Annotated in this window: 56 protein-coding genes and 2 pseudogenes (1 of these 58 only partly in view); 36 read left to right on the top strand and 22 right to left on the bottom strand. The window is 62.8% G+C overall.

The features are described 5' to 3' along the window. On the bottom strand, positions 1-107 hold the 5' portion of the coding sequence (locus FUU19_RS07865) for a 2-thiouracil desulfurase family protein (protein WP_141970127.1). The gene continues 460 nt to the left of window position 1, outside the view; 107 of the gene's 567 nt are visible here — the first part of the coding sequence; it begins with the start codon at positions 105-107; its stop codon lies off the left edge, out of view. Between the two features lie 157 nt (positions 108-264). Continuing rightward, positions 265-1,701 (bottom strand): aminotransferase-like domain-containing protein, encoded by a 1,437-nt coding sequence (locus FUU19_RS07860; protein WP_197832930.1) that lies wholly within the window; start codon positions 1,699-1,701, stop codon positions 265-267. A 180-nt stretch (positions 1,702-1,881) separates the two neighbouring features. Between FUU19_RS07860 and FUU19_RS07855 the strand changes: the two genes are divergently transcribed. From FUU19_RS07855 to FUU19_RS07845, 3 genes are all read left to right on the top strand, one after another. Then, positions 1,882-2,064 carry a DUF1127 domain-containing protein gene (locus tag FUU19_RS07855; protein ID WP_230490192.1) on the top strand — a complete coding sequence of 61 codons (183 nt, stop codon included), beginning with the start codon at positions 1,882-1,884 and terminating at the stop codon, positions 2,062-2,064. Positions 2,065-2,079: 15 nt separating this feature from the next. After that, the gene (locus FUU19_RS07850) at positions 2,080-2,700 is read left to right on the top strand and encodes a glutathione S-transferase family protein (RefSeq protein WP_230490193.1); all 621 of its coding nucleotides are present in this window, start codon (positions 2,080-2,082) and stop codon (positions 2,698-2,700) included. Positions 2,701-2,928: 228 nt separating this feature from the next. Beyond that, positions 2,929-4,065, top strand: a complete 1,137-nt coding sequence (locus FUU19_RS07845) for a Gfo/Idh/MocA family protein (RefSeq protein WP_230490194.1) — start codon at positions 2,929-2,931, stop codon at positions 4,063-4,065. A gap of 96 nt (positions 4,066-4,161) precedes the next feature. Here FUU19_RS07845 and FUU19_RS07840 read toward each other — a convergent pair whose 3' ends face one another. The 3 genes from FUU19_RS07840 to FUU19_RS07830 are packed head-to-tail and all read right to left on the bottom strand — an operon-like array spanning position 4,162 to position 7,293. Beyond that, positions 4,162-6,033, bottom strand: a complete 1,872-nt coding sequence (locus tag FUU19_RS07840; protein WP_230490195.1) for an amidohydrolase — start codon at positions 6,031-6,033, stop codon at positions 4,162-4,164. Positions 6,034-6,054: 21 nt separating this feature from the next. After that, positions 6,055-6,600, bottom strand: coding sequence for an antibiotic biosynthesis monooxygenase (locus tag FUU19_RS07835; protein WP_230490196.1), 546 nt, complete (start codon positions 6,598-6,600; stop codon positions 6,055-6,057). A gap of 48 nt (positions 6,601-6,648) precedes the next feature. Beyond that, positions 6,649-7,293, bottom strand: a complete 645-nt coding sequence (locus FUU19_RS07830) for a hydrolase (protein WP_004939390.1) — start codon at positions 7,291-7,293, stop codon at positions 6,649-6,651. A gap of 140 nt (positions 7,294-7,433) precedes the next feature. Between FUU19_RS07830 and FUU19_RS07825 the strand changes: the two genes are divergently transcribed. From FUU19_RS07825 to FUU19_RS07790, 8 genes and pseudogenes are all read left to right on the top strand, one after another. After that, positions 7,434-8,342, top strand: coding sequence for a LysR substrate-binding domain-containing protein (locus FUU19_RS07825; RefSeq protein ID WP_230490197.1), 909 nt, complete (start codon positions 7,434-7,436; stop codon positions 8,340-8,342). Between the two features lie 47 nt (positions 8,343-8,389). Continuing rightward, positions 8,390-8,764, top strand: a complete 375-nt coding sequence (locus FUU19_RS07820) for a cell envelope integrity TolA C-terminal domain-containing protein (protein ID WP_141970113.1) — start codon at positions 8,390-8,392, stop codon at positions 8,762-8,764. A 156-nt stretch (positions 8,765-8,920) separates the two neighbouring features. Then, positions 8,921-9,952: pseudogene (locus FUU19_RS07815) on the top strand (fatty acid desaturase). Between the two features lie 40 nt (positions 9,953-9,992). Next, on the top strand, positions 9,993-10,922 hold the full coding sequence (gene osmF / locus FUU19_RS07810; protein WP_197832923.1) for a glycine betaine ABC transporter substrate-binding protein OsmF: 930 nt from the start codon (positions 9,993-9,995) through the stop codon (positions 10,920-10,922). A gap of 61 nt (positions 10,923-10,983) precedes the next feature. Further along, entirely contained in the window at positions 10,984-12,144 is a 1,161-nt protein-coding gene (locus FUU19_RS07805; protein WP_230490198.1) for an ABC transporter permease, read from the top strand. Further along, complete coding sequence (locus FUU19_RS07800) at positions 12,141-13,076, top strand: ABC transporter ATP-binding protein (RefSeq protein ID WP_197832921.1); 936 nt, start codon at positions 12,141-12,143, stop codon at positions 13,074-13,076. Before FUU19_RS07805 ends, FUU19_RS07800 begins: the two co-directional genes overlap by 4 nt. Beyond that, positions 13,073-13,846, top strand: coding sequence for an ABC transporter permease (locus FUU19_RS07795; protein WP_197832920.1), 774 nt, complete (start codon positions 13,073-13,075; stop codon positions 13,844-13,846). The genes FUU19_RS07800 and FUU19_RS07795 overlap by 4 nt, the downstream gene beginning before the upstream one ends. Positions 13,847-13,874: 28 nt before the next feature. After that, positions 13,875-14,636: a phosphate/phosphite/phosphonate ABC transporter substrate-binding protein gene (locus tag FUU19_RS07790; RefSeq protein WP_230490351.1), complete on the top strand. Its 762-nt coding sequence runs from the start codon at positions 13,875-13,877 to the stop codon at positions 14,634-14,636. A 6-nt stretch (positions 14,637-14,642) separates the two neighbouring features. Here FUU19_RS07790 and FUU19_RS07785 read toward each other — a convergent pair whose 3' ends face one another. From FUU19_RS07785 to FUU19_RS07775, 3 genes are all read right to left on the bottom strand, one after another. Then, positions 14,643-15,365 carry an SDR family oxidoreductase gene (locus tag FUU19_RS07785; protein ID WP_230490199.1) on the bottom strand — a complete coding sequence of 241 codons (723 nt, stop codon included), beginning with the start codon at positions 15,363-15,365 and terminating at the stop codon, positions 14,643-14,645. A 106-nt stretch (positions 15,366-15,471) separates the two neighbouring features. Continuing rightward, the gene (locus tag FUU19_RS07780; protein ID WP_078062023.1) at positions 15,472-15,852 is read right to left on the bottom strand and encodes an HVO_A0114 family putative DNA-binding protein; all 381 of its coding nucleotides are present in this window, start codon (positions 15,850-15,852) and stop codon (positions 15,472-15,474) included. Next, positions 15,852-16,217, bottom strand: a complete 366-nt coding sequence (locus FUU19_RS07775; protein ID WP_107227386.1) for a toxin-antitoxin system TumE family protein — start codon at positions 16,215-16,217, stop codon at positions 15,852-15,854. The genes FUU19_RS07780 and FUU19_RS07775 overlap by 1 nt, the downstream gene beginning before the upstream one ends. Before the next feature lie 98 nt (positions 16,218-16,315). Here FUU19_RS07775 and FUU19_RS07770 point away from each other — a divergent pair, with 98 nt between their 5' ends. Beyond that, on the top strand, positions 16,316-17,227 hold the full coding sequence (locus FUU19_RS07770) for a LysR family transcriptional regulator (protein ID WP_202669156.1): 912 nt from the start codon (positions 16,316-16,318) through the stop codon (positions 17,225-17,227). Here FUU19_RS07770 and FUU19_RS07765 read toward each other — a convergent pair. The 4 genes from FUU19_RS07765 to FUU19_RS07750 all read right to left on the bottom strand — a co-directional run bounded on the left by FUU19_RS07765 (position 17,215) and on the right by FUU19_RS07750 (position 19,854). Then, positions 17,215-17,391, bottom strand: coding sequence for a hypothetical protein (locus FUU19_RS07765; RefSeq protein WP_004939348.1), 177 nt, complete (start codon positions 17,389-17,391; stop codon positions 17,215-17,217). The two genes, FUU19_RS07770 and FUU19_RS07765, sit on opposite strands and share 13 nt — an antisense overlap. Before the next feature lie 106 nt (positions 17,392-17,497). Further along, positions 17,498-18,418: a drug/metabolite exporter YedA gene (yedA, locus tag FUU19_RS07760; protein ID WP_197832917.1), complete on the bottom strand. Its 921-nt coding sequence runs from the start codon at positions 18,416-18,418 to the stop codon at positions 17,498-17,500. A 109-nt stretch (positions 18,419-18,527) separates the two neighbouring features. Next, on the bottom strand, positions 18,528-19,022 hold the full coding sequence (locus tag FUU19_RS07755) for a DUF2878 domain-containing protein (protein ID WP_141970097.1): 495 nt from the start codon (positions 19,020-19,022) through the stop codon (positions 18,528-18,530). Positions 19,023-19,200: 178 nt separating this feature from the next. Further along, positions 19,201-19,854 carry a helix-turn-helix transcriptional regulator gene (locus FUU19_RS07750; RefSeq protein WP_141970095.1) on the bottom strand — a complete coding sequence of 218 codons (654 nt, stop codon included), beginning with the start codon at positions 19,852-19,854 and terminating at the stop codon, positions 19,201-19,203. Between the two features lie 103 nt (positions 19,855-19,957). Between FUU19_RS07750 and FUU19_RS07745 the strand changes: the two genes are divergently transcribed. The 6 genes from FUU19_RS07745 (at position 19,958) to FUU19_RS07720 (ending at position 24,537) form a co-directional block, all read left to right on the top strand. Beyond that, entirely contained in the window at positions 19,958-21,412 is a 1,455-nt protein-coding gene (locus FUU19_RS07745; protein WP_230490200.1) for an MFS transporter, read from the top strand. A gap of 26 nt (positions 21,413-21,438) precedes the next feature. Next, a complete protein-coding gene (locus FUU19_RS07740) occupies positions 21,439-22,287 on the top strand; it encodes an AraC family ligand binding domain-containing protein (protein ID WP_230490201.1) in 849 nt (282 codons plus the stop codon). A gap of 71 nt (positions 22,288-22,358) precedes the next feature. After that, on the top strand, positions 22,359-23,069 hold the full coding sequence (locus FUU19_RS07735; RefSeq protein WP_230490202.1) for an AzlC family ABC transporter permease: 711 nt from the start codon (positions 22,359-22,361) through the stop codon (positions 23,067-23,069). Continuing rightward, complete coding sequence (locus FUU19_RS07730; RefSeq protein ID WP_197832912.1) at positions 23,066-23,377, top strand: AzlD domain-containing protein; 312 nt, start codon at positions 23,066-23,068, stop codon at positions 23,375-23,377. The genes FUU19_RS07735 and FUU19_RS07730 overlap by 4 nt, the downstream gene beginning before the upstream one ends. 69 nt (positions 23,378-23,446) lie before the next feature. Next, positions 23,447-24,016 carry a helix-turn-helix domain-containing protein gene (locus tag FUU19_RS07725; protein WP_230490203.1) on the top strand — a complete coding sequence of 190 codons (570 nt, stop codon included), beginning with the start codon at positions 23,447-23,449 and terminating at the stop codon, positions 24,014-24,016. A gap of 2 nt (positions 24,017-24,018) precedes the next feature. Next, complete coding sequence (locus tag FUU19_RS07720; RefSeq protein WP_230507105.1) at positions 24,019-24,537, top strand: GNAT family N-acetyltransferase; 519 nt, start codon at positions 24,019-24,021, stop codon at positions 24,535-24,537. A gap of 3 nt (positions 24,538-24,540) precedes the next feature. Here FUU19_RS07720 and FUU19_RS07715 read toward each other — a convergent pair whose 3' ends face one another. The 3 genes from FUU19_RS07715 to ompC form a co-directional block, all read right to left on the bottom strand. Then, positions 24,541-25,371, bottom strand: coding sequence for a 5'-nucleotidase, lipoprotein e(P4) family (locus tag FUU19_RS07715; RefSeq protein WP_141970082.1), 831 nt, complete (start codon positions 25,369-25,371; stop codon positions 24,541-24,543). Positions 25,372-25,388: 17 nt separating this feature from the next. Continuing rightward, a complete protein-coding gene (locus FUU19_RS07710) occupies positions 25,389-26,237 on the bottom strand; it encodes a GNAT family N-acetyltransferase (RefSeq protein ID WP_230490205.1) in 849 nt (282 codons plus the stop codon). A 177-nt stretch (positions 26,238-26,414) separates the two neighbouring features. Further along, positions 26,415-27,512 carry a porin OmpC gene (gene ompC, locus FUU19_RS07705; RefSeq protein WP_141970078.1) on the bottom strand — a complete coding sequence of 366 codons (1,098 nt, stop codon included), beginning with the start codon at positions 27,510-27,512 and terminating at the stop codon, positions 26,415-26,417. A 241-nt stretch (positions 27,513-27,753) separates the two neighbouring features. Here ompC and FUU19_RS07700 point away from each other — a divergent pair, with 241 nt between their 5' ends. From FUU19_RS07700 to dinG, 4 genes are all read left to right on the top strand, one after another. Continuing rightward, entirely contained in the window at positions 27,754-28,410 is a 657-nt protein-coding gene (locus FUU19_RS07700) for a glutathione S-transferase family protein (protein ID WP_230490206.1), read from the top strand. Positions 28,411-28,534: 124 nt separating this feature from the next. After that, positions 28,535-28,867, top strand: coding sequence for a carboxymuconolactone decarboxylase family protein (locus FUU19_RS07695; protein ID WP_141970074.1), 333 nt, complete (start codon positions 28,535-28,537; stop codon positions 28,865-28,867). Further along, positions 28,857-29,249, top strand: a complete 393-nt coding sequence (locus FUU19_RS07690; RefSeq protein ID WP_197832907.1) for a tautomerase family protein — start codon at positions 28,857-28,859, stop codon at positions 29,247-29,249. The genes FUU19_RS07695 and FUU19_RS07690 overlap by 11 nt, the downstream gene beginning before the upstream one ends. A gap of 66 nt (positions 29,250-29,315) precedes the next feature. Then, positions 29,316-31,514, top strand: a complete 2,199-nt coding sequence (gene dinG / locus FUU19_RS07685) for an ATP-dependent DNA helicase DinG (protein ID WP_230507104.1) — start codon at positions 29,316-29,318, stop codon at positions 31,512-31,514. On the opposite strand, the gene FUU19_RS07680 is transcribed toward dinG, so the two are convergent. Further along, positions 31,515-31,949 carry an Lrp/AsnC family transcriptional regulator gene (locus tag FUU19_RS07680; RefSeq protein WP_230490208.1) on the bottom strand — a complete coding sequence of 145 codons (435 nt, stop codon included), beginning with the start codon at positions 31,947-31,949 and terminating at the stop codon, positions 31,515-31,517. It abuts the gene before it with no gap. A gap of 136 nt (positions 31,950-32,085) precedes the next feature. On the opposite strand from FUU19_RS07680, the gene FUU19_RS07675 reads away from it, so the two are divergent. Continuing rightward, the gene (locus FUU19_RS07675) at positions 32,086-32,994 is read left to right on the top strand and encodes a DMT family transporter (protein WP_230490209.1); all 909 of its coding nucleotides are present in this window, start codon (positions 32,086-32,088) and stop codon (positions 32,992-32,994) included. Positions 32,995-32,997: 3 nt separating this feature from the next. On the opposite strand, the gene prpR is transcribed toward FUU19_RS07675, so the two are convergent. Next, entirely contained in the window at positions 32,998-34,596 is a 1,599-nt protein-coding gene (gene prpR / locus FUU19_RS07670; protein ID WP_230490210.1) for a propionate catabolism operon regulatory protein PrpR, read from the bottom strand. 369 nt (positions 34,597-34,965) lie between these two features. Between prpR and prpB the strand changes: the two genes are divergently transcribed. From prpB to FUU19_RS07650, 4 genes and pseudogenes are all read left to right on the top strand, one after another. After that, complete coding sequence (gene prpB, locus FUU19_RS07665) at positions 34,966-35,856, top strand: methylisocitrate lyase (RefSeq protein WP_025302067.1); 891 nt, start codon at positions 34,966-34,968, stop codon at positions 35,854-35,856. 33 nt (positions 35,857-35,889) lie between these two features. Next, a complete protein-coding gene (prpC, locus tag FUU19_RS07660; RefSeq protein WP_089180679.1) occupies positions 35,890-37,053 on the top strand; it encodes a bifunctional 2-methylcitrate synthase/citrate synthase in 1,164 nt (387 codons plus the stop codon). A gap of 57 nt (positions 37,054-37,110) precedes the next feature. Beyond that, positions 37,111-38,562: a bifunctional 2-methylcitrate dehydratase/aconitate hydratase gene (locus FUU19_RS07655; protein ID WP_230490352.1), complete on the top strand. Its 1,452-nt coding sequence runs from the start codon at positions 37,111-37,113 to the stop codon at positions 38,560-38,562. A 79-nt stretch (positions 38,563-38,641) separates the two neighbouring features. Beyond that, positions 38,642-39,273, top strand: a pseudogene (locus FUU19_RS07650) (LysE family translocator). Here FUU19_RS07650 and FUU19_RS07645 read toward each other — a convergent pair. Then, a complete protein-coding gene (locus FUU19_RS07645) occupies positions 39,270-40,109 on the bottom strand; it encodes a helix-turn-helix transcriptional regulator (RefSeq protein ID WP_141970062.1) in 840 nt (279 codons plus the stop codon). The pseudogene FUU19_RS07650 and the gene FUU19_RS07645 sit on opposite strands and share 4 nt — an antisense overlap. A gap of 99 nt (positions 40,110-40,208) precedes the next feature. On the opposite strand from FUU19_RS07645, the gene FUU19_RS07640 reads away from it, so the two are divergent. Genes FUU19_RS07640 through FUU19_RS07625 form a run of 4 tightly spaced genes read left to right on the top strand, consistent with a single transcriptional unit; the run spans position 40,209 to position 45,220 of the window. Further along, positions 40,209-41,633, top strand: a complete 1,425-nt coding sequence (locus tag FUU19_RS07640; RefSeq protein WP_230490211.1) for an MFS transporter — start codon at positions 40,209-40,211, stop codon at positions 41,631-41,633. A 56-nt stretch (positions 41,634-41,689) separates the two neighbouring features. Beyond that, on the top strand, positions 41,690-42,319 hold the full coding sequence (locus FUU19_RS07635) for an FMN-binding negative transcriptional regulator (protein ID WP_141970058.1): 630 nt from the start codon (positions 41,690-41,692) through the stop codon (positions 42,317-42,319). A 38-nt stretch (positions 42,320-42,357) separates the two neighbouring features. Continuing rightward, the gene (ybiB, locus tag FUU19_RS07630; protein ID WP_141970056.1) at positions 42,358-43,317 is read left to right on the top strand and encodes a DNA-binding protein YbiB; all 960 of its coding nucleotides are present in this window, start codon (positions 42,358-42,360) and stop codon (positions 43,315-43,317) included. Positions 43,318-43,363: 46 nt separating this feature from the next. Further along, positions 43,364-45,220 carry a M3 family metallopeptidase gene (locus FUU19_RS07625; protein WP_230490212.1) on the top strand — a complete coding sequence of 619 codons (1,857 nt, stop codon included), beginning with the start codon at positions 43,364-43,366 and terminating at the stop codon, positions 45,218-45,220. Between the two features lie 62 nt (positions 45,221-45,282). On the opposite strand, the gene FUU19_RS07620 is transcribed toward FUU19_RS07625, so the two are convergent. The 3 genes from FUU19_RS07620 to FUU19_RS07610 all read right to left on the bottom strand — a co-directional run bounded on the left by FUU19_RS07620 (position 45,283) and on the right by FUU19_RS07610 (position 47,268). Further along, the gene (locus tag FUU19_RS07620) at positions 45,283-45,918 is read right to left on the bottom strand and encodes a carbonic anhydrase (RefSeq protein WP_101453365.1); all 636 of its coding nucleotides are present in this window, start codon (positions 45,916-45,918) and stop codon (positions 45,283-45,285) included. 292 nt (positions 45,919-46,210) lie between these two features. Then, positions 46,211-46,471 carry a multiple stress resistance protein BhsA gene (gene bhsA / locus FUU19_RS07615; protein ID WP_060432705.1) on the bottom strand — a complete coding sequence of 87 codons (261 nt, stop codon included), beginning with the start codon at positions 46,469-46,471 and terminating at the stop codon, positions 46,211-46,213. A 167-nt stretch (positions 46,472-46,638) separates the two neighbouring features. After that, entirely contained in the window at positions 46,639-47,268 is a 630-nt protein-coding gene (locus tag FUU19_RS07610) for a flavin reductase family protein (protein WP_046686671.1), read from the bottom strand. A 118-nt stretch (positions 47,269-47,386) separates the two neighbouring features. Between FUU19_RS07610 and rlmF the strand changes: the two genes are divergently transcribed. From rlmF to FUU19_RS07585, 5 genes are all read left to right on the top strand, one after another. Then, positions 47,387-48,352, top strand: coding sequence for a 23S rRNA (adenine(1618)-N(6))-methyltransferase RlmF (rlmF, locus tag FUU19_RS07605; protein WP_197832901.1), 966 nt, complete (start codon positions 47,387-47,389; stop codon positions 48,350-48,352). A gap of 294 nt (positions 48,353-48,646) precedes the next feature. Further along, complete coding sequence (locus FUU19_RS07600; protein WP_230490213.1) at positions 48,647-49,951, top strand: methyl-accepting chemotaxis protein; 1,305 nt, start codon at positions 48,647-48,649, stop codon at positions 49,949-49,951. A 185-nt stretch (positions 49,952-50,136) separates the two neighbouring features. Then, entirely contained in the window at positions 50,137-50,706 is a 570-nt protein-coding gene (locus tag FUU19_RS07595; protein WP_173889007.1) for a TetR/AcrR family transcriptional regulator, read from the top strand. A gap of 11 nt (positions 50,707-50,717) precedes the next feature. After that, positions 50,718-51,356: a GNAT family N-acetyltransferase gene (locus tag FUU19_RS07590; protein WP_230490214.1), complete on the top strand. Its 639-nt coding sequence runs from the start codon at positions 50,718-50,720 to the stop codon at positions 51,354-51,356. Then, positions 51,344-52,354: an alpha/beta hydrolase family protein gene (locus tag FUU19_RS07585; protein WP_230490215.1), complete on the top strand. Its 1,011-nt coding sequence runs from the start codon at positions 51,344-51,346 to the stop codon at positions 52,352-52,354. The genes FUU19_RS07590 and FUU19_RS07585 overlap by 13 nt, the downstream gene beginning before the upstream one ends. On the opposite strand, the gene ybiO is transcribed toward FUU19_RS07585, so the two are convergent. After that, positions 52,351-54,576, bottom strand: coding sequence for a mechanosensitive channel protein (ybiO, locus tag FUU19_RS07580; RefSeq protein ID WP_141970042.1), 2,226 nt, complete (start codon positions 54,574-54,576; stop codon positions 52,351-52,353). The two genes, FUU19_RS07585 and ybiO, sit on opposite strands and share 4 nt — an antisense overlap. Between the last annotated feature and the right edge of the window lie 105 nt (positions 54,577-54,681).

Genomic DNA, 54,681 nt, shown 5'->3' with positions numbered 1-54,681 from the left:
TCTTGCCGCCAACGTTGCAGCGTGGCGTCAAGCAAAGGTTTGTCGGTACCGTTGTAACGAACTTTGAAACCAGCCAGGCAGGCGCTGATAAGGATATTGGACGACATGTCTTTTTTCTCTGCGGCAGTGGCGAAAGCGCGGATGCCGTTGGCCCGCGCGCGCGGCTATAACATAGCAGGATACTCAGCATGATGGCAGCGCCGATCGAGTGACGCCCCCTGGTTTTTCGATGCGCGGCTGAGCTTGGGCGTTCGCGGCAAAAATTCAGTCCGCTGGCGTGATGACGCCAGCCGGCATCAGCGCCTGGATGGTGGCGCCGACCCGCTGTACCGCCTGTTCTATCTCCGTCGTCAGCGTCGGCGCATAGTTGATGCGCAGGCAGTTACGGTACTTGCCGGCGGCGGAAAAGATGCTGCCGACGGCAATTTGTACGCCTTGCGGTTCGAGATGGCGGTTCAGCCGCAGGGTGTCGAATGCCTCGTCCAGTTCGATCCACAGCATAAAACCGCCGCGCGGCCGGCTGGCGCGGGTGCCGGCCGGGAAGTGTTTCAGGATCAGATCGGTCATGCGATCACGGTTTTGCTGATAGCGGGCGCGCATGCGCCGCAGGTGCTGCAGATAGTGCCCGCCGCGGATGAATTCGGCGATCGCCAGCTGCGGCTGGGTGGCGGTGGCGCCGGAGCCGATGAACTTCATGTGCAGCACCCGCTCCAGATAGCGGCCGGGCGCGATCCAGCCCACCCGCAGGCCCGGCGCCAGCGTTTTGGAAAACGAGCTGCACAGCAGCACGCGACCATCTTCGTCGAACGATTTGATGGTGCGTGGCCGCGGGTAGTGATAGGCGATGTCGCCGTAAACGTCATCCTCGATGATTGCAGCGTCGTGGCGCTGCGCCAGCGTCAGCAACCGCTGTTTATGGGCGTCGGGCATGATGTAGCCCAGCGGGTTGTTGCAGTTGGGCGTCAGCAGAATGGCCTTGATCGGCCACTGTTCCAGCGCCATCTCCAGCGCGGCCAGGCTGACGCCGGTGAGCGGATCGGTGGGGATTTCCAGCGCTTTGATGCCCAGGCCCTTCAGCGTTTGCATGGTGCCGTGGAAGCAGGGCGAATCGACCGCCACGATGTCGCCGGGTTGGCAAACGGCGCGCAGCCCGGCGGAGATCGCTTCCTGGCAGCCGGTGGTGATCAGCAACTGATCGGGGCTGAGTTGGCAGCCGGAATCCAGCAGCAGACGAGCGACCTGTTCGCGCAGCGCGGCCACGCCCTGAATACTGTCGTAATACAGGCTGCGCAGGTCGCCGTGGCGGGCGGCGTTGCGCAGGGCGACGATCAGCGGTTTCATCGTCGGCTCGGCGATGTCCGGCATGCCGCGTCCCAGCTGGATCAGGCCTTCGCGCGGCCGGTTGCGCACCAGCTCCAGCACCTGCTCCCATTGCGAAATGTCCACCGGCCGCTGCACCGGCGCCGTCATGGCGGGCAGCTCGGCCTGCGCGCGCCGCGTATGCACGAAGTAGCCCGACTTCGGCCGCGCTTCCACCAGGCGCTGTTCCTCGAGCAGCCGGTAGGCTTGCTGCACCGTGCTGATGCTGACGCCGTGCTCCTGGCTGAGCGCGCGCACGGAAGGCAGGCGATGGCCGGCCGGATACAGCCCTTGCTGAATGCGTTGGCTGAGAATGGCGGCCAGCGTCGCGTAGCGTGTCATACAGAGGCCTCTCATCGATAGTCAGGGTTAAAAAACCGGTACAGATGCTCTCAAAGTAAACCATTCAGCGGGTTTTTTGGTGCAGCTGTATGAAAAAAATAGCGCCAGCGTGAATCTGTATTGTTTTTCTCCCGGCGAGCATGATGACTGCAACGCGAAAACATCAGGGAGAATAACAAGATGGCTCTGTTTACTGGCGCGCCGCGGCGGCGCTCATCAGGTTGGTCACGCTGGCGTCTGTATCTGCAACGCTACAGGACGCGAAAAGAATTATTATTGCTGGACGATGCACGGCTGACCGATATTGGTTTGTCGCGAGCAGAAGCGCTGCGAGAAGGATGTAAACCTTTCTGGAAAGAATAGATAAGAGGAAAACCGATGCTGAGAGTCTTGGGCAAGGCTTCATCAATCAACGTGCGCAAAGTGTTATGGACCTGTCAGGAGCTGGGGCTGACGCTGGAACGAGAAGACTGGGGCAGCGGCTTTCGCTCCACGCAGGAGCCGGCGTTTCTGGCGCTGAATCCCAACGGCCTGGTGCCGGTGCTGATCGACGGCGAGCGGGTGCTGTGGGAGTCGAACACCATTTGCCGCTATCTGGCGGGGCGGGAGGGGCGCTGCGATCTGCTGCCGCAGGAACCCGGCGCGCGCGCGGCGGTGGAGATGTGGATGGACTGGCAGGCCACCGATCTGAATGGCGCCTGGCGCTATGTGTTCATGTCGCGGGTGCGTGGGCATGCGGATTATCAGGATGCTGCCAGCCTGGCCGTTGCCGAACGCGAGTGGAACCGGCTGATGGGGCTGTTGGATCGGCATTTGGCGCACGGCCCTTATGCCGCCGGCGCCGCTTTCACGCTGGCGGACGTGGTGCTGGGGCTGTCGCTGAACCGCTGGCTGATGACGCCGTTCGAGCGGCCGAATTATGCGGCGCTGGCGGCCTATCAGCAGCGCCTGCTGCAACGCCCTGGCTACGTTCAGCACGGTGCCAACGGTTTACCGTAATATGAAATAAATAGTTCATTTCATCCCGTCTGGATACGACCAGCGTTGTCCCGGCTTTCCTCGTTGCATCATCCCGTCAACGTTTCATGAACGGCATCACGAATATGAACTTTATCTTCCCGTGTGCTTGTTATTGAAATTTATATTCCATATAAACCCGTTATCAACCGGCGCGTTTCATTGAGCGGCGCCTGGTTCTACACAGAATTTCGGTCACGGGAGAAAATGATGAAACAGGTACGCGTTGGGTTAATCGGCACCGGTTATATCGGGCGTTGTCACGCTATCGCCTATGCGCAGGCCGCCACGGTCTTTCCTCTGAAAGGGGAGCTGGTACTGGAGATGCTGGCGGAGGTGACCCCCGAGCTGGCGGCGCAGCGCGCCACCGAATTCGGCTTTGCGCGATCGACCGGCGACTGGCGGCAGCTGGTGGCCGATCCGGCGATCGACGTGGTAGACATCTGCGCCCCTAATTTCTTGCACAAAGAGATGGCGCTGGAGGCGATCCGCCACGGCAAGCACGTGTATTCGGAAAAGCCGCTGGCCCTGGACGCCGCCGATGCGGCGGAGATGGTGCAGGCCGCCCGCACCAAGGGCGTGAAAACGCTGGTCGGTTTCAACTACATGAAGAACCCGACCAGCCAGCTGGCGCGCGAGATCATCGCCAACGGCGAAATCGGTGAGGTGGTGCATTTTTACGGCACCCACAATGAGGATTATCTGGCCGACCCGCGCACGCCGATCGACTGGCACTGCCGCCGCGCCAGCGCCGGGCTGGGCGCGCTGGGGGATCTGGCGGCGCACATCGTCAACATGGCGCACTACCTGGTGGGCGATATCGTGGCGGTCTGTGGCGATATGCAGACCGTGATCAAGCAGCGCCCGGACCCGCAAAATCCGGCGCGCCTGCTGCCGGTGGAAAACGAAGATCAGGCCAGCGCGCTGCTGCGTTTCGCCGGTGGGGCGATGGGCACCCTGGAAACGTCGCGCATCGCCTGCGGGCGCAAGATGGGGCTGACCTATGTGGTCACCGGCACTAAAGGCACGCTGAGCTATACCCAGGAACGGATGGCGGAGCTGAAGCTGTATCGGCACGATGAACCGGTGGAGCGGCAGGGATTCAAGACGCTGCTGGTGGGGCCGACGCACCCGGACTACGCAGCATTCTGCATCAGCGCCGGGCACGGCATCGGTTTTAACGATCAGAAGACGGTGGAGATCCGCGATCTGGTCAACGGCATCGCCGCGGGCGATCGCATGTGGCCGGACTTTGAAGAAGGCTGGAAAGTGTCTTGCGTGCTGGATGCGATAGCCGCCTCTGCCGAGCAGCGGCGCTGGCTGGAGATCAACCGCGATTGGAAATGAAATGGCGCTCTCCCGTGGGTAGCGCCATTAACTTGCTATCTTATTAACTTAATATCTTATTAAGCTAGTTGCGTAATAAGTTGCTGGCCTGGCAACTTAGAACGAGAAGCACGAACAGCCGAACGCGCCCCAGAAGGCATTCTCGTCCGACACCGGGATGCTGGAGCGGCGCGCGATGTCATGCTGGTGCGCGTGTACGCCGCACGGGCCGCAGCATTGGTGCGCCTGGCTCACTACCCCGACGCGAGCTGCCGCCAACGGCGGCGCGGAGCGGTAGTGGCCCGGCACTTGGGTGACCGGCGACCACTCCGGCAGCACCGGCAGCGGCGGTGGCGCCAGCGGCGAGAAGCTGCCGGCGGCGTAGACCACTTTACCGTCCACCACCGTCATTACCGACTCGATGCCTTTGATCTGCTCTTCCGGCACGCTGAAATAGTCCTGCGACAGCACCGCCACATCCGCCAGCTGGCCGACCTTGATCTGGCCTTTCTTGCCCTGTTCGGTGGAGAACCAGGCGCTGCCTTGCGTCCACAGCATCAGCGCCGTTTCGCGATCCAGACGGGCGCTGTCGTCGTACATCGCCATGCCGCCGACGGTGCGGCCGGAGACCAGCCAGTACAGCGCCGTCCACGGGTTGTAGCTGGCGACGCGGGTGGCGTCGGTGCCCAGCCCGACCGGCAGCTCAGCCGCCAGCATTTTCGCTACCGGCGGCGTATGTTTGGTGGCTTCGATGCCGTACCTGTCGGCGAAATATTCGCCCTGGAACGCCATGCGATGCTGCACCGCAATGCCGCCGCCCAGCGCCTTGACCCGTTCGATATTGCGTTCGGTAATGGTTTCGGCGTGGTCGAACAGCCAGTGCAGCCCGTTGAACGGAATGTCGCGGTTCACCTTCTCGAACACGTCCAGCATGCGGCTGATGGATTCGTCATAGGTGGCGTGCAGGCGGAACGGCCAGCGGTGCTCGACCAAATGGCGCACCACCCGCTCCAGCTCGTCTTCGGTGCCCGGCGGCAGATCCGGGCGCGGCTGCAGGAAGTCTTCGAAGTCGGCGGCGGAAAACACCAGCATCTCGCCGGCGCCGTTGTGGCGATAGAAGTCGGTGCCCTGGCCCGGCTTGAGCATATCGGTCCACAGCTCGAAGTCTTCCAGCTCCTGCTTCGGCCGCTGGGTGAACAGGTTATAGGCGATGCGGAGGGTCAGCTGCTTTTTCTCGTGCAGCTCGGCGATCACCTGATAATCCTCTGGGTAGTTCTGGAAGCCGCCGCCGGCGTCGATGGCGCTGGTGAGGCCCAGACGGTTCAGCTCGCGCATAAATTGGCGGGTGGAGTTGACCTGCTGTTCCAACGGCAGTTTCGGCCCTTTCGCCAATGTGGCGTACAGGATCATGGCGTTGGGCTTGGCGATCAGCATGCCGGTCGGGTTGCCGTTGGCGTCGCGCTGGATCTCGCCGCCCGGCGGATTCGGCGTGTCTTTGGTGTAGCCGACCACCTTCAGCGCCGCGCGGTTGAGCAGCGCGCGATCGTAGAGGTGCAGAATAAACACCGGCGTGTCCGGCGCTGCCTGGTTGATCTCGTCCAGCGTTGGCATGCGGCGCTCGGCGAACTGGAATTCGGTCCAACCGCCGACCACCCGCACCCACTGCGGGTTCGGCGTACGCAGCGCCTGCTCTTTCAACATGCGCAGCGCGTCGGCCAGCGAGGGCACGCCTTCCCAGCGCAGCTCCAGGTTATAGTTCAGGCCGCCGCGGATCAGGTGCAGGTGCGAGTCATTCAGGCCCGGAATAGCGGTGTGGCCGTGCAGGTCGATCACCTGGGTTTCCGGCCCGGCGTGCTGCATGACTTCGCCTTCGCTGCCGACCGCCAGAAACTTGCCGTCGCGGATGGCCACCGCCTGTGCGGTAGGATTTTGGCGATCGACGGTGTGAAACTTGCCGTTGGTGATGATCAATGAAGCGTGGTGGTTCATAACATTCTCCCGGCGAACCGCCTAGCGGCGGGTCAGCCATTGATGAAAAACGCGAGTCACGATAGGCATCCACAGGTACACCACCAGGGCGACTACGGTGGCGTCATTGAGAAAATGGCCGAGCAGCGTGCCGTCCAGCTGCGGCAGCACCCGCCCCCAAAACCAGGGCACCAGATTGGTGGAAGGGAAGATCACCAGCAGGGTGATGATGAACTGCTTCCACTGGGGCGGCTGCCGCACGCTCGGGTTGGGCGGGGTAAACCAGAACTCCGCGCCGGGGCGGATCTCGATATGGTCGTTCTCCAGCAGCAGCGGGGTGACCTCTTCGATGTATTGCTTGCGCAGCGGCGAGTTGAGCCAGCGGTAGAGATTGTCGAGATTGTCGAAGCGGACCAGCACCGTATAGGCCTGTTCGCTGCCGGAAGGGCGAATCACGTTGACACCCAGATGGCCGGTGAAGCCTGCGGCGTCGGGCATGATGCGGTTCAGCCAGGCCTCATAGGCCTGCTCGTTCCCCGGCGCCAAACGGTGGGTGATCACCAGCGTGACATGCTGCGGATGGGCCATAAAACCGACTCCTGAAAATACCCCGGCGCAGGGCCGGGGCAAGGGGGATTATTTCACCGTGCGTGCCGGTGCGTGGTGCACCATGGTGTAAGCGTAGTCGACGCCCATGCCGTAAGCGCCGCTGTGTTCGCGCACCAGCGCCATCACCGCGTCATAGGTGTCTTTGCGCGCCCAGTCGCGCTGGTACTCCAGCAGCACCTGCTGCCAGGTCACCGGCACGGCGCCAGCCTGCACCATGCGATCGATCGAACGCTCGTGCGCATCGACGGAGGTGCCGCCGGAGGTGTCGGTCACCACATACACTTCATAGCCGGCTTCCAGCGCCATCAGCGCAGGGAAGGTCAGGCACACTTCGGTCCACAGCGCGGAGATCACCAGCTTTTTGCGGCCGGTGGCTTCCACGGCTTTAACGAAGGCCGCGTCTTCCCAGGAGTTCATCGAGGTGCGTTCAATCGGGGTGATTTCAGGGTGTACCGCCAGCAGTTCCGGCCAGATATAGCCGCTGAAGCTTTCGGTTTCGACCGAGGTGAAAAGGGTGGGGACGTTGAAAATCTTGCCTGCCTTCGCCAAACCAACAACGTTGTTTTTCAGTTGCTGACGATCAATATTAGCCACGCCGAAGGCCATTTGTGGTTGATGATCGATAAAAATCAGTGCGGAATTGTCTTTATCAAGCAGTTGAAACTTGGACATAATTTACCTTCCCAGTGATATTTCGGTTGAACATCTGATGAGTGTAACGCCGATAAAACGCATGGTAGGCAGAGGGCGATTTCAAAGATACCGCAGAATTTTTGCCGACTTGTTGAGTTTTTTTATACACGGGAGAAAGCATGAGATTAAACCTGGAAGCGCTGCTGATTTTGGACGCGCTGGACCAGCACGGATCTTTCGCCGCCGCGGCCGCCGCACTGTTTAAAACCCCTTCGGCACTCAGCTATATGGTGCAAAAGCTGGAGAACGATCTCGACATCACCCTGCTGGACCGCTCCGGCCACCGGGCGAAGTTCACCGATACCGGCAAGCTGATGCTGGAAAAAGGCCGGGTGCTGCTGCGGGCGGCGCAGGATCTGGAGCAGCAGGCGCGCTATGTCGAAAACGGCTGGGAAAGCGAGATCACGCTCGGGATCGACGCCTCCTTCCCCTTTGCCCGCCTGTTGCCGCTGATCGACGAATTCTATCGGCAGCATCACCATACCCGGCTGCGTTTCAGCCACGAGGTGCTGGCCGGTTCCTGGGAATCGCTGGTTTACGGCTGCGCTGACATTATCATCGGCGCCATCTGCGAGCCGCCGTCGCGAGTGGGTTATGCGTTCAGCCGCCTGGGGCAGCTGGATTACGTGTTCGCCGTCGCGCCGCAGCACCCGCTGGCGGCGTTGCCGGAACCGTTGCCGAAGGATGAGATCCGTCAGCACCGGGCGGTGGTGGTGCGCGATACCTCGCGCGTCAACGCGCCGCAGAGCCTGAACCTGCTGGAAGAGCAGGATACGTTGACGGTCTTCGGCTTCGACGCCAAACTGCAGGCGCAGTTGGCCGGGCTGGGGTGTGGCTATCTGCCGCGTTCTCTGGCAGAACCTTATCTGAACAGCGGCGAACTGGTGGCGAAACGCGTTGAATCTGAGCGCTGCAGCGACGTTGCCTATTTCGGCTGGCGGGAAAGCGCCAGCGGCCTGGCGGCCAAGTGGTGGCGCGAGCGGTTGCAGCGTTACGCGGACGACGGCGAGGCTTACCCGGCGGCGTAGTGAGGGCCGCGCGATAAGGATAAATCCCCCCAATAAGGACATCGGGAATGAAAAAGACATTAGGCCTGTTGGCGCTGTTGTTGTTGAGCGGCTGTGGCGCGGGGGCCGGCCGTCAGACCGGCTCCCCGTTGCCGGGTCCGCAGGCCGAGGCGCAGGCAACGGCACCGCTCAGTTATCCGGTGCGGGTGCATAACGCGGTGAGCCGCGAGCTGCGTTTGCCGGAACACGCGCGCGGCCAACGTTGCACCATCAGCATACGGCTGCGGCCGGACGGCAAGCTGGCGAGCAGCAAGATCGTGAGGGGCGATGCGCCCCTGTGCGCAGCGGCCAGCGCGGCGGTGCAGCACGCGCAGTTTCCGCCGATGGCCAGCGCCACCGAGTACGCGCTGTTCAACGCCGTGGTGCTCGATTTCGTTCCCTGAAGGGATGTGACCGACGGGCCGCCTGCGCGGCCCGTTTTTTCGCTTTTACGCGTGCGCAACCCGCTGAATTTTCACTTAGCTTTGCCATTTTCGTTATTTTGAACGCCGCCACGGCTCACGGATACTGGGAGAAAATTCCCAACCGCGAGCCGCAGCATGTCCCACGCCCACTATTTGCACCCCGAACAGCGCGAACGAATCAGGCAGCTTTATCGGCGCCGGCATTGGCGGCTGGAGTTGCCCACCTGGGGGATCATGGCGGCGGTGTACGGCGGCTGGTTCGGCGTGGCGCTGGGGTGGCAAACGCTGGGCCCGTGGCTTGGCGCGCCGCTGTTGCTCCTCCTGACCACCTGGTACCTGTCGTTGCAACACGAGCTGATTCACGGCCACCCGACGCGCTGGCCGCGCGTCAATCAGCTGTTCGGCCTGTTGCCGCTGGCGGTGTGGTATCCCTACGGGCTGTATCGCGATTCGCATCTGCGTCACCACCGCAACGACCACCTGACCGATCCGCACGAAGATCCTGAAAGCTATTACTTCAGCGCCGCGCAGTGGCGGCGCTATCCCCGCCTGTTGCCGCTGCTGGCCGCCGTGCGCAATACGCTGATCGGCCGGGTGATCCTCGGCCCGGCGCTGGATATCGCCGCGACCCTGGCCGGGGCGGTGAAGGCGCTTGCCGCCGGGGAGTGGCGCGCCTGGGGCATGTGGGGAGTGCACCTGTCGCTGTTGGCGATGTTGCTGCACTGGCTGCAGGCGCAGGGTATCGGCGCGGCGTTTTACCTGCTGGCCATCAGCTACCCGGCGCTGGCGCTGACCAAGGTAAGATCGTTTTTTGAGCATCGCGCCGTGGACGCACCGCAGGCACGTTCTATTATTAATGAGGCGGGCTAGCCGTGGCGGCTGCTGTTTCTCAATCTGAACTACCATTTAGTGCATCACGATCTGCCCGGTCTGCCCTGGTATGGTTTGCGCGAAGTGTATCTGGCGGAGCGTGAGGCGTATCAGCGGCGCAGTCAGGGATTTGTCGCGCAAGGCTATGGCGAGTGGCTGCGCGATTACGCCCTGACGCCGATCGACGTTGGCGTACATCCGTTGCACGCCGATGAACCGCAGGGGGAAGGCGATGCCCCGCCGACGGAAAAATTTATTGCGCGCTGGAAGCGCGTTTCTCAGGATTTTCCAACCTAACCGGCCCATGAGCCGGAAAACATATAACCAGAGGAAAAGTATGGCAATCACCTTATCACGCGGACGTTCCTTTGCCGTCGCGCTGGCCCTGCTGGCCACCGGCGGCCTGGCGCAGGCGGCCGACTCGGTGCGCGTTGGCTCCAAGATCGATACCGAAGGTTCGCTGCTCGGCAACCTCATCGTGCAAGTGCTGGAAGCCAACGGCATCAAGACCACCAACAAGCTGCAGCTCGGCACCACCAAGGTGCTGCGCGGCGCCATCACGTCCGGCGAGATCGACATCTACCCGGAATACACCGGCAACGGCGCGTTTTTCTTCGCCGATGAGAAAGATCCGGCGTGGAAGAACGCCCAGGCCGGCTTCGAAAAGGTGAAGCAGCTCGACTACGACAAAAACAAAATCGTCTGGCTGGACGCGGCGCCGGCCAACAACACCTGGACCATCGCCATTCGCCAGGACGTGGCGGAGGCCAACCATCTGAAGACGCTGTCGGATCTCGGCAAGTGGATCAACGGCGGCGGCAAGTTCAAGCTGGCGGCCTCGGCGGAATTTATCGAGCGGCCGGATGCGCTGCCGGCGTTCCAGAGCGCCTACGGTTTCAAACTGAATCAGGATCAGCTGCTGTCCTTGGCCGGCGGTGACACGGCGGTGACCATCAAGGCGGCGGCGGAGCAAACCTCCGGCGTCAACGCGGCGATGGCCTACGGCACCGATGGCCCGGTAGCGGCGCTGGGGTTGCAGACCTTGGCGGACCCGAAAGGCGTACAGCCGATCTACGCGCCGGCGCCGATCGTGCGCGAAGCGGCGCTGAAGGCGCACGCCAATCTGCCTGAGCTGCTCAAGCCGGTGTTCGCCTCGCTGGACGGGCCGACGCTGCAAAAACTCAACGCGCAGATCGCCGTGGAAGGGCAGGACGCCAAACAGGTGGCGGCCGCTTACCTGAAAGAGAAAGGGTTTGTTAAGGGATAATACCGAGGTGCCCCCTCTGCCGTCGGGAGAGGGGGTAAACCGAGGGAGCTGGAGCGTTTCTTTGACTATCGCCGTAAAACATCGCGTCTTGTTGACGCTGTTCATGCTGTTGCTGCTGGCCGCGTTCGGCCTGCCGTTCCTCAGTTATGCCCCCAATCGCCTGTTGTCGGGCAAAAGCCTCTCCTTGTTCTCCCTGCTGCACGGCCCGGCGCTGTGGCTGCTGTTGCCGCTGGCGGCATTGGCGATCCTCAGCCTGTTGCCGCCGACGCGGGGGCGGGCGCTGCTGGCGGCGCTGGCCGCCTGCGGGGTGCTGACGCTGGCCTTCTGGATCAGCGGGCAGGCTGCTGAACGTTTGGCGCAAGAGGGATCGCGCCTGGCGCGCACCTCCTGGGGCAGCGGGTGCTGGCTGACGATGGCGCTGAGCCTGCTGATCGCGGCCGACGCCATGGCGCGCCTCACCGCGTCGCACCTGTGGCGCATGCTGGGCAACGCACTGGTGCTGGTGCCGCCGGCGCTGCTGCTGTTCGGGCATCAGCTCGATCAGCTGTCGCTGCTGAAGGAGTACCACAATCGCCAGGAGGTGTTTGACGCCGCGCTGCTGCAGCACCTGACCATTCTGCTGGCAACGATGATCCCGGCGCTGGCGATCGGCGTGCCGCTCGGGGTGCTGTGTTTTCGCTCCGAACGCTGGCAGCGGCCGATTTTCTCCGCGCTGAACATTATCCAGACCGTGCCGTCCATCGCGCTGTTCGGCCTGCTGATCGCGCCATTGGCGGGGCTGGCGACGGCGGTGCCTTGGCTGGCGGAGCACGGCGTCAGCGGCATCGGCATGGCGCCGGCGATCGTGGCGCTGGTGCTGTACGCGCTGTTGCCGCTGGTGCGCAGCGTGGTGGCGGGGTTGCAAAGCGTGCCGGCCGGGGTGATCGAATCTGCCACCGGCATGGGGCTGACGCGCGGGCAGATCTTCCTGCGCGTGCAGCTGCCGCTGGCGCTGCCGCTGTTCCTGACCGGCGTGCGCATCCTGGCGGTGCAAACCGTCGGCATGGCGGTGGTGGCGGCGCTGATCGGCGCCGGCGGCTTTGGCGCCATCGTGTTCCAGGGGCTGCTCAGCAGCGCGCTGGATCTGGTTTTGCTGGGGGTGATCCCGGTGGTCATGATGGCGGTCATCGTCGATTCGCTGTTTAAATTTTGGGTTTCAATCCTGGACGTATCGCGCCGATGATTCACTTTGAGCAAGTCAGCAAAATTTTTCAGGGCAAGCCGGCGGTTGACGATCTCACGCTGCACATCGCCGAGGGCGAATTCACCGTGTTGATCGGCACCTCGGGTTCCGGCAAGTCCACGACGTTAAAAATGATCAATCGTCTGATCGAACACGATCGGGGCAAGATTCTCTTTGCCGGCGCAGAGATCCAGTCGTTCAAACCGCAGGATCTGCGGCGGCGCATGGGCTATGCGATCCAGTCGATCGGCCTGTTTCCGCACTGGACGGTGGAGGAGAACATCGCCACCGTGCCGCAGCTGCTGAAATGGCCGCGCGCGCGCATTCGCGATCGGGTGACCGAACTGCTGGAGCTGTTGCATCTGGAGCCGGATCTGTTTCGCCGTCGCTACCCGCATCAGCTGTCCGGCGGGCAGCAGCAGCGGGTGGGGGTGGCGCGCGCGCTGGCCGCCGATCCCGAGGTGTTGCTGATGGACGAACCGTTCGGCGCGCTGGATCCGGTCACCCGCGCGGCGCTGCAGGCGGAGATCGCGCGCATCCATCAGCTCTCCGGCCGCACCATCGTGTTGGTGACGCACGACATCGACGAAGCGCTGGGTTTGGCGGACCGCCTGGTGCTGCTCGATCAGGGGCGGGTGGTGCAACAGGGCACGCCGCTGGCGCTGCTGACCGCGCCGGCCAACGATTTCGTGCGCGATTTCTTCGGGCGCAGCGATCGCGGCATCAAGCTGCTGTCGCTGGGAACGGTGGCGGAGCGGGTGCGGCCCGGCATCGCCGAGGGCGAGCCGATCGCCGCCGCCATGAGCCTGCGCGAGGCGCTGTCGGTGTTTGTGGCGCGCGGCAGCGACTGCCTGCCGGTGGTGAATGAACGGGGCGAAGCGTTGGGGGTGTTGCACTTCAACGATCTGATCGCCGGGCAGGCGCTGTCATGAGCGGGCGCATCTGGCGCCTGCTGCGCGATCCGCTGCCTTGGACGCTGGCGCTGCTGTTGGCGCTGGTGTTCGGCATGGATCGTCTGCGCGGTCTGTTCGCCGCCTGGTTTCCCGATCTGGAGCGGCCCATTTATCAGCAGGACAGTTTTATCGCGCTGGTGGGGGCGCACCTGTCGTTGGTGGCGATCTCCAGCCTGATCGCGGTGGCTCTTGGCGTGGCGGCGGGCGTGGCCGTGACCCGGCGCAGCGGCCGGGAGTTTCGTTCGCTGGTGGAAACGGTCGTGGCGGTGGGGCAGACCTTCCCGCCGGTGGCGGTGCTGGCGGTAGCGGTGCCGGTGATGGGCTTCAGCGAACAGCCGGCGATCATTGCGCTGGTGCTGTATGGCCTGCTGCCGATCCTGCAGGGCACGCTGGCGGGCATTGAATCGGTGCCGCCCGCCACGCGCGAGATCGCCCGCGGCGTAGGGATGAGCGCCTGGCAAATTCTATGGCGTGTTGAACTGCCGCTGGCGGCGCCGGTGATCGTTGCCGGGATCCGCACATCGGTGATCATCAACATCGGCACGGCGGCCATCGCTTCCACCGTGGGCACCAAGACCCTCGGCTCGCCGATCATCATCGGCCTGAGCGGGTTTAACACCGCCTATGTGATCCAGGGCGCGGCGGTGGTGGCGTTGTTGGCTATTATCACCGATATGCTGTTCGAACGATGGGTGCGTTATCTCACCGCCTGGCGCCAGCAGACGCTGGCGACCACTCCGGCGGGGTAAGGAGGAAATGATGCAGGTGTCTCTACCGATGTACGGCGTTGGCCGGGAGCAGGCCGAATCTTTCTGGCAGGTTTTGCGCGACAAGCTGCTGCGGTTGGGGCTGCCGGCGGCGCCGGAACGGCTCAGCTGGCCGGACGATCTGGCGCAGCACTGGCGGCGCGACGATCTGCTGCTCAGCCAAACCTGCGGTTACCCGTTGGTCAGCACCTTGCCGCAGGTGCAGCTGATCGGCACCTACCACTACCGGGTTGAAGGGTGCGACGGGCCGAATTACCGCAGCTGGCTGGTGGTGCGCGCAGGCGACCCCGGCGAACGGCTGGCGGATTTTCGCGGCCGGACGGCGGCGTATAACAGCACCGATTCCCAGTCCGGCTACAACGGCCTGCGCGCGCTGATCGCGCCGCTGGCTCGGGACGGGAAATTCTTCGGTGCGGCCATCGCCTCCGGTGCGCATTATCAGTCGCTGAAGCTGATCCGCAGCGGGCAGGCGGATATCGCCGCCATCGATTCGATCAGCATGGAACTGCTGCGCCGCGCGCAGCCGCAGGCGCTGGAGGGGCTGAAAATCATCGGACGCACGGCGGCGGTGCCCGGCCTGCCGCTGATCACCGCGGCGGGTACGCCGCCGGAACAGGTGGATATCCTGCGCGCCGGCGCCCGAGCGATGCTGGATGAGGCGGTCAGCGCCCGTCTGCTGATCGGCGATTTCAGCCTGGTGCCGCGTTCGGCCTATCAGATTATCACCGTGCTGGAACAGCAGGCCGCCGCGCAGGGCGTGACGGCGCTCTAGCCGCCGTTACAACAGGCCGCCGCCGTCGATGTCGATCACGCTGCCGGTCACGAAGCCGTTCTCCATCGCCAGCAGGTAACCTGCCGCGACGTCGGCCGCCTGGCCGACCCTGCCGACTGGCAGGCTACCGCCAACCCGTTCGAACAGCGCCTGACGCTGCGCGGCGCTCATGCCGTCGTAGGCTTCGGTGGCGGTGATGCCGGGGCTGACCACGTTCACCCGCCGCGGCGCCAACTCCTTCGCCAGCTGCTTGCCGGCCGCTTCCAGCGCGGCGTTGATGGCGGTTTTGACCAGCTGACCGCCGAGGTATTTACGCGACAGCTGGCCGGAAGTCAGGGTGATGGAGCCCTGCGGCGCCAGCGTCGGCAGCGCCGCCTGCACCGCGCGCAAACTGCCCCAGAATTTGACGTTGAAGTCGGCTTGCGCCTGTTCAAGGGCGGTCTCCGCCAGCGGCTTCGCCCCCACCAGCGGCCCGGCGGTGATCACCAGATGATCGAAATCGCCGACGGCGGCAAACAGCGCATGCAGTGACGCTTCATCGGTCAGATCGGCCTGCATCAGGCGCAGCGCGTCATTATTTTTCTCCCCGGCGTGGGGAAGGCGGCGCGAAGCCAGCACCACTTCAGCGCCGCGCGCCGCCGCCACGTAGGCCACCGCGGCGCCAATGCCGCTGGTACCGCCCAGGATCACCAGCTTTTGTCGTTTCAGTGGGGAGTCGGGAATTGTCATGTTAAGGCCTCTTTTAAGGTAAGTTTCAACGGGATCTATCTTTCCTGATTGAAAATGACCTAACAATCGGCCTTGCTGACAAACACTTATTAATATTTTTTAAAGATCATGCGGCGCTAAAGCGGGCATTTAACTTCTGATCCACGATAATTTCGAAGTCGGTAAACAGCGCCCGGGGTTTTACCGAACGCCCCTGTTTTTCCAGCGCCACCAGGCCGTGTCCGCTGAGCGTTTTCAGCGTGGTGGACAGGTTGCTGACCTGGCGGCCGGACAGTTCGGCCAGCTGGCTGATGGTCTCGGGGCGGGCGGTGTCGATCAGCCGCAGCAGGGCGATATTCTCGTTGCTGAGCACCTGGGCCAGCGCAATCATCGACGTGAACCACACTTTGGGTTCACGTTCCTGCGGCTGGTATTCCCCTTTCGCGATCGCCAGTATGCGCTTGCGAATCAGTTCTTCAGGCATCACGCCAATCAGTGCTTTCATCATCAACCTCGATTTTCTCTCTTGCGTATGACTTCATCTATCCGGGTAAAAAAATCCTCCACCAACTGATAGGCGGAATAAAACTCGTAGGGTGAGCCTTTGTCCGTCGGGGAATCATGTTGATGATCGTAAACGACGCGGCCTGAAAATTTTCCTTTGCGGGGGGTTTTAATGGCATGCGCGTTGTCTATGCCAAAAACCCGGGTATTGTGGTTATCATGCAGGGTCAAATTGTAACGGATGCCGTGAGGGATAAAGGCGGTTTGGGTTACCGTCCAGGCCTCGATTTTCCACCAATAGCCATCCTCACGATTGACCCGCGTACCATGCAGGCTAAGGATGTAGTCCAGTCCATTGTGTTCATCCATTGATCAAAACTCCATTTGTTATGACTTAATCATAACTATTGGGCGTTTTATCGTCAATCCGTTACGCCGTGAATCCGGCTCTCCAAGAAGGGAAACGCATGACCTCATTTGTCGATCTCGAGGTGTTTGTTCGCACGGTGGACGGCGGCAGTTTTTCCGCCGCGGCGCGTGCGCTGGATATGACGCCGGCGGCGGCCAGCATCGCGGTGAAAAGGCTGGAGCAGCAGCTGGGCGCGCGGCTGCTGGTGCGTTCCACCCGCAGCCTGAGGTTGACGGAGGAGGGGGCCCGCTATCTCGACAGCGCACGCCTGGCGCTGGGCGCGTTGGCCGAAGGCGAGCAGGCGATCCGCGAGAAGCATCAGGGGCTGTCCGGGGTGCTGCAGATTTCCGCGCCGTCGGATTTCGGCCGCAATCTGCTGCTCGGTTGGCTGGATGAGTTCCGGCTACAGCATCCGCATATTCAGCTGCAGCTCCTGATCAACGACCGGCAGGCCGATTTGTTTCGCGAGCCGGTGGACGTGGCGCTGCGTTTCGGGCCGTTGGCCGACTCTGCGCTGGTGGCACTGCCCATTTTGCCGCAGCACCGGCGGTTGATCTGCGCCAGCCCCGATTACCTGCGGCGACACGGCGCGCCGCAAACGCCGGCCGATTTGGCCCTGCACAGCATTCTGGTGTATCAGCCCAGCGGCAAACGGCAGGTGGAATGGCGGCTATGGCGCGGTGAGGAACTGATCGAAGTACCGCTGAACGGCAGCTATTTTACCGATGACGGCGAAGTGGCGCGGCGCTGGGCGCTGGCCGGACACGGCGTGGTGCGCAAGTCGGCGATCGACGTGGTGGCCGACATTCGGGCCGGGCGGCTGGTGCCCCTGTTGCCTGAATGGCGCAGCGACGCGGTGCCGATCAATCTGGTTTGCCCGCATCGCTCGCAGGTATCGGAACGCGTCCGGCAGCTGCAGCGCTTTTTACAGCAGCGCTGCCAGCGTTGGATGGACGATCACTTGGCCTGAAGGGTTTCGGTTTGCGCCGGCGTGGCGGCGGTATCCCCGGCAGGCGCGCTTTCTTCGTGCGGGGTGGTAGAACGGGTGTAGATGTTCAGCCCGGCGAGGAATACGCCGCCCAGAGAACCGAAGGCGCACAGGGCGATGACGATGACGAACGCTTTTTTCAGCATAGGAATAATTTCGCAGGTTGCTTGGAACAGCGGGAATTATAGCCCCTTCGCCGGGTGAAACAAGAATCGTTTTTAACGGCGGCGCGCAGACCGCCCTTTGTGATCGCTACCGTTCACTGTCGATGGCCTGCACGCGAGCCGGCCGGGCGAACAGGTATTTTCCCAGCGTCACCAGCACCACTGCCGCCACGATGATCACCAGCGCCAACCACTCGCGCGGCGCCAGCGATTCACCGGCAAAGCCGATGCCGAGCAGCACCGCCACCACTGGATTGACGTAGGCATAGCTGGTGGCGACCGCCGGGCGTACGTTCTTCAACAAGAACATATAGGCGCTGATCGCCAGCATCGAGCCGAAGACAATCAGATACCCCAGCGCCAGAAAGCCGCTGGTGCTCGGCATCTGAGCCAGGTGCTCGCCGCTCAGCCGGCTGGCGACCAATAACACCACGCCGGCGACCAGCATTTCCGCCGCGCCGGCCATCGGCCCGGCCGGCAGCGAGATGCGCGATCCCAATACCGAGCCGAAGGCCCAACTGGCCGACGCCAGCAAAATCAGTAGCGCGCCGGTCGGGTTGCCCACCAGGTTGTTGCCGGTGTTGAGCAGCACGATGCCCACTAACCCGATCGCAATACCGGCCCATTCCAGTTTGGTGTTGCGCATGCCCCACAGCAGGCTGAAGCAAAGGGTGAACAGCGGCACCGTCGCCACCATCACCGCGGCGATGCCGGACGGCACGTGTTGGTGTTCCGCCACCGTCACCAGGCCGTTGCCTACCGCCAGCAGCAGAATGCCGATGGCACCGGCGGCCAGCCACTGCTTCGGCGTCGGCAGCGCGTGGCCGCGCCAGGCCAGGAAGCTGAACAGCACGATGCCGGCGGTCAGAAAGCGAATGCCGGCCATCATCAGCGGCGGCCACTGCGCGACGCCGAGGCGAATGACGAAATAGGTGGAACCCCAAACGATATATAACGTGAACAACGCCCCGATCAACGGCAGGACGCTACGGCTTGGTTGGCTAAGCATAGGATTGTATTTTGCAGGGATGATTATTATTAGAACGCTCAGTAAACCCGATCGGGCAACCGATAAGCAATGGCCTTCGGCATTATTTTTCCCGGCCGCCGCAAGCCGTTCAGCTGTCCTGTCGTTTCCACTGCAGCCAGCTGACGGCCGGCAGGTAAATCGACCAGCCGACGGCCAGCAGCAGCAGCATGAACTCCGGCGGTACGCCGGGCAGCAACGCGTCCAGCTTCCAGGACACGGCGTAGGCGAAGGGGCCGACGGCGGCGCCCAACACCGCCAGTGGCCAGGGCGCTGCTCTGACCACGTCCAACAGCCAATACCACCAGCAGCCGAAACCGATCCACAGCGCGATGGCCCAGAGCGGCAGGCCGTGTTGCCCACTGTAGTGCAGTACGCCACTGTAGCTCCACAGCCCATCCATGCCGATACCGCCCAAAGCGGTCAGGGCTGCGCCTTTGCGGCGGGCGGCAGGGGTAAAGATCAGCGCCAGCGCGGCGCCGGCCAGCAGTATGCCGTTGAGCCGATCGCGAGTCAGCAGCGCCAGCAGCCAGCAGACGCCCAGTCCCAGCGTCGCCAGCCAGAATCCGGCATGCGGCTTCTTCATCGTTCAACTCCCGTGGGGTTACTCTGCCGCCGTGCGCTCAGTGCGCTGACGGGTTTGCCAGAGCGGGCGCGCGGCCCGCTGTTCGGCTGAATGTTCGTTAATTCAACCTTAGAAGGGAAGGTGCGGGGTGCACAAGCAGAATAATCTGTACCGGTTGGAAAGCTGGGCAAAAATCGGTTTACAGGAGCGAAATGCGGTAGGCGCAGCGGCGGGAGCCGGCCAGAATGTGTTCGGCGCGCTCCACCTGCGCCTGCAGCACTTCGGTGAAGATGCTCAGCTCCGCCCGGCAGAAGCCCTGGCAGACGGTAGCGGCGGCGCAGATCGGGCAGTGGTTTTCCACCAACAGGTAGGAACCGTCCTCCTCCTGACGCCATTCGGCCATATACCCTTCGCGGCTGCGGATCTCGGTGAGCCGTGCCACGCGTTCGCGCAGATCGGTGGCGCCGATCATTGCCTGCTTGTAGTTGATGCGGTTTTCCTGCTCGCGGGTCTCGATCAGCACATCGAGCGCCTGTTCGCCCAGCTTGTCGCGCACGGTGCGCAGCAGCTGCACCGTCAGATCCGCATGGGTGTCGGGAAAGCGCGCGTTGCCGGCGGAGGTCAAATGCCACAGCTGCACCGGGCGGCCCACGCCGCGCGTTTCCGCCACCGCTTCGACCAGCCCCTCTTTCGCCAGCTTGACGAACTGCTGGCGGGCCGCCTCACCGGTGGTGCCGAGCACCTTTCCTGCGTCAGAAGCTTGCTGCGGGCCGCGGGTTTTCAATAGCGTCAGCAAGCGGTCACTGACCGATTGTGCGGTGCTGCCGCTATTTTCCAAGTTTATTCTTGACATATTTCTCCGCCTCGCCCTAACTTATTCCAAGATAACTCTTGTTAAATTTAACGCAATCTCATGACCAACTCAATGCCATTCCTCTGAAAACAGGACGACAACCGTGATAACCCATGACGATAGCCGCTGGAGCGACCTCTTCTCCGGCAAAAATGCGGCCAGTGCGATCGCGCTTTCGCTCGGCGTAGCGCTGCATGCCATCAATATTCTGGTCGCCACCACCATTCTGCCCTCGGTGGTGCAGGATATCGGCGGGCTGGATCTCTACGCCTGGAACACCACGCTGTTCGTGGTGGCGTCGATCCTCGGTTCCGCGCTGTCGGCCCGCTTGCTCAGCGGCTACGGCGCGCGCAGCGCCTATCTGGTGGCTTCGCTGTTCTTCATCGCCGGGGCGGCGCTGTGCGCGTTGGCACCGAGCATGCCGGTGATGCTGATCGGCCGCACGGTGCAGGGCTTCGGCGGCGGGCTGATCTTTGCGCTCTCCTACGCGATGATCAACCTGGTGTTCGAGCAGCGATTGTGGCCGCGCATCATGGCGCTCATTTCGGCGATGTGGGGCATTGCCACCCTGGTGGGGCCGGCGGTAGGCGGCATTTTTGCCGAGCTGCACGCCTGGCGCTGGGCCTTCGGCATTCTGCTGCCGATCATGGCGCTGTACGCCGCGTTTACCTTCCTGATCCTGCCCAAGGGCAAAGCGCAGCAGGCGGCCGCACCGTTGCCGGCCGCGCAGCTGCTGCTGCTGACCGTGGCGGTGCTGGTGGTGTCCGCCGGCAGCCTGGCGCACAGCGCCTGGATCAACCTGGCGGGTATCGCGCTCTCGCTGGTGCTGATGGCCTGGCTGCTGAAGCGCGAAGCGTACTCGCGGGCTCGCCTGTTGCCGCACGGCGCACTGCGGCGCGGCTCATCGCTGGCGGCGCTCTATATCACGACCGCGTTGCTGGTGATCGGTATGACCAGCGAAATCTTCGTGCCGTATTTCCTGCAGCTGCTGCACGGCCAGTCGCCGCTGATCTCCGGCTATATCGCCGCCGCTATGGCCGCCGGCTGGACGCTGTCCGAGATCCTCAGCTCCGGTTGGCGCGGGGCGGGCATTCGCCGGGCGATCGTCAGCGGGCCGCTGTTTGTGCTGGTGGGGCTGCTGGCGCTGGCGATCCTGATGCCGGTGCCGTCCGGCGGCCACTGGCAGGCGCTGGCGCCGATCGTCATTGCGCTGTTGCTGGTGGGATTCGGCATCGGCTTCGGTTGGCCGCACCTGCTGACGCGCATTTTGCAGGTGGCGCCTGAAGCGGACAAAGATATCGCCGGCGCTTCGATTACCACGGTGCAGCTGTTTGCCACCGCATTCGGTGCGGCGTTGGCCGGGATGATCGCTAACCTGGCGGGGCTGAACGATCCGGGCGGCGCGGCGGGCGCGGCGTCGGCGGCGCGTTGGCTGTTCCTGGCGTTTGCGCTGGCGCCGCTGCTGGCGGTATTCAGCGCCTGGCGCTGCGCGGCGATCGCACCGCCGGGGGCTGAGACGGGCAATTTTGTACAAAACCCGCCCTCGCGCGAATGCTAGAATGCCTCTCATTCAGCGGAGGTAAGATGAAGGTGGAAGGCACAGCGCACAAAGCATCCCGGGAGCAGGCCCATTTCATGCACGTCGACGATCTCGGCGGGCTGGAAGTGCTGCAGGCCACCTATCGCCGCCAAACCTTCTCGCGCCATAGCCATGAAGGCTTCTGCGTGGGCGTCATCGACGACGGCGCCCAGCGCTTCTACCGTACCGGCGGCGAACATGTGGCGCCGTTGGGCAGCATCATTTTGGTCAACGCCGACGATATCCACACCGGCAGTTCCGCCACCGAAGAGGGCTGGTCGTATCAGGCGATGTATCCGACGCCGGAGCTGCTGGCGTTTTTGTCGCGCGATCTAAAAACCGGCGCCGGCGCGACGCCTTATTTCCCCAACCCGGTGGTGCACGACGTCGGCCTGGCCGGCCAGCTGCGGATGGCGTTCAGCCTGCTGCGCAGCGATGAGAACCGGCTGATGAAAGAGACCATGGTGTTTTCGGCGCTGACCTGGCTGATGCTGCGGCACGGCAAAAGCCGTATCGACCCTGCGCCGCAGAGCCGGGCGCAAAGTCAGGTGGCGCGGGTGAAAGCTTTTCTCGACGATTTCCCCGAGGCGGATGTTTCGCTGCTGGAGCTGGCGGAGCGGGTGGCGCTCAGCCCTTATTACCTGCTGCGGCAGTTTCAACAGGCCACCGGCCTGCCGCCGCATGCCTATCAAATTCAGGCGCGGCTGCGCAAGGCGCGCGGCATGCTGAAGGCCGGCAGCAGCGTGCTGGACAGCGCGCTGAGCTGCGGTTTTCACGATCAAAGTCATTTCCACCGCCATTTCCGCAAGTCGATGGGCGTTACGCCGGGCGACTACGTCAAATCGCTGAAATAGCTGAGCAATCGGGTGCAATACCCGTGTGCGCCTGCGCCGTAAGCTGGCTTCTTCAATCGAAGGAGAAGCCCATGACTGATTCAATCCCCCTCATCACGTCGCCATCCGCCCGCCTGCGCCCCGCGCTGCAGGGCGGGGTGGCTATCTTGCCGCTGTGCCTGGCGGTGGTGCCGTGGGGCGTACTGGCGGGCTCGATGGCCCTGCAAAGCGGCCTGACGCCGGCGCAGGGGCTGGGCATGTCGGCTATCGTGTTCGCCGGGGCGTCGCAGCTGGTGGCGATGGGCATGATCAAGGGCGGTGCCGGGCTGCTGGCGATCCTGCTGTCGACCTTTTTCGTTACCGCCCAGCACTTTCTTTACGCGCTGCGGCTGCGGGAGCGCATTGCGCCGCTGCCGTTGCGCTGGCGGCTGGCGCTGGGATTCTTGCTCACCGATGAACTGTTCGCGCTGACCGGCGAACAGACGCCGGCGCGTTTCAACCGTTGGTATGCGCTGGGCGCCGGGCTGACTTTTTACCTGTGCTGGTTTCTCTCCACGCTGCTCGGCATCGTAGCCGCCGGCAGCGCCGGCGATCTGGACGGTTACGGGTTGGATTTCTCCATCGCCGCCACCTTTATCGCCATCGTGGTGCCGCTGGTGCGCAACCTGCCGGTGTTGGCCTGCGTGCTGACCGCGCTGCTGCTTTCCATCGTGTTGCACCATTTCCAGACGCCGGGCGCATTGGTGATCGCCACCGTGACGGCGATGCTGGTCGGGCTGCTGTGCAGCGGGGGGCGCCGATGATCTGGCTGACGATCGTTTTGATGGGGTTGGTGGTGTTCTTCAACCGCTACTGTTTTCTGGCGCCGGGGCTGCCGCTGCGGTTATCGCCGCGCGTTAAAACGCTGCTGAGCTTTTCCGTGCCGGCGGTGCTGACGGCGATCTGCGGGCCGATTGTCGCCTTCAGCGGCGACCAGCTGCGCGCCGCGCCGGACAACCCTTACCTGTGGGGGGCGGTGTTTGCGGTGATATTGGCGTTCTTTCTGCGCAACATGCTGGCGGTGGTGTTGCTGAGCATGCTGATTTTCATCGCGCTGCGCGACATTTTTTAAAATCCGCTTGCTATATCTCTAATTTGAGATTATTTCTCTTATATGGGATTTTGAGGTGGAGCGTGAGCGGTGGATAATGGTTTGGAGACGGCCGACCTGAGGTTGGCGCAGCGGCTGGCGGATTTGCGCCAGCAGCGGGCGTGGTCGCTGGAGGAGCTGGCGCAGCGCACCGGCCTTAGCCGGGCGACGCTCTCGCGGGTGGAGCGCGCCGAAACCAGCCCGACGGCGTCGCTGCTGAACCGGCTATGTGCCGCCTACGGGTTGACCATGTCTCGCTTGCTGAGCGAAATCGAAGACGAACCGCCGGAGCTGCTGCGGCCGCCGCAACAGCCGGTGTGGGTCGATCGGGCCAGCGGTTTTCACCGTCGCTCCGTTTCCCCGCCCGCCGCACTGTATAAGGCCGAGTTTATCGAAGCCCGGCTGGATGCCGGCGCGCAGATCGATTATGACCTGCCGTCGATTTCGGCGCTGGAGCATCACCTCTGGCTGTTGTCCGGGCAGCTGGAATTGACGCTGGAAGGGCGCGTTTTCCGGCTGTCGCCCGGCGACTGCCTGCGCTACCGCCTGTTCGGCGCCTCCCGTTTCCATGTCCCCGGCGATGAGCCGGCCCATTACACGCTCGTTATCTGCAGGCCATAGCCATGATTGAATTGCAACAGTGGGACGCCGACGCGGCGCAAAGCGCCATGGCCGACCTGGCCGAGATGCTGCACGCCAGCGTGGCGCACGGCGCCAGCATCGGTTTTGTCATGCCTTTTACGCTGGAACAGGCGCGGGCGTTTTGGCAGGGGTTACTGCCGGCCCTGGCGCGGGGCGAGCGCGCGATGCTGGTGGCGCTCGAGAACGGTCGGCCGGTCGGCACCGTGCAGCTGCTGTTGGCGATGCCGGACAACGGCCGCCACCGGGCGGAAGTGGTCAAGCTGATGGTGCACCCGCAGGCGCGGCGGCAGGGCGTCGCCCGGCTGTTGATGCAGGAAGTGCAGGCGCTGGCGGCGCGCCATCGCCGCAGCCTGTTGGTACTGGACACCCTGAGCGGCAGCGCGGCGCAGGGATTGTACCGTCAATTGGGGTTCGAGGCGGCGGGCGACATCCCGCAATACGCCCGCGCCAGCGACGGCGGGGCGTTGGATGCCACCTGTTATATGTACAAACTGCTGTGAGGTTTAGCGCCCGCCCCAGGCGTTGATCGCCTGCTGGCGCACCTGCAGCTTCTGCTGCGGCGTCAGCTTGTTGTAGTCGCGGGCCAGCCCGCTTTCCCAATCGCCGTACATCGGGTTGGGCAGCACGATGAATTCAGTGCCGAATTTGCCCTGGTTCTCGCTGACGAACGCCCGGCGCTGCGCATTGTCCTTGTGGTAAGTCGCGGCGCCGAAGTCGTTCAGGTTGTCGCCGGCGTACACCACGATGTCATAGCCGGCTTGTTTGATGGCGTCGAAGCGCGCCTGCTTATTGGAGGTGTCGGTGCTGAGCAGTACGGTCTTTTCCGACATGCCGGTGAAACCGAGCTTCTGCATGTTGGCCACCGTGGCGGCGTATTCGCTCTGCTTGCGGTTCGACACGTAGAACATCGTCCCCTGATGGGTGTTAACGTAGCGGGCGAACGACACCGCGCCCGGTACCGCACCGGCCTGTTCGGCCTGCGTCCATTTGGCCCAGGTGGCGCCGTCGTACGGCTGGCCCTGCTGCGCCTGCCAGCCGGAGTAGGCGCTGTTGTCCAGCATGGTTTCATCCAGATCGACCACCACTGCCTTTTTACGGCCCGGCGCGGCCTTGGCCTGATCGAAGGCGCGCTGCGCGCTGTTGAACGCCTGATGTGCCAGCGCCCGGTATTCACCGGATTGTTGGAACCAGTTCACCGCCAGCACCGACTGATCCGCCAGCCGTTGCTGGGCCTGCGCATCGGTGTGCGGCGGCTGTGCGCACCCGGCCAGCGTCAGCAGCGCGACGCCGACCGCCGCGCCGAGGGTGAGTGTGCGTACCTGTTTTCCTGCCATCGTTATCTCTCTCTTTTTTATTGTGGGCTGTCCAGCAGCATATCCATCTCGAACTGACGCAGGGGATCCTGCCGCCAGCCAAGATGCGTAAAGAAGGGGGCCGCCACCTCGGGCACAAAGACGTTGGCGGTCAGCGGCAAAGGGGCGAACTGCGCTTGCAGGGCCGCGAGCAAGGTGCGGGCATGCCCCTGGCCGCGGTGCTGCGGCGGCACATAGATCAGGCGCAGCCAGCAGTGCTCGGCGCCGGGCATCACCACGGCGTAGGCTTGGCGATTGAGCGTATAGGCTTGCGGTTTGCCCGGCAGCTTGAACAGCGATTCGGGGGCGATCAGCCAGGGCAGGTCGGTGGCGCCCTCCGCCGTCAGACGATGGCTGACGGTCAGCGGATCGACCGCCTGCAGCGCCGCCGTGCCTGGCGGCACGTCCTTCGGCGCCTGATGGCCGGTCAGGGTGCGCACGATGCGCAGCCCGGCGCGATGATACAGCGCCAGTGCGGCTTCGTTGCCTTCAATCACTTCCAGCGACAGCCGACGGTCGCCGCGGCGGCGTGCATCCGCCACCAGCCGCTGCATCAGCGTTTTGCCCAGCCCCTGGCCGCGCATCTCCGGGCGCACGGAAAAGGCCGCAACCCGGCTGTGACGGCCGCGGCGGGCGATCAGCGCCACCGCCACCGGTTCATTGCGGTGGGTGACGATCAGGCTGTCATTCAGGCTGAGATCTTCGGCGCCGAAGCGGGCAGCGAAGGTCTGCCCATCGAGCACGAAACGCACGATGTAGTTTTCAAAACAGTGGCTGAGGATGTTTGCCAGTTCGTCGCTGCTGTAGCGCACGGCGTTGTGATAGTCGAAGCGTCCGTCGTTATGCATGGCTGATTCCGCTTGGGGAAAGCTATACATGTAGACCCGTTTGTTTTGCAAGGCAAGCGGGGGCATTCGTTGGCGGGAAAATAAAAACAAAAAAGCCGGACGCAGCCGCCCGGCGAAATAAAACTCTGGGTATCAAGTGACGCTAAAGTTTGCAGTGGTGGTTATTCATTCATCACATCAGAACTGGTAGGTCAGGGCGACGGCAATCACGTTGTCGTCTTTCAGACCCAGCTTGTTATTGCTGTCGAGCTGGTTGATTTTATAATCGACATAGGTCGACATGTTCTTGTTGAAATAGTAATACGCGCCGACATCGATATATTTCACCAGGTCGGCATCGCCGATGCCTTCAATATCTTTGCCTTTCTGCTGAACGTAGCCCAGCGATGGACGCAGGCCGAAATCGAACTGATATTGCGCAACCAGTTCCAGGCCTTCCGCTTTATTGGCGAAACCGCTGACGGAGGTGGAACGGTTATTGATGGTGGCGGTGCCGGAAATAGGCGCGATGTTGCGGCTTTCCGAGTAGGTGGCAGCCAGATAGACATCGTTGTTGTCGTATTTCAGACCGGCGGCCCAGATATCGGCCTTGTCGCCTTTGCCGAAGGTGCCCGCTTTCTGGCTGGCGGTACGGTTGGATGAGGCATAGGCGGCGCCCACGCTCAGGCCGTCGATGATTTCGTAGCTGGAGGAAAGGCCCCAACCGTCGCCGTTCGCCTTGCTGGCGGAGCGGCCGTCGTTTTCGTTCTTGCCCTGATACTGCACGGCGAATTTCAGGCCGTCGACCAGACCGAAGAAGTTGTTATTACGGTAGGTGGCAACGCCGTTGGTGCGGCCGTTCATGAAGTTGTCGGTTTTGACGTAAGCATCGTCGCCGAATTCAGGCAGCATATCCGTCCAGGCGCCGACGTCGTAAATAATGCCGTAGTTGCGACCGTAGTCGAAAGAACCGAAGTCCTTATATTTCAGACCGGCGAAGCCCAGGCGCGTTTTAGTGTCTTTGGTGCCGTCGGATTCAGAATGGTTAGCGGCGATCTGATATTCCCACTGGCCGTAACCTGTCAGCATGTCATTAATCTGGGTCGCGCCTTTAAAGCCGATACGGACGTAGGTTTTATCACCGTCGTTGCCGGCATCATCGGAGAAATAATGCAGGGCTTTCACACGACCGTAAAAATCGAGTTTGTTGCCGTCTTTATTGTAGATTTCTGCTGCCTGTGCCGCTTGCGCAAGTAAAAGTGCCGGAATAATAACGGCCAGAAGATTACGTTTCATGAGTTACCCTGCTTTATTCGATTGAAAGACGCTTATCATCAGTTGCATTGCTGTTTTACTGTGCCGCCTGATTGTTTGCGGCGGAGAATTTTTACCGTAGTAATGTGATCTATTTATGACAAAAAATTCATTTTCATGTCGAACGATTAAAAAAGTCGCGCAAAGGGTGAATTTTTTCTTCAGCCGATGGTCGGCGGCTGGTCTACAGTTACCGATACCTTGTTCCGCAGTGGGAGGAATCATGCACGATACTTATACGTTGTTCGGTACGCAGGGTTGCGGCTCGACGATTGTGGCCGCCGCGTTGGCGTTGACCGCTTTCCCCTGGGGTTATGAGGAAGTGGACTACGCGCAGGACGGCCCGGAACGCGATCGCCTGCTGGCGCTGAACCCGCTGGGCCAGGTGCCCACCTTAGTGTTGCCCAATGACGAAGTGATGACGGAGAGTGCGGCGATTATCCTGCTGCTGCACGATCGTGCACCGCATGCCGAGCTGGCGCCGCCCGGCGGTTCGCCGCTGTTGCCGCGTTTTCTGCGCTGGCTGCTGTTCATCAACGCGGAGATTTACCCCACCTTCACCTATGCCGACCATCCGCAGCGCTGGCAGCCGCAGGCGGCGGGGGCGGAACAGCTGAAAAATGCGGTAATGACTTATCGTGAGCGTTTATTGCAGCAGCTGAACGCCGCCGCTGGTGCAGCGGGCCCGTGGTTTCTCGGCAAGAGCTTCAGCGCGTTGGATCTGTACGTGGCGGTGATGTGTAACTGGCGGCCGGGCCGCGCGTGGTTCCGGCAACACTGTCCGCGGCTGTACGCCATCGCCGAACGGGTGGAACAGCGGCCGGAGCTGAATGCGCTGCTGAGCGCTCAGTTCGACGGCGTTGCCCCGTTGGAATCGTGAAATCTCCCCGCCGCCCGGCGGGGAACCCTCCTGTTTTTCTGAACCGAGACTGCCGAAAATCCCGATTTTCACTCGCCGTGGCGGCGGGTAGCGTAAGGCTATCCGCAACTGACAGGAGAGTGTGATGCCATCAGAATCCCAGGCCGGGCAACAGGCGTTCGGCGATATTGCCCCCAAGCTGGCGCAGCTCAGCGACCGCGTTTTGTTTGACGATATTTGGCAGCGGCCGGCGCTGAGCCCGCGCGAGCGTAGCCTGATTACCGTCGCCGCGTTGGTAGCGCTCAACCGCGTGGAACAGCTGCCGTTTCACCTGCAGCTGGCGCAGCGCAACGGCGTGACGCGTCAGCAGCTGGCCGAGCTCATCACCCATCTGGCGTTCTACGCCGGCTGGCCCGCGGCGGCGTCGGCCGTGGCGCGCCTGCGCGAGCTGGAACAGGAGGCCCACCATGCCGTTTAGCCGTATCGCCCTGCATCAGGGCAAGTCCGCCGACTATCTGCAAACCTTGTCCGACAGCCTGCATCAGGCGCTGGTGGAGGCCTTTGAGGTGCCGCCGACGGATAAATTTCAGGTGATCGATCAATACCGCCCCGGTGAGCTTATCTACGATCGCGATTATCTCGGCGGGCCGCGCAGCGCGGATTTCGTGCTGTTTTACATCACCGCCGGGCGGCCGCGCGACACCGATACCAAGCGGCGTTTCTACCGGCGGCTGGCGGCGCTGCTGGCGGAGAACCTGCGGCTGCGCCCCGAGGATGTGATGGTGGTGATCACCACCACCCAGTTGGATGAGTGGTCATTCAGCGCCGGGCGCGCCTCGATGATCGATCCGCAGGCGTAACTCGGGCTGACGTCGCCGGCGGTCTGTGGGACAATAGCGCCATCATTTCGTTTAGATAAGAGTTGAATGGCGCTCTCCTCCGCAGTTAAAGATCAGATTGGCCAGTGGTACAAAGCCCTGCAGCAGCAAATACCGGATTTCATTTCCCGTGCGCCCCAGCGACAGATGATCGCCGAGGTGGCGAAGACGTTGGCCGGTGACTACCCGCGCCATCTGGCGATCGAGGCGCCGACCGGCGTCGGTAAAACGCTGTCTTATCTGATCCCGGGCATCGCCGTCGGGCGGGCGGAGAGCAAACCGCTGGTGGTCAGCACCGCCAACGTGGCGCTGCAGGACCAGATCTACAGCAAAGATTTGCCGCTGCTGAAGAAGATTATCCCCGATCTGAAATTTACCGGCGCCTTTGGCCGTGGGCGCTACGTGTGCCCGCGCAACCTGGCGGCGATGAGCACCGACGTCAGTCAACAGGGCGATCTGACGCTGTTCCTCGACGACGAGCTGGCGCCGTCCAGCGGCGAAGAGCAGGCGCTGTGCCAGAAGCTGACCAAGGCGCTGGCTCGCTTCGAGTGGGATGGGTTGCGCGATCACTATCAACAAAGCATCGACGATCCGCTGTGGGCCAAGCTGAGCACCGACAAGGCCAACTGTCTGGGGCGCAACTGCCACTACATTCGCGAATGCCCGTTCTATATCGCTCGCAAAGAGATCGAGAGCGCCGACGTGGTGGTGGCCAACCACGCTCTGGTGATGGCGGCGCTGGAGACGGAGTCGGTGCTGCCGAACCCGAAAGAGCTGCTGCTGGTGCTGGACGAAGGCCACCATTTGCCTGAGGTGGCGCGCGACGCGTTGGAGATCGACGGGGAAATTACCGCGCTGTCGACCAACCTGCAGCTGGACATGATCGTGCGCCAGGTCGAGCAGTGCATGACGCAGTACCGGCCGAAGAATCCGCCGGGGCTGGCCAACAGCGAGCGGCTGAAGAACCATTGTGAGGAGCTGCGCGAGCTGGTGCAGATCTTCGAGCATCAGGTCAGCGCCTACCTGCCCGGCGACAGCGTGGCGGCCGAGCACCGTTTTGAAATGGGCGAGCTGCCGGCGGAGATGGTGGAGAGCTGTGCGCGGCTGTTCAAACTGACCGATGCGCTGCGCGGGCTGGCGGAGTTCGTGCTTAACGATCTCACCGAGCAGACCGGCAAGCACGACATCGTGCGTCTGCACCGGTCGATCATTCAGATGAGTCGCACGCTGGGCTATCTGGAAGCGATGAGCAAGCTGTGGCGGCTGGCGGCGCTCGACAAGTCGTCCAACGCGCCGATCTCCAAATGGGTCACGCGCGAGCTGCGCGATAACGTTACCCATCTCTACCTGCACTGCGTCGGGATTCGCGTCAGCGACCAGTTGGAGAAGCTGCTGTGGCGCAAGGTGCCGCACGTGGTGGTGACCTCGGCCACGCTGCGTTCGCTGAACAGCTTCGCGCGCTTGCAGGAGATGAGCGGGTTGAGCGAGAAGGCCGGCGATCGCTTTGAAACGCTCTCTTCGCCGTTCAATCACGTCGAACAGGGCAAGATTGTCATTCCGCAGATGCGCTACGAACCGGCGCTCGCCAACGAGGCGGAGCACCTCGAGGAGATGGCGCGATGTTTTCGCGCCGAGCAGGCGAGCGGCAAGCACAAAGGCATGCTGATCCTGTTCAGCAGCCACCGGGCGATGCAGACTTTCCTCAGCTACGTGACCGATCTGCGGCTGATGCTGCTGGTGCAGGGCGACCAGCCGCGCTACCGGCTGGTGGAAGAGCACCGCAAGCGGGTGGAGAAGGGCGTCGCCAGCGTGCTGATGGGGCTGCAATCGTTCGCCGAAGGGCTGGATCTGAAAGGCGAGCTGCTGACCCAGGTACACATTCACAAAATTGCGTTCCCGCCGATCGACAGCCCGGTGATCATTACCGAAGGCGAGTGGCTGAAATCGCTGAAGCGCTATCCGTTCGAAGTGCAGAGCCTGCCGAGCGCCTCGTTCAACCTGATCCAGCAGGTCGGCCGCCTGATCCGCAGCAACCAATGCTACGGCGAGATCCTGATCTACGACCGCCGGCTGTTGACCAAAAACTACGGTTTGCGGCTGTTGGCGTCGCTGCCGGTGTTCCCGATCGAGCAGCGCGCGGTGCCGGAGGCCGACAAGGCGCATCTGGCGGCGCTGAAATCCGCCGCCGACGCGGCCAAAAAAGAGAAGAAGCGCGGCAACCCGTTTGCCCGCAAGCGGCGGCGTTAATCAGAGCAGCGGCGGCAGGCGGCGTTTGACCGGCGTGGTTTTTACGATCGAGGTGTTGCTCTGCGCATGCTCGGCCAGCCGATCGAGGGTGTGGTCGAGCTGTTCCATCGAGTGCGCCACCAGCCGCACGATAAAGCAGTCTTCGCCGGTCACCTTATCGCATTCGACCACTTCCGGGATCGCCTGAATCAGCTGCTCGACCTTCTTCAGCATGCCCGGCAGCGGCTTGATGCGCACCAGCGACTCGAAGGCGTAGCCCACCGCCTGCAGATTGATGTTCAGGGTATAGCCCTGGATCACGCCGTTTTCTTCCAGCCGCCTCAGCCTTTCCGAGGTGCTCGGCGACGACAGCCCCACCTGCGCGCTCAGCGTCTTCAACGATGCGCGCGCATCTTCCGCCAGAATGGTCAGGATTTGGCGATCGATATCATCCATAACGCCTCCGTTAGGTATTTTCTTTACTATAGCTGCGAGAAAAAGGCAGTTAAGCATATCTGCCTTTTTTATGCTATGGAAAGCCGCCCTGCAAAGCCGCAAGCTATGTCTCTGGGCAAGCTTCGAGGAACGCAGAATGAATGCAGAGATAAAACGCGGATCGCTGGAGATGACGGCGGCGATGCTGATTTCCGGCTCCATCGGCTGGTTTGTGCTGATGTCCGGCCAGCCGGTTATCAACGTGGTGTTTTGGCGCTGCGCGGTGGGGGCGCTGGTGCTGCTGGCGGTGTGCGGCGTATTGGGGCAGCTGCGACGCGATGCGCTGACGCGCGCCACGCTGCTGCTGGCGATCGCCGGTGGCGTCGCGCTGGTGATCAACTGGCTGCTGCTGTTTGCCGCCTATTCCTATGCCTCTATTTCCATCGCCACGGCGGTGTACAACACTCAGCCGTTTATGCTGGTGGGCCTGGGGGCGCTGTTTCTGGGGGAACGGCTGACCGCCCGCAAACTGCTGTGGCTGGGGTTGGCGTTCGGCGGCATGATGCTGGTGGTGCTGGCGCAGCCGCGGCAGACGGGGGAGCAGAGCCATTATTTGACGGGCATTGCGCTGGCGCTCGGTGCGGCGTTTTTCTACGCCCTGATGGCGCTGGCGGCCAAGCGGTTGAAGGGCACGCCGCCGCATCTTATTGCGCTGATCCAGGTGACGGTGGGGGCGGTGATGCTGTTGCCGTTGGTGAATTTCCACGTTTCGGCCAGCGTTGAGCAGTGGGGCATGCTGGCGACGCTCGGCGTGCTGCATACCGGCCTGATGTATGTGTTGATGTACGGCGCGCTGCAGAAGCTGCCCACCAACCTGATCGGCTCGCTGTCGTTCATCTACCCGATCGCCGCCATGCTGGTGGATCGCCTGGCGTTTGGCCACCGCCTGTCTGCATGGCAGCTGCTGGGCGCAGCGATCATTCTGCTGGCGGCGGCGGGCATGAACCTGCTGGGCGAGCGGCGAGCGCGACTGCTGCCGGCCTCGGACGGCCGGCGCGCCGGCTGATGCTCAGGCCGGGTGCTTCAACCGGCGCCATAAGGTGGTGCGGCTGATCCCGAGCAACCGGGCGGCGGCGGCGTGGTCCCCCCCGCATCGCGCCAGCGCTTCATGAGCGGAGACGGGCACCGCCGGCGCCTCGGGCGGCGTGGCCGTCGCCAGCTCCGGCAGCAGCCATCTCAGCGTCTCGCCGCTCGGCGCTGCGCCGGTGCTCAACATCAGCGCCACCCGTTCCATCATGTTGCGCAGTTCGCGCAGGTTGCCAGGCCAGGCGTAATGACTCAGCGCGGCGTAACAGCCGGCCAGGGCGGCGCGCAGCGGCGCCGTCAGCGGCACGTCGAGCGCTGCCAGCGACTGTTTCAGAAAGTGCTCCGCCAGCATCGCGATATCGTCGCCGCGCGCGCGCAGCGGCGGTAGCTGCAGCCGCAGGGCGCTCAGGCGGTAGAACAGATCGGCGCGAAAGTCGCCCCGTTGAATCGCCTGCTCCAGGTGGTTGTGGGTGGCGCTGATGACGCGAAAGTCGACCGTTACCGGCTGTTGCCCGCCCACCCGGGTGATGGTTTTCTCTTCCAGCGCGCGCAGCAGTCGCGTTTGCAGGTGCAGCGGCATCTCGCCGATCTCATCCAGAAACAGGGTGCCACCGTTGGCGGTTTCCAGCAGCCCGCGTCGGCCGCCGCGCCGTGAGCCGGTGAAGGCGCCTTCCTCATAGCCGAACAGTTCCGCCTCCAGCAGCGATTCGGCGATGGCGCCGCAGTTAATGGCGACGAACGGCGGCGTCGCCCCCCTGGACGGTGCGCCGCGCCGGGAAAAGTATTCCCGGTGGATCGCCTGCGCCGCCAGCTCCTTGCCGGTGCCGGTTTCTCCTTCAATTAATACCGCCGCCGGCGAGCGGGCGTACAGCATGATGGTGCGCCGCGTTTGCTCCATCTGCGGGGACTCACCCTGCAAATCGCCCAGCCCGTAGCGCGGCTGCAGGGTATTGCGCGCGGCGTAATCGCCGCCGCGTTTGCCGCCCAGCATCAGGCGCGTCACGTCCAGCGCATCGCTGAAGGCGGCGCGCAGGGTGGCGGCGGAATAGAGGAAAATGGCGGTGAGCCCGGCCTCTTCCGCCAGATCGCTGATGAGGCCGGCGCCGACCACGGCCTGAATGCCGGCGGCTTTCAGCTCGGCGATCTGGCCGCGCGCATCCTCTTCGGTGACGTAGCTGCGCTGCTCCAGCGGCAGATCGAAGGTCTGCTGGAACTCCAGCAGTGCGGGCAGAGGGGTCTTATAGGTGATGACGCCGATCCGATCGGCGGTTCTGCGCGCCTTGCTCAGCGCCTGCAGCAGGTCGAAACCGCCGGGCTTGACCAGGATGACCGGCACCGACAGGCGGCTTTTCAGGTAGGCACCGTTGGAGCCGGCGGCGATGATGGCGTCGCACGGTTCGGTCGCCAGGCGGGCGCGGATGTGCTGCACCGCCTCCTCGAAGCCGAGACGGATCGGGATGATGGTTGCCAGATGGTCGAACTCGAGGCTGATGTCCCGGAACAGATCGAACAGGCGGGTGATGGAGACGGTCCAGATGACCGGTTTGTCCGGCGTGCGGGGCGGCGTGATGTGATCGCTCATGATGAGTTACCGAATGAAAGTGGCTGCATTATACCCGTCATACTTGAAGCCGCCTCTTTGTTGGCTGCGCCTGTGCGCCCCAGTCACAGAGTTGTCTATGTTCCTGGGGGCTTACAGGCTTGCCGCCTTGATGCAGCTCCAATTATTTAGGGTATAGGTGTAGCCCGGTTTCAGTTATGTTTCAAATTTACTGTGTGAAACAACGATTGAAACGTTAACTGAAACGTTTTTTATCCCTTTGCCAGGCCAATGGCGCTGAATATGTTGTAACTCACTTATTTTTATCGTTTTTAATTCTTCCCCCACCGAAGTGCAACCTGGCCCGCTCCTTGCTCTGTCTGTTTCATCTGCCTAATCGGAGAAAACGACATGACGCTGCGCTCACCCGGGCTCGCCTTTCGTCAGGCCCTGAGTAAAGAAAAACCCCTGCAAATCGCCGGCGCGATCAACGCCAACCATGCGCTGCTGGCCCAGCGGGCCGGATTCCAGGCCATCTACCTTTCCGGCGGCGGCGTGGCGGCCGGTTCGCTGGGGTTGCCGGACCTGGGCATTTCGACGCTGGACGATGTGTTGACCGATATCCGCCGCATCACCGACGTCTGCCCGCTGCCGCTGCTGGTGGATGTCGACAGCGGTTTCGGCGCTTCGGCGTTCAACGTCGCCCGCACGGTGCGCTCGGTGAGCAAGGCCGGGGCGGCGGCGCTGCATATCGAAGATCAGGTCGGCGCCAAGCGCTGCGGCCATCGGCCTAATAAGGCCATCGTCTCCACCGAAGAGATGGTGGATCGCATCAAGGCGGCGGTGGATGCGCGCAGCGATCCGGACTTCGTGATCATGGCGCGCACCGACGCGCTGGCGGTGGAGGGGCTGGAGGCGGCCATCGAGCGCGCTCAGGCTTACGTAGCGGCCGGGGCCGACATGCTGTTCCCGGAAGCGATCACCGAGCTGGGCATGTACCGCCGCTTTGCCGAGGCGACGCAGGTGCCAATCCTTGCCAACATTACCGAATTCGGCGCGACGCCGCTGTTTACGACCGAGGAGCTGCGCAGCGCCCAGGTGGATATGGCGCTGTATCCGCTGTCGGCCTTCCGGGCGATGAACCGGGCGGCGGAGCGGGTGTACCGCGCTTTGCGCGAGGAGGGCACGCAGAAAAGCGTCATCGACACCATGCAGACCCGCAACGAGCTGTATGAAAGCATCAACTACTATTTGTTTGAAGAGAAACTCGACGCCCTGTTTGCTCGCCAGCGCGACGAATAGGCGCTATTCACGCAGAAGCCAAATGAGGACAGTATGAGCCAAGCGATCCCCCCGCAAAGCCCGACTGGCGTTAAGCCGAAAAAATCCGTGGCGTTATCCGGCGTGCCCGCCGGGAATACCGCGCTGTGTTCCGTAGGGCGCAGCGGCAACGATCTGCACTACCGTGGTTACGACATCCTCGACCTCGCGCGCCACTGCGAGTTTGAAGAGGTCGCCCACCTGCTGATCCACGGCAAGTTGCCCAACCGCGACGAGCTGCAGGCCTATAAACACCGTCTCAAAGCGCTGCGCGGCCTGCCCGCCAGCGTGCGCACGGTGCTGGAGGCGCTGCCGGCGGCGTCTCACCCGATGGACGTGATGCGCACCGGCGTTTCGGCCCTCGGCTGCACGCTGCCGGAAAAAGAGCAGCACGGCGCGGCCGGCGCACGTGATATCGCCGATCGGCTGCTGGCATCGTTGGGATCGATGCTGCTGTATTGGTATCACTACAGCCACAACGGCGAGCGCATTCAGCCGGAGACCGACGACGATTCCATCGGCGGCCACTTTCTGCACCTGCTGCACGGCGAGGCGCCTTCCGCCAGTTGGGAGCAGGCGATGCACGCGTCATTGATCCTGTACGCCGAGCATGAATTCAACGCCTCGACCTTCGCCGGCCGGGTGATCGCCGGCACCGGATCCGACGTCTATTCGGCGATCGTTGGCGCCATTGGCGCGCTGCGCGGGCCGAAGCACGGCGGCGCCAACGAGGTGTCGCTGGAGATCCAGCAACGCTATGAAACGCCGGACGAAGCGGAAGCCGACATTCGCCGCCGCATCGACAACAAAGAGGTGGTGATTGGCTTCGGGCACCCGGTGTACACCGTCTCCGATCCGCGCCATCAGGTGATCAAAGAGATCGCGCTGCGCCTGTCGCAGGAAGCGGGCGCGATGAAGCTGTATGACATCGCCGATCGGCTGGAAAGCGTGATGCACGACACCAAAAACATGTTCCCCAACCTCGACTGGTTCTCGGCGGTGTCTTACCACCAGCTGGGGGTGCCCACCGAAATGTTCACGCCGCTGTTCGTCATGGCGCGGGTGAGCGGCTGGTCGGCGCACATCATCGAGCAACGGCAGGACAACAAAATCATTCGCCCGTCCGCCAACTATACCGGGCCGGAAGCGCGGGCGTTCGTACCGCTGGATCAGCGCTGAGCGCTGAGCGCCGATCGTTATCGTGTCATTTTCACTCTGGAGCCTTTGGGAATCATGATGCTTGAGTCTGCCAATACCCGCCGTCCGCCGTTCGATCGCGAAATGGTCGATATCGTCGATTATGTGATGAAAGAGGCCGTCGATACCCCGGCGGCGTACCGCACCGCTCACTATTGCCTGCTCGATACCCTCGGCTGCGGGCTGGAGGCGCTGAGCTATCCGGCCTGCAAAAAACTGATGGGGCCGGTGGTGCCGGGCGCCGAGGTGCTGAACGGCAGCCGGGTGCCCGGCACCCGTTTCCAGCTGGATCCGGTGCAGGCGGCGTTCAATATCGGCGCCATGATCCGCTGGCTCGACTTCAACGACACCTGGCTGGCGGCGGAGTGGGGCCACCCGTCGGATAACCTGGGCGGGATCCTGGCGGTGGCCGACTGGCTCTCGCGCCAGGCGGTGGCGGCAGGCAAGGCGCCGCTGACCATGCGGCAGGTGATGATCGCCATGATCAAGGCGCATGAGATCCAGGGCTGTCTGGCGCTGGAAAACGCCTTCAACCGGGTGGGACTGGATCACGTGCTGCTGGTGAAGGTGGCGTCCACCGCGGTGGTGGCACAGCTGCTCGGCCTGAACCGCGAGGAGATCCTGAATGCGGTGTCGCTGGCGTGGGTGGACGGGCAGTCGCTGCGTACCTATCGCCATGCGCCGAACGCCGGCACCCGCAAATCCTGGGCGGCGGGGGATGCAACCGCCCGCGCGGTACGGCTGGCGCTGATGGCCGCCACCGGCGAAATGGGCTACCCCTCGGCGTTGACGGCGCCGACCTGGGGGTTTTACGACGTTTCTTTCAACGGCAAGCCTTTCCGCTTCCAGCGGCCGTACGGCGCGTATGTGATGGAGAACGTGCTGTTTAAAATTTCGTTCCCGGCGGAGTTCCATGCCCAGACCGCCGTGGAGGCGGCCATGACGCTGCACCGCCAGATGCAGGCCGCCGGCAAAACCGCCGCCGACATCGCCAGGGTGAGCATCCGCACCCACGAGGCCTGCCTGCGCATTATCGACAAGCAGGGGCCGCTGGATAACCCGGCGGATCGCGATCACTGCATTCAGTATATGGTGGCGATCCCGCTGCTGTTCGGCCGGCTGACGGCGGGGGACTACGAGGATCGGGTGGCCGAGGATCCGCGCATCGACGCATTGCGCGGCAAGATCCATTGCCACGAAGATCCCGCCTTCACCCACGATTATCACGATCCGGAAAAACGCTCGATCGCCAATGCGCTGACGGTGGAGTTCGCCGACGGCAGCCGTCTGGATGAGGTGGCCGTGGAGTACCCCATCGGCCATGCGCGGCGGCGCGAAGAGGGTATCCCGCTGCTGATCGAGAAGTTCAAAATCAACCTGGCGCGCCAGTTTCCGGCCCGGCAGCAGCAGCGCATTCTCGAGGTGTCGCTGGACCGGCAGCGGTTGGCGCAGATGCCGGTCAACGAGTACCTCGATTTGTGGGTGATCTGAGGTAAGCGGCGCTGACAAGCTATGTCGGCGTCGCTATGATGGACGCTCCATTCCCGTCCGTCTTCTTATCAGGTGATTCATGATTGATGCCGCAACGCTGTTGTTGTTTTCCGGTGCCTGCGTGGCGCTGGCGCTGACCCCCGGCCCGGATATGCTGCTGATCGCTTCGCGCAGCGTCAGCCAGGGGCGGCGTGCCGGTTTCGCTTCGTTGGCGGGTATTCAGCTCGGTACTTACTGCCACGCGCTGGCGGCGGCGCTGGGGTTGTCGCAACTGTTCGTTGCGGTGCCGCTGGCTTACGATGCGGTGAGAATGTTGGGCGCCGCCTATCTGCTCTACCTGGCGTGGAAAACGCTGCGATCCGGCAGCAGTCTGCAGGCTTCCTCCGGGTTGCAGGCGGTGCCGACCGCGCGCATTTTCCGTCAGGGACTGTTCACCAACATCCTCAACCCGAAAATGGCGCTGTTCGTGCTGGCGCTGTTCCCGCAGTTTATCGATCCGCGCGCCGGCTCGGTGGTCGTGCAGATGCTGGCGCTGGCGACGGTGCTGAATCTGGTGGGGTTGCTGATTAACGGCGGGGTGATCCTGGCGGTCAGCGGCATGAAAAGCCGCTTTGCCGGCCGCCGTTAATCAGCGCCCGCTGGCCGAACTACCTGCTGAGCGGGGTGTTCGCCGGGCTGGCCTGCAAACTCATTTTCGACAGCCGTCGTTAACCCTCGCGCAGCAGCGCTTCAAACGCCGCGCTGGCCGGTTCGTCCGGCAGCGCGCTGTACATCACCAGCCGCAGGTGATTCTCTTCGTCGACGATAAAAGAGGCGTGGTCAAAGGTGACCGGGCCGATCTCCGGGACGATGAAGCTGCGTCGCCCCTGGCAGCGCCCGTGGATATCGTGCTGCCGCCAGAGCCGGCGGAACGGCGGCGACACCCGCTCCAGCGCCTGTACCCGTTGGCGCATCACCTCATCCTCCGGCGCACGGGCATAGTCGCGGCGGAAGCTGGCCAGGATCTGCGGCGCCTGCGCCTGCCACTCCAGCAGGCGTTCATTAAGCTGCGGATCGGCAAACAGCATCCACAGCATGTTGCGCTCTTCCGTCGGACGTTCGTCGATGGCGAACAGCCGCTGCGCCGCCGGATTCCAGGCGATGATGTCCCAACTCAGGTTCATGACGTAAGCCGGCCGCAGCGTCAGATCGTCCAGCAGGCGCCGCACCAGCGGCGAGACCTGGCACCACTGATGGCCGACCGGCACCGGCGGGCGCTGATGCGCTAATAAAAACAGGTGGTAGCGGCCGGCGGCGTCGAGCTGCAGCACCCGCGCCAGGTTTTCCAAAAATGCCACCGACGCATTGATTTCCCTGCCTTGTTCCAGCCAGGTGTACCAGGTGAGGCCGACGCCGGCCAGCGCCGCGACCTCCTCGCGCCGTAATCCCGGCGTGCGGCGGCGGCTGCCGCTCGGCAAACCGACCGCCTCCGGCGACAGCTGTTCTCGTTTTTGCCGCAGAAAGTCCGCCAGTTCGTGGCGGGTGCGTTCGAGGGTGCGTGGGGGCATGGCGGCCGTCCTGTTGCTGTTAGTAATAGTATAAATGGCTATATAGTAACAGTTTAAACCCTGTTCCATACTGCGGCCATCATAATCTCTGGAGGTGGTATGGAACATTCATTATCTCGTGAGCGGCGAGGGCTGCCCGGCCTGCCGGTGCTGCTGTTGGGCGGGTTCGTCACGGTGTTCGATCTGTTTGTGGTCAACGTGGCGGCGCCGGTGATCCAGCGGCAGTTCGCCGCCGATTTCGCCGGGGTCGGTTTGATCGTCGCCGGTTATGAGTTGGCGTTTGGGGTGCTGCTGATCGCCGGTGGGCGTCTGGGCGATCGCTTCGGACGTCGGCGTCTGTTCAGCCTCGGCATGCTGGGATTCACGCTGAGTTCTCTGCTGTGCGGGTTGGCGGGATCGCTCAGCCTGTTGATCGCCGCGCGTATTCTGCAGGGGGCGACGGCGGCGTTGCTGTTTCCGCAAATTTACGCCTTGATGCGGGTGCTGTACGCGCCGCAACAGCGGCGGCGCGCTTTCGCCTGGCTGGGCATGACGCTAGGGTTGGCGGCGATCTTTGGCCAGATCCTCGGCGGATTTATCATCGAGGCTAACCTGTTCGGCAGCGGCTGGCGCATGATCTTTTTGATCAATTTGCCGATCGGCGCACTGGCGCTGTGGGCGGCGCGGTGCATTCCCGAATCGCGGGTGGCGCAGGCGCAGCGGTTGGACGGCGTTGGCCTGTGGCTGGCGGCGACCGGCCTGTCGCTGTTGCTGCTGCCGCTGCTGGAGGGGCCGGCGCGCGGCTGGCCGTGGTGGATAGCGCCGATGTTGGCGTTAGCGATGCTGACGCTGTGGGGCTTCCTGCGTTGGGAGCGCCGTCTGGCGCAGCGCGGTGATGATGCGGTGCTCGATCCGGCGCTGTTCCATCAGGCGGGCTTCGCACCGGGTATGGCGGTGGTGCTGGCGATTTATGCCACCGCCTCCTCGTTTTTCTTGTGTTTCGCACTGCTGCTGCAGGCGGGGGCGGGGCTGACGCCTTTTCAGGCGGGCAGTCTGTTCGCCCCGGCCAGTGCGGCCTTCATGCTGGCCTCGATGTTGGCGCCCCGGTTAGCGCTGCGTTGGGGTAATGGCGTACTGAGCGTGGGCGTGGCGATTTACGCCGCCGGGTTGGCGCTATTGATGGCGCAGGCGCTGTGGGGTGAGGCGCTGGCGCATCCGCTGCGGCTGCTGCCGGGGTTAGTGGTGCTGGGGTTCGGTCAGGCGCTGAGCATGACGCCGCTGCTGAATCTGGTGCTCGGTTTGGCGCCGGAGCGGCAGGCGGGCATGGCGGCGGGTCTGGTTGCCACCGTGCAGCAGGTGGGGGGCGCGCTGGGCATCGTGGTCAGCGGCGTCGGTTTTGTGCCGCTGTTGGCGAGCGGCGGCGCAGCGGAGCGCTATGCCCAGGCCTTTGCCGGCGCGATGCTCTGTAATTTGGTGGCGATGGGCATTGCCCTGCTGTTGTTAAACCGGATCACTCGAAATACTCAGAAAGCGGATCTTAAGTAGGCCGCCGGCAGGTGCTTTACTGTCGTCATCATGAGAGAGCGTAAGGAGCCACACTGATGTTTCAACCCGCCGCATTTCGCGAAGACGATCTGGATGCCCAACTGGCGCTGGTGCGCGCCCACCCGTTGGGGCTATTGGTCAGCCACGGCGAACAGGGATTGACGGCCGATCCGCTGCCGTTTCTGGCCGATGTCGAACAGGGGAAAATCCGGCTGCGGGCGCACCTGTCGCGTGCCAACGCGCACTGGCGGCGGCTGCAGCATGCGGCGGAATGCCTGGTAATTTTTCAGGGCGTGGAAGGTTATGTGTCGCCCGGCTGGTACCCGAGCAAGCGCCAGACCGGCAAGGTGGTGCCGACCTGGAATTACAGCATGGTGCAGCTGTATGGCGTACCGACGGTGATGGACGACCCGGCCTGGCTGCGCCGCCAACTGATCGATCTGACCGCGCAGCAGGAAGGGCGCCGCCCGGCGCCCTGGCGGCTCGATGATGCGCCGGCCAACTACATCGCCGCGCAGCTTAAAGGCATTGTCGGTATCGAGATCGCCGTCACCCGGCGCGAAGGCAAATGGAAGATGAGCCAAAACCGCAGCGCCGACGATGCAGATGGGGTGATCGCCGGGCTGCGCGAGGGCGATGACGCGCAGCGGCGGTTGGCGGCGGAGGTTGAGCGGCGGCGCGGATAGGGTATGCTAACCGAAGAGTGAGCTGAGGGAACCTTCGGATGGATTACACCAAAATTATCAAAGAAATAGGCCGCGGCAAAAATCATGCGCGCGACCTGGACCGGCAGACCGCCTTTGAGCTGTATCAGGCGATGCTGGCCGGGGAGGTCCCCGAGCTGGAGCTGGGCGGCATTCTGATCGCGCTGCGCATCAAGGGCGAAGCCGAAGAGGAGATGCTGGGCTTTTATCAGGCGATGCAGCAGCAGGTCTTGCCGCTGCAGGCGCCGCAGGGGCGGCCGCTGCCGGTGGTGCTGCCGAGCTACAACGGCGCGCGCAAGCAGGCCAACCTGACGCCGTTGCTGGCGCTGCTGCTCGCGAAAGTGGGCCTGCCGGTGGTGGTGCACGGTATTCTGGACGACAGCACCCGCGTGACCAGCGCCGAGATTTTCCATGCCCTGGGGCTGCCGTGGTCGGAACAGGCCGCGCATGCCCAGCAGCGCCTCGATAACGGCGAGGCAGTATTCATGCCGATTTCCGCGCTGTCGGCGCCGCTGGCGCGGCAGCTCGGGTTGCGTTGGCGCATGGGGGTGCGCAACAGCGCCCATACGCTGGCCAAGCTGGCGACGCCGTTCGGCGAACAGGATGCGCTGCGCCTCGCCAGCGTCTCTCACCCGGAGTATGTTGGCCGGGTGGCGTCGTTTTTCCGCCAGATCGGCGCCCGCGGGCTGTTGATGCACGGCACGGAAGGCGAAGCCTACGCCAACCCGCTGCGCTGCCCGCAGATTCATTATATTGCCGGCGGCGAACAGCGCGTATTGCTGGAGCGCACCTTGCAGGATGAAACGCCGGCATTGCCGGCGGCGAAAGACGCGGAAACCACCGCGCGCTGGACCGAGCGCTGCCTGGCGGGCGAGGTGGCGATCCCGCAGGCCATCCAGCGGCAGGTCGCCTGTTGTCTGGTGGCCGCCGGCGAGAGCGAGACGCTCGAGCAGGGGCTGCAGCGGCTGCGTCAGGCCTAAGCGCGACTATACTGGGATATTTCCTCATCGGCTGAGAAGGACGGTTATGCAACAGGCTCTCGATTACTTCAATCAATTGAACCAGGATTACCTCGACGTTCACCGCGCCAAAGAAGAGCTGTTCTGGCAAAACTACATGGGCACCGGCGGTGAAGACGTGTCGGCGCGCTTTTCCGCCGCGGAAAGCGCCTATAAGCACTTTATCGCCGAACCGCGCCGGCTGGCCGAGATCCGCAATCTGCTGGCCGGATTGGAAACGCTGCCGCAGGAGGCGCAGCGCGATGCGCTGATCCACGGCCTGCAAGGCTGGCTGCGTTTCTTCGACTGTAACGCCATCGAAGATCCGCAGGCGCAGGCGTTGTTGGATCAGATTATCCACGCCGAATCCGATCTCTACTCGCGCCGCAAGGGCTACCAGGTCACGCACCTGAACGCCGAGGGCCAGCGGGTGGCGGCTTCGCTCGGCGAGCTGCTGACCAACCAGGCGACCAACCCGAACGAAGACTATCGCCGCAGCTCGCAGCAGGCGCTGCGCGATCTGGAGCAATGGCTGCTGCATAACGGCCTGCCGGAGCTGATTGGCCTGCGCAACCGCTTTGCGCGCCAGATGGGCTATCGCAACTATTTCGACTACAAGGTGAACAAAACCGAGCGCATGACGCCGGAGCAGCTGTTCGCCATTCTGGATCGTTTCGAGCGGGAAACCCGCGAGGCCAACGCGCGTAGCCTGCAACAGCTGGCGGCCGACAAGGGCAGCCAGGCGCTGGAGCCGTGGAACGTGCGCTTCGCCAGCGCCGGCGACGTCACCCGTCAACTGGATCCTTACTTCCCGTTTTCTCGTTCGCTGGAACGCTGGGTCGACAGCTTCAAACGCCTGCACATCGGCTTTGGCGGCGCCGAGATGAATCTCGATCTGCTGGTGCGCAAAGGCAAGTATGAGAACGGCTTTATGCACGGCCCGGTGCCGCCGTTTGTGCGCCAGGGGGAATGGGTGCCGGCGCGCATCAACTTCACCAGCCTGGCGCAGCCGGGGCAGGTGGGCAGCGGGGCTTACGGGCTCAACACGCTGTTCCACGAGGGCGGCCATGCGGCGCACTTCGCCAACATTCGCCAGAATGCGCCGTGCTTCTCGCAGGAGTTCCCACCGACCTCGATGGCCTATGCCGAAACCCAGTCGATGTTCTGCGACAGCCTGCTGGACGACGCCGACTGGCTGAAACGCTATGCGAAAAACGCCGCCGGCGAAGCGGTGCCCGATGCGCTGATCGAAGCCGGCATCGCGGCGCGCCAGCCGATGCGTGCGTTCAACGAACGCCACATCCTGCTGGTGCCGTACTTCGAGTGGGCGCTGTACCAGTGGGATGACGCGCAGCGAACGCCGGAAGCCATCACCGCGCTGGCGCGCGAGGTCGAGCAAAAGATCCTTGGCATCAGCGGCAGCCCGCGCCCGACGCTGGCGATCCCGCACCTGCTGTCGCTGGAGTCAGCCTGTTCCTACCAGGGCTATCTGCTGGCGATGATGGCGGTAGAGCAAACCCGTCACTTCTTCCTGCAGCGCGACGGCTACCTGACGGACAACCCGGCCATCGGCCCGGATCTGGCGCAACACTACTGGTTGCCGGGCAACAGCGTCAGCCATGACGACACGTTGCGCAGCCTGACCGGCGAAGGATTCAATCCGGACTATCTGGCGCAGGCGTGCAACCAGACGGTGGCGCAGGCGTGGCATGAGGCGCAGCAAACGATGGCGGCCGCGGCCAGGCGCCCGCAGCCGCCGGCAGATTTCGATTTGGAGGCGCACATCCGGGTGGTGGATGGCGAGACGGTATTGGCGGACAACGCCGACGGTGATGAACGGATGTGCCACGACTTCGCCGCGGCGATAGAGGCGCGCCAGGTTTAAGGCTGACAATAAAATCCACGCCGCGGCGTGGATTTTATTTAATGGCTAAAACCGGCGCTATTTTATTCGAAATAGACGTCGGGATTATCGGCCAGAGAAATGAAACTCTTGGTGTTTCTATCCAGCGTACGAATCTCCCCGCTTTCGATGTCGTACACCCAGCCGTGCAGGCGCAGCCCACTGTTGCGCAGACCCACCGCCACAGAAGGGTGGGTTTTGATATTATTTAGCTGAGCTATGACGTTCTCTTCAACCATAGCGTTAACTTTGTCTGTTTCGTTATCCCAGGTTTTCTTCTCGACCACCGCTTTGGCCGCATCCGCGTAGTGCAGCCAGTGGGCAACGGCAGGCATGGGGTCGAGGCACTGACAGGACGCGATAGCCTTCATAGCGCCACAGTTCGAGTGGCCACAAATCACGATATCAGTCACGCCCAGCGCCACCACCGCGTACTCGATGGTGGCAGAAACCCCACCCGGCTCCGGGCCAAAGGAAGGGACGATATTACCGGCGTTACGGATAACGAACAGTTGCCCAGGCTCTTGCTGCGTCACCAGCTCGGGCACCAGACGGCTGTCAGAACAGGAGATGAAAAGCGCTTTAGGATTTTGGCTGGAGGCCAGGCTGCGAAAGAGTTCCTTACGCTGCGGGAAAATCTCTTTCTGGAAACTGAGGAAACCTTCAATGATATGTTGCATACAACGCTCTCTGCATCTGTAGTCTGTGTAACATGATAATCATCCTCTCCCGTTAGTCCAGCAATGGGGTGGTAAAAAAATGTGTGCTCATCCCCCTGCAAACCCCATTAAATACGCGGTTTCTACCCGTTTCCGGCAGCATTGTCCGGTTCGTTTACGCGTGGGGTGCTGACGAAGCGGACGGCAAGAAACTCGCTGTCGTACCCATTCAGCGCTGACGCACGCGAACATAAAAAAAGAAAAAGCCCGCCGGGATGATATCCGGCGGGCTTTTTGACGTCTGGGGCGGTGATTATTTGTAGATAACCGCGGTCGCGTGCATCAGGTTGTTGCCGCTGGTGGAGGTGATGGTGAAAGCTTTGGCACCCGCCGCATCGGCTTTGGCGGCCAGCTGAGAGGTCAGGCTACTCAGGTCGGTTGCACCGCTGGCGACGATCACGCCGGCTTTTTCGAATTGGGCGGCATCCTGGGCGCTGACGTGTTCAGCGGCGAAAGTAGTGAAAGAAACGGTGGCCAGGGCGATAGCGGCAGCAAAAGTTTTGATGGTTTTCATGTTCGTCATTCCTGTCAAAGTCAATTAGGGAGAAAGGGGTTTGCCTTTCGATGGGAGGATTATTGCGCAGTGACAGGCGGGATGAAATCGGAGAGTGTTGATAGTTTTATTCAATTTTTTTGATTATTAATTCCCCCGTTTATCTTCTGCCTAAACGGGGGAAACGATCAGCGTGTCGGGCGCGTCAGATCGAAACGGTGCTGTTCGGAAATGCCGTAGTAGGCGGTCGGGCCGCCGGCGCGCAGGATAGGTTCGGCGGCGGCGGTCTGGTAGACGCCGTGTTCGTCCAGCAGCGCCGGATCGAGGTGCACCGCCACCACCTCGCCCAAGACCAGCCAGGTCTCCACCTGTTCCCCGGCGGCGGTTTGCAGTTGGATGCATTGGGTCAACCGGCATTCGAAGTTCACCGGGCTTTCGGCCACGCGCTCGGCTTTGACCCGGCGCCCGGGCAGCGGCGTAACGCCGGCGAAGGCGAATTCGTCCTCACCGCGCGGCAGGGTGATGGAACTGTTGTTCATCGCTTCCGCCAGCGGGCGCGTCGCCAGGTTCCAAACGAACTCACCGGTTTCCACGATATTCGCCACGCTGTCTTTCCAGCCGGTGCTGGCGAAACCGATGATCGGCGGGCGATAGTTGAAGCAGTTGAAAAAGCTGTAGGGGGCGAGATTACGCAAGCCGGCGGCGCTGCGGGAAGAGATCCAGCCGATGGGGCGCGGGCCGACGATGGCGTTCAGCGGATCGTGCGGCAGGCCGTGGCCGGCGGCGGGTTCATAATAATAGCGAGATTCACGGCTCATGGGGGACCCTGTGGCAATCGATGAAGCTTTCATTGTGCCGGGTTTCCCGCCGCTGCGCCATTCCGGGCCGGATGTGTTATCTTACGCGCCGGAAATACCTTCAAGAGAGCCCGTCACGGTGGAAAAAAAGAAAACCTTCCCGCAGCAGAAAAGCGGCCTGCATCCGCGCAACCGTCATCGTTCGCGCTACGACTTCCCGGCGCTGATCGCCAGCTGCCCGGCGCTGGCACCGTTCGTAAAACCGAACGCCTGGGGCGATGTTTCGGTGGACTTCGCCGATCCGGCGGCGGTGAAAATGCTCAACCGTGCGTTGCTGCAACACTTTTACGGCATCGAGCACTGGGATATTCCGGCGGACTACCTGTGCCCGCCGATCCCCGGCCGCGCCGACTATCTGCACCACCTGGCGGATCTGCTGGCGACCAGCAACGGCGGCGAGATCCCGCGCGGCAAGGGCGTGGCGATCCTCGACGTCGGCGTCGGCGCCAACTGCATCTACCCGATCGTCGGCCTGCGCGAATACGGCTGGCGTTTCACCGGGTCTGAAATCGATCCGGTGTCGCTCAACGCGGCCAAGATGATCGTTGAGATGAACCCGACACTGCGCAATAGCGTGCGTCTGCGGCTGCAAAAACAGCCTGAGCTGATTTTTAGCGGCATCATCGGCGCGGCCGAGAAATTCGACGCTACCCTGTGCAACCCGCCGTTCCACGCGTCCGAGCAGGAAGCGCGCGCCAGCACCCGCCGCAAGCTGCATAAATTGGGCAAAGGGGAAGTGGCCGACAAGCCGGTACAAAACTTCGGCGGCAAGAACAACGAGCTGTGGTGCGAAGGCGGCGAAGAAGCCTTTGTGCGCAAGATGGTGGAAGAGAGCGTCGGCAAGGCCAACAACTGCCTGTGGTTCACTTCGCTCATCTCGAAAAACACTACGCTGCCGGCCATTTATCATGCGCTGAAGGTGGCGGGCGCGGCCGAGGTGCGCACCATCGAGATGGCGCAAGGGCAGAAGATCAGCCGCTTCGTCGCCTGGACCTTCCACGACGCCGAGCAACAGGCCGCCTGGGCAGCCGAACGCTGGCGTTAATCCTTCCGGCGCCGGTTATCCTGCCGGCGCCGACAAAAAACCGCATTTTACCTTTCAATTTTCATCACTTACGTTATTCTCAATACAGTTTTGATAATAAAAATCTTAGGTTGTTGGTTTATTTAAATTCGAATAATTACTTTACTGAATAAATAAATTTAATCCGGTTAAGAGCAATAACCAGAAGGATCGGCGCTGCCCGTTCCTTCCGCGATGGCACGTCTGCGTGTGGGCGCGGCATGTGGCCAGAAAAAATAAGAAAAGCGCCATCATCTGCCACAAGGACTACACCTTATGCTGTTACGATTCAGTCAGTTAACTACCCACAAAGGCGCCGAACTGAGCGCGATAGAACACGCCGTTCCGATGATCGTATTCTCGCCAGACGGCACGGTCTTGCGCGCCAACGATCTCTTCCTCAGCACGCTGGGATTTCAACGCGATGACGTGATAGGTCAGCATCACCGTATTTTCTGCGATCCGAACTATGTCACCAGCCCGTTATATCGTAAGCATTGGGAGACGCTGAATAAGGGGCAGCCCATCACTGACACCATAAAGCGCATCGCGAAAAACGGCGAGGCGGTGTGGCTGCAGGGCACCTATGCGCCGGTGCTGAATAAACAGGGTAAGGTAGTGGAAATCGTCAAGATCGCCAGCGAAGTGACCGAGCGAGTGACCCAGGCGCAGGAGCACCGCAGCCTGCTGGCGGCGCTGAATCGATCGATGGCGATGATCGCTTTCACGCCGCAGGGCACCATTGTCAGCGCCAACGACAATATGTTGGCGCTGATGGGCTATCGGCTTGAAGAGGCGTGTGGGCAGTCGCATGCGGTGCTGTGCCCGCCGGAGTTCGCCGCTTCCGACGATTATCGGCGGCATTGGCAGCGCCTGGCGCGCGGCGAGTTCATCACCGGGCGTTTTGAGCGCGTCAACCGGCGCAGCGAACGGGTATGGCTGGAGGCCAGTTACAACCCGATCCTCGACAACGACGGTCAGGTGGTGAAAGTGGTGAAGATTGCCCAGGACATCACCCGGCTGATGCAACAGCAGCAGCACGAAGAAGAGATGGTGCGCAACGCGCATCATCTGTCGCTCGACACCGATCGGCAGGCGGCACAGGGTGCGGTCATCGTACAGCAGGCGGTGAAGGGCATGCAGCAGGTCGAAGCGGCGGCGCGCGAAACCTCAGACGTGGTCACCGAGCTGGGCAAGTGTTCTCAGCAGATCGGCACCATCGTCGAAGCCATTCGTAAAATCGCCTCCCAAACCAACCTGCTGGCGATTAACGCCTCCATCGAAGCCGCCCACGCCGGTGAGCACGGGCGCGGTTTTGCGGTGGTCGCCAACGAAGTGCGCACGCTGGCGGAACAGTCGCGCAAGGCGGCGACCGAGATTGAACGCATGACCAAGTCTATCCAGCAAGGCGTGGCGGCGGCGATCGCCGGCATGGCGACCTGTGTGGAACAGGCCGGCGGCGGTGTGGCATTGACCCATGACGCCGGGGAAGTGATTAACCAGGTCAACATCGGCATGCATGACGTCGTGAAACTGATGCAGGCGTTTACGTCGGTGAAGCAGGGCGACGCGCTGCACTGAGTGTTCATCACGCCGCCCGCCGAAAACAGGGACGGCGTTTTTATCTTCCCGCCGATTCGCACGCCGTTGAGCCGCGGTTCAATTTTTCCGGTCTATGCTATCTTTAAATATGAACGAACGTTCGTTCATATGTTTATGTTTATTCGATGGCGCCAGGCGCCCCTTCACCGTTTCAGGAGTTGCCGATGGGAAACCGAGAAAAGATTGTCGAGGCCGCGCTGCACAGCTTTACCCATAAGGGATTTCATCAGACCAGCATGCGGGATATCGCGCAGGCGGCGGGCGTCAGCGTCGGCAATCTCTATAACCACTTTACCGGCAAGGAGGCGCTAATCGGCGAAATTGCGCTGCTGGAAAACGGCGTATTCGTCGAGCTCGTCGCCGGATTGCGGGCCGACAGAACGCGGCCGAAGCAGGCGCTGTCGGCCTTTTTCACCGCCTATCACGCCTTTGTTGCTGAACCGGCCAATGTACAACTGTCGGCGGAGATCGTGGCGGAGGTCGCGCGCAACCCGGCGTTGGCCGAGCCGTTCAGCGCCAACCAGCGGCAGTTGATTGAGGCGCTGGCGACGACGATCGCCGAGGCTCAGCAAACTGGTGAGATCGCGGCGGCGATAGCGCCGTTACCGCTGGCGCAGCTGGTGCTGGACGTGATCGAAAGTCAGGCCTGGCGGCAGGCGATATTTGCGTCGCCTGCGCCGGAGGAGACCGCGTCGGTGCGGCTGCTGGAACAGCTGCTCTACCGGCATGCCTAGTTGAGGTGGATATGCTGCACATTGAGCCGTACTGCAATGCTGACAGCCTGCAAACGGCGGCGCTGATCTACGCCGCGTTCTGCGACAAGTTCCAGCGCACGCGCCGTCTGAGCCCTCGCCTTCAGTGGCGTCTGTTCTATCGGCTGTGGAGTTGGCAGCAAAGCGGCAGCCGGGAGCGCAGCTTCGTGGTGAAGCAGGATGAACAGGTGGTGGCGGCCTTTGCCCTCCATGCGGCCGCCGGTGAGAACAACGCCGGGCGGCGTCCGCGCACCTTGCCGATTTGGCGGCTGTGCCGCCGCTATGGTTGGCTGAACGTGTGGCGCATGTATCTGCAAATAGCGGTGTTGCAGCACACCCCGGCGGCCGATGAGCTGTATCTTTCCTACCTGGCGGTGGCCGAGAGTCAGCGCGGCAAAGGGGTGGGCAGGCGACTGCTGCAGTGGATGAATGACTATGCCGCCGGACAAGGCGCGGGCCGGCGCCTGAGCCTGCACGTCAGCCGGCGCAACGTGGATGCGCAGCGCCTGTATCGGCGCTGCGGTTTTCAGGTGCGGAGAGAAGAACATTACGCGTCGTTGGGGCTGCTGTTCGGCCAGGCCGACTGGGTATTGATGGAGAAACGCGGCGGGGAGGCGACGTGCGCAAAATAGGGCTGTGCAGCGTGGCGCTGCTTCTGTTGGCGCTCGGCTGTGTCATTTTCGTCAACGACTTTCGCTTCGTCACCGAACCGGTCACGGTGACCGCCGGCGGCAACCGGCTGACCGGCACGCTGGTGTTGCCGCAGCATGCGCCGGTCAAGCCCGGCGTCGTGGTGTTCGTGCACGGCGATGGGCCGGCTAACGCCAGCCGCGACGAAGGCTATTACGGCATTTGGGAGGCGATGGCGCAGCAGGGCTACGCGGTTTTATCCTTCGACAAGCCGGGCGTTGGCGGCTCCGGCGGCAACTGGCTGCATCAGACCATGGCGGATCGCGCCCGGGAAACCGCCGATATCATCGACTGGGCCCGGCGGGACGGGCGCTTCGATGCACGCTGCGTGGGGCTGTGGGGCACCAGCCAGGCGGGGTGGGTGATGCCGGAGGTGGCGCGTTTGCGCCCCGACATCGCCTTCACGCTGGCGCTGGCGCCGGCGATCAACTGGCTGCGACAGGGGCGCTATAACACCCGGGCGGCGATGGCGGCGGCGGGGGATGATGAAACGCAGATCCAGGCGCGCGAGGCGTATTGGCGCCATATCCAAACGCTGCTCGAACAACCGGACGGCTATGCGCAGTACCGCCGCGAGTCTGGCGCCGCCGCCGCATTGAGCGCCGACCGCTGGCGCTTTATTCGCGTCAACATGGCCAGCGACGCGACGGCGGGATTGCGAAATTTCACCACGCCGGTGCACCTGATCCTGGGTGGGCGCGACGTCAACGTGGACGTGGACGAAACCGAACGTGTGTATCGGCAAACGATCCCGGCCTCGCTGTTGACCGTGACGCGTATCGACGAAGCCGACCACGTGATGATTAAACCGCTGTTCGCCCGCCATCCGTGGCTGATCAACGTGGTGGGGCTGTTTGCCCCGCGCTCGGTGCAATACGATACCTACCGGCAGGACGTGGCGGGCTTCCTGGCCGCCCAGCCCTGCGGCAGGGGGCGCTAACCGCCGGGAGCCGCGGGCGGTGCCTGTTCTTCGTGCGGCTGCGGCGCGCGGGAGATTTGCATCGCCTGCTGCGGCATGCCGATGCCGGCCCGATCGAAATGGATTTTCACCAGCCGATCGAGGGCGTATTGCACCACCCACTGTTTCAGCGCCAGCGTGCGCACCGTCACGCGGGTGGTGAACGAGCGGTCACCCAGCGCCACCACGCCATTGAAGACCGGCTCGCCAATCAGGAAATGTTTCACCTGTTCATCCTGCTTCAACGCCGCGATGGCCTGATGCAGCACCTCATTGACCCGATCGATGTCCTCGTCGCGGCTGACGGTATAATTGGCGCGATACACCCCGAACTCACGCGCATAGTTGGCCAGCGTAGTGATCGAAGAGTACGGCACGATGTGATAGACGCCGTAGTCGTCGCGCAGGCCGATCGAGCGGATGGTCATGCGCTCCACGGTGCCGGTGATGCCGCTGACGGTGACGTATTCGCCGGTGTTCATGCCGTTTTCGAACTGGATGAACACGCCGGTGATCACGTCTTTCACCAGCGTCTGGGCGCCGAAGCTGATGGCCAGCCCCAGCGCCCCGGCGCCCGCCAGCAGCGGCGCAATGTTTAGCCCCACCTGCGACAGTACGATCATCACGGTAATGGTGCTGATAACGATAGCCAACACGTTGCGAAACAGCGTCAGCAGCGTGCGTTCGCGCGCGCTCGGCCGCACGCCGTTGCTGAGTTCCAGCGCCAGGCGGTGCTCGATGATGCTGGCCATCAGCGTCCAGCTGAACACGGCGATCAGCAGGATCAGCAGGATATGCACCAGCCCGCCGAGGGTGCGCTGGCCATTTTCGCTGCTCGCCCACTGGTACAGGTTGATCAGGTGCCAGGCATCGAGCAGGAACAGCGTCACCGCCAGCACCACCATCACCCGCAGTATCTTCAACCCGTTGGGGATGTAAGAGTTGATGCGCCGCTCGAGCATCGGATAGCGCAGATTGACGTCGGTCGGCAGCGAAATGCGGCGGAAAATCCAGCGGGTCAGCATGCCGGACAGCAGGGCGCCGACGCCGACCACCAGCAGGCTTTTCACCGTGGCGCTCATCATAAAGCGCAGGCTGTTGCCGATGTCGAACTGAGACAGCACGAACAACACCAGAAAATAGGCGATCGCCAGCAGGTGCCAGATATGCCCCAGGCCGCGCAGGATCACGCTGAAAAACGCCATCGACCGTTCGGCCAGCAGATTGATCTGTCGCTGTATCGGCTTGCGGTTGTGCAGGATCAGCCAAATGGCGTACAGCGTCAGCGCCAGCATCACCACCAGGTTGACGGCGGCGGCGGCCGGGTAGCTTATTTGTACCGCCACCACCGGCACCACCACCATCAGACCGTAGCCGATCAGCCCGCTGAGCCAGGCGAGACGCGTGTTCCAGTAACGCGCGCTCGGGTCGCTGAAGGGGAAGGGGCGCAGATAGTCGAAGTTAGGGGCGAAAATCAGCCGCAGCACCGCCTTGAAGAATTCAATCACCGCAAAGGCGCTGAGAAACAGGGTTTGCAGTCGCAGAATGGTGGCGCTGTCGGCGTGGACGTGGCGGGCGAACAGGTTGCCCGCCGCCAGCGCCAGCAGCAGTACCAGCAGATCGACGGCGAATGCGCCGAGAATGGCGGCGGGGCGCTTATACCACGGGCCGCGCTGCAGCCTGGCGTTGTGCCCCCAACTGCCCATGCGCTTGTACAGCGGTGCGATCAGCCGCCGGATCAGGTGGAACAGCGCAAAGGTGACCGCCACCGTCAGCAGAAAATAGCCCAGCGCGCGGAAAAAGCCGGCGGGATTGAAAACGCGCTTCGGGCCGGAATCGATCAGCTTTTGCAGCGCGCCGAGCTTTTGGTTAAAGGTGCCGATGCCTTCCTGCGCCAGCGAGTTCAGGCTGTCGCTCAGCGTGGCCGGCGTTGACTCCTCCGGCGTTGCCGGGGCGGCGGCGTGGGCATTGTCGGCGGCCTGTTTCAGGTGGTTGATGAGTTCCGCGCGCGCTTTGTCGTCCTGCAGCAGATCGGCCAGCGCGGCGTAGGCGGCCTTTTGCTGCTCGCTCTTGTCGGCGGGCGCGGGCGGCGCGTTTTGCGCCAGCGCTGGTAGTGCGAAGATGCTCAGGGTCAGCAACAGCAGCAGGAAAAGCAGGTGTTCTCGCAGATGAGAACCTCGTCGGGAGTCTGCGTTTGGCGGCATTGTTCCTCTCTTTGGCGTTCTGTGATCGGCGGATGTAAAAGCAATACGATGAAAACAATGAATATAGTAGGAAAGGAAACGCGATGGGGCGTGGGAACGCGTGCG

Origin of the sequence: Serratia montpellierensis, assembly GCF_020858655.1 — a bacterium.
In the GTDB taxonomy this organism is placed as follows: domain Bacteria; phylum Pseudomonadota; class Gammaproteobacteria; order Enterobacterales; family Enterobacteriaceae; genus Serratia; species Serratia montpellierensis.
This window is presented reverse-complemented; position numbering and strand designations above follow the sequence as displayed.

Bases quoted from the DNA above. Each gene is read 5' to 3' on its own strand.
- FUU19_RS07860 (WP_197832930.1), bottom strand. From the start codon at position 1,701: ATGACACGCTACGCGACGCTGGCCGCCATTCTCAGCCAACGCATTCAG.
- FUU19_RS07855 (WP_230490192.1), top strand. From the start codon at position 1,882: ATGGCTCTGTTTACTGGCGCGCCGCGGCGGCGCTCATCAGGTTGGTCA.
- FUU19_RS07850 (WP_230490193.1), top strand. From the start codon at position 2,080: ATGCTGAGAGTCTTGGGCAAGGCTTCATCAATCAACGTGCGCAAAGTG.
- FUU19_RS07845 (WP_230490194.1), top strand. From the start codon at position 2,929: ATGAAACAGGTACGCGTTGGGTTAATCGGCACCGGTTATATCGGGCGT.
- FUU19_RS07840 (WP_230490195.1), bottom strand. From the start codon at position 6,033: ATGAACCACCACGCTTCATTGATCATCACCAACGGCAAGTTTCACACC.
- FUU19_RS07835 (WP_230490196.1), bottom strand. From the start codon at position 6,600: ATGGCCCATCCGCAGCATGTCACGCTGGTGATCACCCACCGTTTGGCG.
- FUU19_RS07830 (WP_004939390.1), bottom strand. From the start codon at position 7,293: ATGTCCAAGTTTCAACTGCTTGATAAAGACAATTCCGCACTGATTTTT.
- FUU19_RS07825 (WP_230490197.1), top strand. From the start codon at position 7,434: ATGAGATTAAACCTGGAAGCGCTGCTGATTTTGGACGCGCTGGACCAG.
- FUU19_RS07820 (WP_141970113.1), top strand. From the start codon at position 8,390: ATGAAAAAGACATTAGGCCTGTTGGCGCTGTTGTTGTTGAGCGGCTGT.
- osmF (WP_197832923.1), top strand. From the start codon at position 9,993: ATGGCAATCACCTTATCACGCGGACGTTCCTTTGCCGTCGCGCTGGCC.
- FUU19_RS07800 (WP_197832921.1), top strand. From the start codon at position 12,141: ATGATTCACTTTGAGCAAGTCAGCAAAATTTTTCAGGGCAAGCCGGCG.
- FUU19_RS07795 (WP_197832920.1), top strand. From the start codon at position 13,073: ATGAGCGGGCGCATCTGGCGCCTGCTGCGCGATCCGCTGCCTTGGACG.
- FUU19_RS07790 (WP_230490351.1), top strand. From the start codon at position 13,875: ATGTACGGCGTTGGCCGGGAGCAGGCCGAATCTTTCTGGCAGGTTTTG.
- FUU19_RS07785 (WP_230490199.1), bottom strand. From the start codon at position 15,365: ATGACAATTCCCGACTCCCCACTGAAACGACAAAAGCTGGTGATCCTG.
- FUU19_RS07780 (WP_078062023.1), bottom strand. From the start codon at position 15,852: ATGATGAAAGCACTGATTGGCGTGATGCCTGAAGAACTGATTCGCAAG.
- FUU19_RS07775 (WP_107227386.1), bottom strand. From the start codon at position 16,217: ATGGATGAACACAATGGACTGGACTACATCCTTAGCCTGCATGGTACG.
- FUU19_RS07770 (WP_202669156.1), top strand. From the start codon at position 16,316: ATGACCTCATTTGTCGATCTCGAGGTGTTTGTTCGCACGGTGGACGGC.
- FUU19_RS07765 (WP_004939348.1), bottom strand. From the start codon at position 17,391: ATGCTGAAAAAAGCGTTCGTCATCGTCATCGCCCTGTGCGCCTTCGGT.
- yedA (WP_197832917.1), bottom strand. From the start codon at position 18,418: ATGCTTAGCCAACCAAGCCGTAGCGTCCTGCCGTTGATCGGGGCGTTG.
- FUU19_RS07755 (WP_141970097.1), bottom strand. From the start codon at position 19,022: ATGAAGAAGCCGCATGCCGGATTCTGGCTGGCGACGCTGGGACTGGGC.
- FUU19_RS07750 (WP_141970095.1), bottom strand. From the start codon at position 19,854: ATGTCAAGAATAAACTTGGAAAATAGCGGCAGCACCGCACAATCGGTC.
- FUU19_RS07740 (WP_230490201.1), top strand. From the start codon at position 21,439: ATGAAGGTGGAAGGCACAGCGCACAAAGCATCCCGGGAGCAGGCCCAT.
- FUU19_RS07735 (WP_230490202.1), top strand. From the start codon at position 22,359: ATGACTGATTCAATCCCCCTCATCACGTCGCCATCCGCCCGCCTGCGC.
- FUU19_RS07730 (WP_197832912.1), top strand. From the start codon at position 23,066: ATGATCTGGCTGACGATCGTTTTGATGGGGTTGGTGGTGTTCTTCAAC.
- FUU19_RS07720 (WP_230507105.1), top strand. From the start codon at position 24,019: ATGATTGAATTGCAACAGTGGGACGCCGACGCGGCGCAAAGCGCCATG.
- FUU19_RS07715 (WP_141970082.1), bottom strand. From the start codon at position 25,371: ATGGCAGGAAAACAGGTACGCACACTCACCCTCGGCGCGGCGGTCGGC.
- FUU19_RS07710 (WP_230490205.1), bottom strand. From the start codon at position 26,237: ATGCATAACGACGGACGCTTCGACTATCACAACGCCGTGCGCTACAGC.
- ompC (WP_141970078.1), bottom strand. From the start codon at position 27,512: ATGAAACGTAATCTTCTGGCCGTTATTATTCCGGCACTTTTACTTGCG.
- FUU19_RS07700 (WP_230490206.1), top strand. From the start codon at position 27,754: ATGCACGATACTTATACGTTGTTCGGTACGCAGGGTTGCGGCTCGACG.
- FUU19_RS07695 (WP_141970074.1), top strand. From the start codon at position 28,535: ATGCCATCAGAATCCCAGGCCGGGCAACAGGCGTTCGGCGATATTGCC.
- FUU19_RS07690 (WP_197832907.1), top strand. From the start codon at position 28,857: ATGCCGTTTAGCCGTATCGCCCTGCATCAGGGCAAGTCCGCCGACTAT.
- dinG (WP_230507104.1), top strand. From the start codon at position 29,316: ATGGCGCTCTCCTCCGCAGTTAAAGATCAGATTGGCCAGTGGTACAAA.
- FUU19_RS07680 (WP_230490208.1), bottom strand. From the start codon at position 31,949: ATGGATGATATCGATCGCCAAATCCTGACCATTCTGGCGGAAGATGCG.
- FUU19_RS07675 (WP_230490209.1), top strand. From the start codon at position 32,086: ATGAATGCAGAGATAAAACGCGGATCGCTGGAGATGACGGCGGCGATG.
- prpR (WP_230490210.1), bottom strand. From the start codon at position 34,596: ATGAGCGATCACATCACGCCGCCCCGCACGCCGGACAAACCGGTCATC.
- prpB (WP_025302067.1), top strand. From the start codon at position 34,966: ATGACGCTGCGCTCACCCGGGCTCGCCTTTCGTCAGGCCCTGAGTAAA.
- prpC (WP_089180679.1), top strand. From the start codon at position 35,890: ATGAGCCAAGCGATCCCCCCGCAAAGCCCGACTGGCGTTAAGCCGAAA.
- FUU19_RS07655 (WP_230490352.1), top strand. From the start codon at position 37,111: ATGCTTGAGTCTGCCAATACCCGCCGTCCGCCGTTCGATCGCGAAATG.
- FUU19_RS07645 (WP_141970062.1), bottom strand. From the start codon at position 40,109: ATGCCCCCACGCACCCTCGAACGCACCCGCCACGAACTGGCGGACTTT.
- FUU19_RS07640 (WP_230490211.1), top strand. From the start codon at position 40,209: ATGGAACATTCATTATCTCGTGAGCGGCGAGGGCTGCCCGGCCTGCCG.
- FUU19_RS07635 (WP_141970058.1), top strand. From the start codon at position 41,690: ATGTTTCAACCCGCCGCATTTCGCGAAGACGATCTGGATGCCCAACTG.
- ybiB (WP_141970056.1), top strand. From the start codon at position 42,358: ATGGATTACACCAAAATTATCAAAGAAATAGGCCGCGGCAAAAATCAT.
- FUU19_RS07625 (WP_230490212.1), top strand. From the start codon at position 43,364: ATGCAACAGGCTCTCGATTACTTCAATCAATTGAACCAGGATTACCTC.
- FUU19_RS07620 (WP_101453365.1), bottom strand. From the start codon at position 45,918: ATGCAACATATCATTGAAGGTTTCCTCAGTTTCCAGAAAGAGATTTTC.
- bhsA (WP_060432705.1), bottom strand. From the start codon at position 46,471: ATGAAAACCATCAAAACTTTTGCTGCCGCTATCGCCCTGGCCACCGTT.
- FUU19_RS07610 (WP_046686671.1), bottom strand. From the start codon at position 47,268: ATGAGCCGTGAATCTCGCTATTATTATGAACCCGCCGCCGGCCACGGC.
- FUU19_RS07600 (WP_230490213.1), top strand. From the start codon at position 48,647: ATGCTGTTACGATTCAGTCAGTTAACTACCCACAAAGGCGCCGAACTG.
- FUU19_RS07595 (WP_173889007.1), top strand. From the start codon at position 50,137: ATGGGAAACCGAGAAAAGATTGTCGAGGCCGCGCTGCACAGCTTTACC.
- FUU19_RS07590 (WP_230490214.1), top strand. From the start codon at position 50,718: ATGCTGCACATTGAGCCGTACTGCAATGCTGACAGCCTGCAAACGGCG.
- ybiO (WP_141970042.1), bottom strand. From the start codon at position 54,576: ATGCCGCCAAACGCAGACTCCCGACGAGGTTCTCATCTGCGAGAACAC.